The 57,671-nt window shown below is 70.1% G+C and carries 41 protein-coding genes and 2 tRNA genes (1 of these 43 running past the window's edge); 17 read left to right on the top strand and 26 right to left on the bottom strand.

The genetic code is table 11. The features are described from left to right. A protein-coding gene (locus tag CRP55_RS00225) for a S8 family serine peptidase (RefSeq protein ID WP_097317419.1) crosses the window boundary here: on the bottom strand, positions 1 to 2,323 show its 5' portion. 626 nt of this gene lie to the left of the window's left edge; the window shows 2,323 of its 2,949 coding nt (coding positions 1–2,323); the start codon lies at positions 2,321 to 2,323; the stop codon falls past the left edge of the window. A gap of 82 nt (positions 2,324 to 2,405) precedes the next feature. Further along, entirely contained in the window at positions 2,406 to 3,245 is an 840-nt protein-coding gene (locus CRP55_RS00220; RefSeq protein WP_097317418.1) for a class I SAM-dependent methyltransferase, read from the bottom strand. Between the two features lie 98 nt (positions 3,246 to 3,343). Between CRP55_RS00220 and CRP55_RS00215 the strand changes: the two genes are divergently transcribed. The 5 genes from CRP55_RS00215 (at position 3,344) to CRP55_RS00195 (ending at position 14,200) form a co-directional block, all read left to right on the top strand. Continuing rightward, positions 3,344 to 6,286: an ATP-binding protein gene (locus tag CRP55_RS00215; RefSeq protein ID WP_179854955.1), complete on the top strand. Its 2,943-nt coding sequence runs from the start codon at positions 3,344 to 3,346 to the stop codon at positions 6,284 to 6,286. A gap of 63 nt (positions 6,287 to 6,349) precedes the next feature. Continuing rightward, the gene (locus CRP55_RS00210) at positions 6,350 to 8,335 is read left to right on the top strand and encodes a carboxypeptidase-like regulatory domain-containing protein (protein ID WP_143234346.1); all 1,986 of its coding nucleotides are present in this window, start codon (positions 6,350 to 6,352) and stop codon (positions 8,333 to 8,335) included. 5 nt (positions 8,336 to 8,340) lie between these two features. Next, positions 8,341 to 10,332 (top strand): WD40 repeat domain-containing protein, encoded by a 1,992-nt coding sequence (locus CRP55_RS00205; RefSeq protein ID WP_143234344.1) that lies wholly within the window; start codon positions 8,341 to 8,343, stop codon positions 10,330 to 10,332. Between the two features lie 5 nt (positions 10,333 to 10,337). Then, a complete protein-coding gene (locus CRP55_RS00200; RefSeq protein ID WP_097317414.1) occupies positions 10,338 to 12,251 on the top strand; it encodes an NHL repeat-containing protein in 1,914 nt (637 codons plus the stop codon). Between the two features lie 5 nt (positions 12,252 to 12,256). Further along, complete coding sequence (locus CRP55_RS00195) at positions 12,257 to 14,200, top strand: YncE family protein (RefSeq protein ID WP_143234343.1); 1,944 nt, start codon at positions 12,257 to 12,259, stop codon at positions 14,198 to 14,200. Here the strand turns inward: CRP55_RS00195 and CRP55_RS00190 are convergent. From CRP55_RS00190 to CRP55_RS00175, 4 genes are all read right to left on the bottom strand, one after another. Beyond that, positions 14,190 to 14,660, bottom strand: coding sequence for an NUDIX hydrolase (locus CRP55_RS00190; RefSeq protein ID WP_438865741.1), 471 nt, complete (start codon positions 14,658 to 14,660; stop codon positions 14,190 to 14,192). The genes CRP55_RS00195 and CRP55_RS00190 overlap by 11 nt on opposite strands. Before the next feature lie 10 nt (positions 14,661 to 14,670). After that, complete coding sequence (locus CRP55_RS00185; protein WP_245922704.1) at positions 14,671 to 19,446, bottom strand: ExeM/NucH family extracellular endonuclease; 4,776 nt, start codon at positions 19,444 to 19,446, stop codon at positions 14,671 to 14,673. A 175-nt stretch (positions 19,447 to 19,621) separates the two neighbouring features. Continuing rightward, positions 19,622 to 21,187 carry a DHA2 family efflux MFS transporter permease subunit gene (locus CRP55_RS00180; protein ID WP_097317411.1) on the bottom strand — a complete coding sequence of 522 codons (1,566 nt, stop codon included), beginning with the start codon at positions 21,185 to 21,187 and terminating at the stop codon, positions 19,622 to 19,624. Positions 21,188 to 21,399: 212 nt separating this feature from the next. Beyond that, complete coding sequence (locus CRP55_RS00175) at positions 21,400 to 24,132, bottom strand: hypothetical protein (RefSeq protein WP_143234341.1); 2,733 nt, start codon at positions 24,130 to 24,132, stop codon at positions 21,400 to 21,402. A 77-nt stretch (positions 24,133 to 24,209) separates the two neighbouring features. Here CRP55_RS00175 and CRP55_RS00170 point away from each other — a divergent pair, with 77 nt between their 5' ends. Further along, the gene (locus CRP55_RS00170) at positions 24,210 to 24,674 is read left to right on the top strand and encodes a hypothetical protein (protein WP_218853972.1); all 465 of its coding nucleotides are present in this window, start codon (positions 24,210 to 24,212) and stop codon (positions 24,672 to 24,674) included. Here CRP55_RS00170 and CRP55_RS00165 read toward each other — a convergent pair. Continuing rightward, positions 24,602 to 26,869 carry an ATP-binding protein gene (locus CRP55_RS00165; RefSeq protein WP_342751498.1) on the bottom strand — a complete coding sequence of 756 codons (2,268 nt, stop codon included), beginning with the start codon at positions 26,867 to 26,869 and terminating at the stop codon, positions 24,602 to 24,604. The two genes, CRP55_RS00170 and CRP55_RS00165, sit on opposite strands and share 73 nt — an antisense overlap. A gap of 165 nt (positions 26,870 to 27,034) precedes the next feature. Here CRP55_RS00165 and CRP55_RS54265 point away from each other — a divergent pair, with 165 nt between their 5' ends. Both CRP55_RS54265 and CRP55_RS00155 read left to right on the top strand, forming a co-directional pair. Further along, complete coding sequence (locus tag CRP55_RS54265) at positions 27,035 to 27,499, top strand: carboxymuconolactone decarboxylase family protein (RefSeq protein ID WP_097317408.1); 465 nt, start codon at positions 27,035 to 27,037, stop codon at positions 27,497 to 27,499. After that, the gene (locus CRP55_RS00155) at positions 27,496 to 27,891 is read left to right on the top strand and encodes an iron chaperone (protein ID WP_097317407.1); all 396 of its coding nucleotides are present in this window, start codon (positions 27,496 to 27,498) and stop codon (positions 27,889 to 27,891) included. Before CRP55_RS54265 ends, CRP55_RS00155 begins: the two co-directional genes overlap by 4 nt. Before the next feature lie 40 nt (positions 27,892 to 27,931). Here CRP55_RS00155 and CRP55_RS00150 read toward each other — a convergent pair whose 3' ends face one another. Further along, positions 27,932 to 28,567 (bottom strand): DUF4360 domain-containing protein, encoded by a 636-nt coding sequence (locus CRP55_RS00150; RefSeq protein WP_097317406.1) that lies wholly within the window; start codon positions 28,565 to 28,567, stop codon positions 27,932 to 27,934. Between the two features lie 329 nt (positions 28,568 to 28,896). On the opposite strand from CRP55_RS00150, the gene CRP55_RS00145 reads away from it, so the two are divergent. Further along, positions 28,897 to 29,532, top strand: a complete 636-nt coding sequence (locus CRP55_RS00145; protein ID WP_097317405.1) for a DUF4360 domain-containing protein — start codon at positions 28,897 to 28,899, stop codon at positions 29,530 to 29,532. Here the strand turns inward: CRP55_RS00145 and CRP55_RS00140 are convergent, their stop codons facing one another. The 3 genes from CRP55_RS00140 to CRP55_RS00130 form a co-directional block, all read right to left on the bottom strand. Beyond that, positions 29,533 to 31,122 (bottom strand): caspase, EACC1-associated type, encoded by a 1,590-nt coding sequence (locus CRP55_RS00140; protein WP_179854954.1) that lies wholly within the window; start codon positions 31,120 to 31,122, stop codon positions 29,533 to 29,535. 17 nt (positions 31,123 to 31,139) lie between these two features. After that, a complete protein-coding gene (locus CRP55_RS00135; RefSeq protein WP_097317403.1) occupies positions 31,140 to 31,478 on the bottom strand; it encodes an effector-associated constant component EACC1 in 339 nt (112 codons plus the stop codon). A 207-nt stretch (positions 31,479 to 31,685) separates the two neighbouring features. After that, positions 31,686 to 32,405, bottom strand: a complete 720-nt coding sequence (locus tag CRP55_RS00130; RefSeq protein ID WP_097318636.1) for a ferric iron reductase — start codon at positions 32,403 to 32,405, stop codon at positions 31,686 to 31,688. A gap of 373 nt (positions 32,406 to 32,778) precedes the next feature. On the opposite strand from CRP55_RS00130, the gene CRP55_RS00125 reads away from it, so the two are divergent. Further along, positions 32,779 to 34,293: a peptide deformylase gene (locus tag CRP55_RS00125; protein WP_097317402.1), complete on the top strand. Its 1,515-nt coding sequence runs from the start codon at positions 32,779 to 32,781 to the stop codon at positions 34,291 to 34,293. Here CRP55_RS00125 and CRP55_RS00120 read toward each other — a convergent pair. After that, positions 34,290 to 35,405, bottom strand: a complete 1,116-nt coding sequence (locus tag CRP55_RS00120) for a globin domain-containing protein (RefSeq protein WP_097317401.1) — start codon at positions 35,403 to 35,405, stop codon at positions 34,290 to 34,292. The two genes, CRP55_RS00125 and CRP55_RS00120, sit on opposite strands and share 4 nt — an antisense overlap. Before the next feature lie 138 nt (positions 35,406 to 35,543). On the opposite strand from CRP55_RS00120, the gene CRP55_RS00115 reads away from it, so the two are divergent. Next, positions 35,544 to 36,308 carry a CPBP family intramembrane glutamic endopeptidase gene (locus CRP55_RS00115; protein WP_097317400.1) on the top strand — a complete coding sequence of 255 codons (765 nt, stop codon included), beginning with the start codon at positions 35,544 to 35,546 and terminating at the stop codon, positions 36,306 to 36,308. On the opposite strand, the gene CRP55_RS00110 is transcribed toward CRP55_RS00115, so the two are convergent. Further along, positions 36,295 to 37,089: a hypothetical protein gene (locus CRP55_RS00110; RefSeq protein WP_097317399.1), complete on the bottom strand. Its 795-nt coding sequence runs from the start codon at positions 37,087 to 37,089 to the stop codon at positions 36,295 to 36,297. The two genes, CRP55_RS00115 and CRP55_RS00110, sit on opposite strands and share 14 nt — an antisense overlap. Before the next feature lie 1,059 nt (positions 37,090 to 38,148). On the opposite strand from CRP55_RS00110, the gene CRP55_RS00105 reads away from it, so the two are divergent. Together CRP55_RS00105 and CRP55_RS00100 are read left to right on the top strand one after the other, a co-directional pair. Continuing rightward, positions 38,149 to 38,238, top strand: a tRNA-Ser gene (locus CRP55_RS00105). A gap of 41 nt (positions 38,239 to 38,279) precedes the next feature. Further along, positions 38,280 to 38,352 (top strand) — tRNA-Arg (locus CRP55_RS00100). Between the two features lie 393 nt (positions 38,353 to 38,745). Here the strand turns inward: CRP55_RS00100 and CRP55_RS00095 are convergent. Together CRP55_RS00095 and CRP55_RS00090 are read right to left on the bottom strand one after the other, a co-directional pair. After that, entirely contained in the window at positions 38,746 to 39,639 is an 894-nt protein-coding gene (locus CRP55_RS00095; RefSeq protein ID WP_097317398.1) for an Ig-like domain-containing protein, read from the bottom strand. Positions 39,640 to 39,729: 90 nt separating this feature from the next. Then, positions 39,730 to 40,296 (bottom strand): TetR/AcrR family transcriptional regulator, encoded by a 567-nt coding sequence (locus CRP55_RS00090; RefSeq protein WP_245922703.1) that lies wholly within the window; start codon positions 40,294 to 40,296, stop codon positions 39,730 to 39,732. A 129-nt stretch (positions 40,297 to 40,425) separates the two neighbouring features. Here CRP55_RS00090 and CRP55_RS00085 point away from each other — a divergent pair, with 129 nt between their 5' ends. Then, positions 40,426 to 41,382: an alpha/beta hydrolase gene (locus CRP55_RS00085; protein WP_097317396.1), complete on the top strand. Its 957-nt coding sequence runs from the start codon at positions 40,426 to 40,428 to the stop codon at positions 41,380 to 41,382. 390 nt (positions 41,383 to 41,772) lie between these two features. Here the strand turns inward: CRP55_RS00085 and CRP55_RS00075 are convergent, their stop codons facing one another. The 6 genes from CRP55_RS00075 to CRP55_RS00045 form a co-directional block, all read right to left on the bottom strand. Beyond that, complete coding sequence (locus CRP55_RS00075; RefSeq protein ID WP_143234340.1) at positions 41,773 to 42,528, bottom strand: hypothetical protein; 756 nt, start codon at positions 42,526 to 42,528, stop codon at positions 41,773 to 41,775. Beyond that, positions 42,525 to 43,103 carry a SigE family RNA polymerase sigma factor gene (locus CRP55_RS00070; RefSeq protein ID WP_342751497.1) on the bottom strand — a complete coding sequence of 193 codons (579 nt, stop codon included), beginning with the start codon at positions 43,101 to 43,103 and terminating at the stop codon, positions 42,525 to 42,527. Before CRP55_RS00070 ends, CRP55_RS00075 begins: the two co-directional genes overlap by 4 nt. Before the next feature lie 362 nt (positions 43,104 to 43,465). Further along, complete coding sequence (locus tag CRP55_RS00060; RefSeq protein WP_097317393.1) at positions 43,466 to 43,975, bottom strand: GAF domain-containing protein; 510 nt, start codon at positions 43,973 to 43,975, stop codon at positions 43,466 to 43,468. A 26-nt stretch (positions 43,976 to 44,001) separates the two neighbouring features. Then, positions 44,002 to 44,265, bottom strand: a complete 264-nt coding sequence (locus CRP55_RS00055; RefSeq protein ID WP_143234339.1) for a hypothetical protein — start codon at positions 44,263 to 44,265, stop codon at positions 44,002 to 44,004. Positions 44,266 to 44,269: 4 nt separating this feature from the next. Next, entirely contained in the window at positions 44,270 to 45,109 is an 840-nt protein-coding gene (locus CRP55_RS00050; protein WP_097317391.1) for a response regulator, read from the bottom strand. 73 nt (positions 45,110 to 45,182) lie between these two features. Further along, a complete protein-coding gene (locus tag CRP55_RS00045) occupies positions 45,183 to 45,392 on the bottom strand; it encodes a hypothetical protein (protein WP_245922702.1) in 210 nt (69 codons plus the stop codon). Positions 45,393 to 45,454: 62 nt separating this feature from the next. Here CRP55_RS00045 and CRP55_RS00040 point away from each other — a divergent pair, with 62 nt between their 5' ends. Beyond that, positions 45,455 to 46,795 carry a serine/threonine-protein kinase gene (locus CRP55_RS00040; RefSeq protein ID WP_218853970.1) on the top strand — a complete coding sequence of 447 codons (1,341 nt, stop codon included), beginning with the start codon at positions 45,455 to 45,457 and terminating at the stop codon, positions 46,793 to 46,795. Here the strand turns inward: CRP55_RS00040 and CRP55_RS51895 are convergent. From CRP55_RS51895 to CRP55_RS00025, 3 genes are all read right to left on the bottom strand, one after another. Continuing rightward, entirely contained in the window at positions 46,792 to 47,502 is a 711-nt protein-coding gene (locus tag CRP55_RS51895) for a hypothetical protein (RefSeq protein ID WP_143234337.1), read from the bottom strand. The two genes, CRP55_RS00040 and CRP55_RS51895, sit on opposite strands and share 4 nt — an antisense overlap. Before the next feature lie 65 nt (positions 47,503 to 47,567). Then, positions 47,568 to 48,161: a calcium-binding protein gene (locus CRP55_RS00030; protein ID WP_218853967.1), complete on the bottom strand. Its 594-nt coding sequence runs from the start codon at positions 48,159 to 48,161 to the stop codon at positions 47,568 to 47,570. Between the two features lie 36 nt (positions 48,162 to 48,197). After that, entirely contained in the window at positions 48,198 to 50,285 is a 2,088-nt protein-coding gene (locus tag CRP55_RS00025; protein ID WP_097317387.1) for an MMPL family transporter, read from the bottom strand. Positions 50,286 to 50,437: 152 nt separating this feature from the next. On the opposite strand from CRP55_RS00025, the gene CRP55_RS00020 reads away from it, so the two are divergent. Together CRP55_RS00020 and CRP55_RS00015 are read left to right on the top strand one after the other, a co-directional pair. Beyond that, a complete protein-coding gene (locus tag CRP55_RS00020; protein WP_245922701.1) occupies positions 50,438 to 53,890 on the top strand; it encodes a PQQ-dependent sugar dehydrogenase in 3,453 nt (1,150 codons plus the stop codon). 135 nt (positions 53,891 to 54,025) lie between these two features. Further along, entirely contained in the window at positions 54,026 to 55,138 is a 1,113-nt protein-coding gene (locus tag CRP55_RS00015) for a WD40 repeat domain-containing protein (RefSeq protein WP_245922700.1), read from the top strand. A gap of 51 nt (positions 55,139 to 55,189) precedes the next feature. On the opposite strand, the gene CRP55_RS00010 is transcribed toward CRP55_RS00015, so the two are convergent. Further along, a complete protein-coding gene (locus tag CRP55_RS00010; protein ID WP_097317384.1) occupies positions 55,190 to 56,623 on the bottom strand; it encodes an Ig-like domain-containing protein in 1,434 nt (477 codons plus the stop codon). 254 nt (positions 56,624 to 56,877) lie between these two features. Continuing rightward, positions 56,878 to 57,657, bottom strand: coding sequence for an ABC transporter permease (locus tag CRP55_RS00005; protein WP_097317383.1), 780 nt, complete (start codon positions 57,655 to 57,657; stop codon positions 56,878 to 56,880). Positions 57,658 to 57,671 lie beyond the last annotated feature (14 nt).

Raw genomic sequence — 57,671 nt, 5'->3', positions numbered from 1 at the left:
AGCCCCAGGGCCGGGCCGCGACGGTGACCCGCACCCGGTGGCCGTTCCCGCTCAGAACCAGCGATCCCGTGGTGTAGCGGTCCCACGTAGCGCTGCCCCGCGCGAGCGTGATCGTCACGGTCGCGGTCACTCCAGGCCGTACCGTGAAGGTCTTGGGGTTGACGGAAACGTCCATACCGGACAGACCCTCGACCCTTGCCCGATATGTCTCCGTGCGACCGCTGACATTCGTAAATTTCCGGATGATCCGCACCGGGTGCAGGCCGTCGTACTCGCGCAAGGCGATCGACGGCAGGTTGAGCTCCTTGCCGTCGGGCGCGGCGGCCGAGGCGAAGGCCGTCAGAGACTCGGCCGACGGCTCGACCACGAGGCCGGGGTCGGTGGCCCGCGCCGGGGTGGGCAGGCCCGAGCCCTGCTGGAGCGGGCTGCTGGTCGCCTTCGTATCGGCCGCGGTGGTGCGCAGCGCGGAGGCCACCGCCCCCGGCGACCATCCCGGGTGCTGAGCGCGCAGGATCGCGGCCATGCCGGCCACGTGCGGCGAGGCCATCGAGGTGCCGGAGTACGCGTCGAACAGCCGCCCGCCGGCCATCGGCGAGACCGCCGCGACGACGTCGACGCCGTCGGCCACCAGATCCGGCTTCTGCAGGCCGGTGTGCACCTGGTCCGGGCCGTACGAGGAGAGCCCGGCCACGCTCGGAAGACCGGCCACGCTCGACCCGTCGCCGCCGGTCACCAGGGACGCCGTGCCGTCGTCGCGGTGCGCCCACAGGTAGTTGAAGATCTGCCCGGCCTGCTCGGTGCTCCACAGGTAGACAGTGGGGAAGTCGTAGATGACGTTGAGCCGCGCGTTGCCGTTGGTCTGGAAGAGCACGACGCCGACGCCGCCCTTGGCCTTGACCTCCTGCACGGCCCCGGCCGCGCTGTCGAAGTCGCAGGCCACGATCTTGCCGGTGACCTTGGCCGCGTCGAGGCTGCCGCCGAGGCAGAACTGCGCGCCGTCCTCGACCGATCCGGCCCGGTCGGCGAAGACGATCGGGGTCCGGGCCCGGGACGGCAGCACGTCCATCGACGCGCCGACGATCTTCGTGCCGTCGCCGAGGCGTACGGTCGCCTCGTTGGCCCGCTCGACCGCGGCGCCGACGGTGGTCACCCACGGCTCGGCGTTGCTGATCATGCCGGACATGCCGTCGTTGCCGGCCGAGGCGGCCACGAAGACGCCGGCCAGATAGGCGTTGAGGAAGGCGTTCCCGATCGGGCTGTTCGCCTGGTAGTCGCCCATCGCGTTGCCGATGGAGTAGTTGATGACGTCGACGCCGTCGGCCACCGCGGCGTCGATCGCGGCGATGATGTCGGCGTCGGTGCCCGATCCGCCCCACAGTGCCTTGTAGACGGCGATCTGCGCGTCCGGCGCCACCCCGGAGATCTTTCCGAGGTCACGCCCGAGCACCATCGCGTGCGGGACGGGCAGGCCGGCGGCGGTCGAGGCGGTGTGCGTGCCGTGGCCCTGCATGTCGCGGGCCGAGAGCACCTCACCGTCGGGCAGGGCGCCGGCCATGGCGAGCCAGCCGTCGGCGAAGTACCGGGCCCCGACGATCTTGCCGTTGCACGCGGACGCCGGGAAGCCCTCGCCCACCTGGCAGGTGCCGTGCCAGCCCCGGGGCGCCTTCATGGTCGCCGCGAAGGACGCGCTCTCCGGCCAGATGCCGGTGTCGATCACTCCGACGACGACGCCGGAGCCTTTGGCCGGCGCGGGCGCCGGCTTCGCACTCGCCGCTCCCGCGACCGATTTGCCGGTCTTTTCGAAGGACGCGGCGTCGGCCTTGACGACCTGCGCCTTGCTGACGGCGGCCACCCGCGGGTCCTTGGCCAGCTCGGTCGCCTGCGCCCCGGTCAGCTTCGCCGTGAAACCGTTGAAGGCGGTCGTGTAGGTCTGCCGCGCGGTCACCCCGAGGTCGCCGAGCACGTCGCGCTGGGCCGCACCGAGGTGCTTGCGGTACTTCTCGGCCGCGGCCGAGTGCGGCTCGAGGTCCTGCCCGGCCGCCGGCTTGGTCGGGGCCAGACCATCGACCCCTCCGGCGTACGAGGTGACGGGCGCCTCCCGAAGGCGTACGACATATTGGCCGTCGGTGAGAGCGGTTTTCGCCGTGCCCGGACGGAACGCGGTGCCGCCGGTGAGCGCCGCCGGTGTCCGTCCGTCGCGCAGCAGGCCCAGGTCAGGCAGGGATGCGCCCGACCCGGCCGCCCGCGCGGGCCCACCGAGACCGGTCACGGTCAGGGTGAGCGAGAGAGTGAGCGCCGACAGCGCTCGAAGGCTCGTGGCCACGAGTCTCCTTCCTCAAGGAGCGAAGGGTGTTGATGTGGCCGACAGTCCACTCTGAACCGGTTAAGCCCCGATGCCTAGATCATTACGATTGCCTCACGCCGCTCACCACCACCATTTCGCACGGGCCGGTGAAGCCGTCCGGTCCTTCGAAGCCGCGCAGCTCTTGCTCGATCTCGGCCCAGGCCGCGTCCCGTTCGGCCGCCGACAGGGAGCCGAGCATCTGATGCAGCGCGCCGAACGACTCGCGCTCGAAGCGGACACACTCGGCCGCGCTCGCCAGGCGCAGCGGCGACGGCACCGCCTCGACCCGCACATCGTGGAAGCCGGCGTCGGTGAACAGCCGCTCGGCCACGCCCGGTCCGCCGAGGCTGAACGGCCCCGGCTGGCCGGGCTGCGGCGGCGGCAGCTGAGCGCGGCGCCGGATGATCCCGACCGGGACGGCGAAGAACCCGTTGCGCTCGGCGGTCGAGTAGACGACCGCCGCGAGCCGCCCGCCCGGGCGCAGCGCGGCGTGCATGCCGGCCAGCGCGGCCCGCTGGTCCGGGAAGTAGATGAGACCGACGCGCGAGATCACGGCGTCGTACGTGCCGGGCTCCACGTCGAGATGCTCACCGTCCATCTCGCGGGTCTCGACAGTGGCCAGTCCCAGCTTGGCGACGTATTGCAGCAGCGACGGCGAGATGTCGGTGGCGAGCACGTGACCGGTGGGCCCGGCCCGGCGCGCGGCGGCCGCGGTCTGCCCGCCGGCGCCGGCCGCGACATCAAGCACGCGGTCACCGGTGCCGATGGCGGCGGCGTCGAGCATCCGGTCGGTGGCGGCGCCGAGCCAGTCGTCGATGACCGGCCCCCACCGGTGCCAGGCCTCGGCGGCCTCCTCCCACTGCTGCCGGGTGGTGCTCTTGTAACGATCCGGATCGAACATGTCTGACCTCCCAGGTCTCCTCACCCTCTATGCGCCAGATCCGGTCGGATGTCCGCCAGAACCGGTCTGGCACCTTCCACAACAGCCAGAATGCGCTGGTGACGCCGTTCATCGGCCGCGGCGAGCCGCTGGCCCGGCTGCTGGCCGCCCACCGGGCCTGCCGCCGCGGTACCCACCCTCGCCGCGCGGAGTTGGCGCTGGTCACCGGCGAGGCCGGGATCGGCAAGACCGCGCTGCTGAGCCGTTTCACGGCCGAGGTGGGCCAGGTGCTGTGGGGCACCTGCTGGGACGACGAACGGGCCCCGGCCTGGTGGCCGTGGACGCAGGCCCTGAGCTCCCTGCCCACCAGCGACGATCCCCGGCTCGCGGCCGTCCGGGGCGGTCCGGCCCCACCGGCGTCCGACTCCCCGGCGGCCGTCTTCGCCGCGGTCAGCGCTCTGCTCGACGCCGAGGCCCGGTCCGGCCCGCCAGTGGTCGTCCTGGACGACCTCCAGTGGGCCGACCCGTCGTCGATAAGCCTGCTGCGGTTCCTGGCCCGGCAGGCGCGCGGCGGTCCGCTGTTGCTGATCGGCGCCTACCGCCCGGACGAGCTGCCCCCGGCCGCCGCCACCGAGCTGGCCGACCTGGCCACCGCGGCCGAGCCGATCGCTCTGACCGGGCTGTCACCGTCCGACGTGGCCGATCTCGTCCGTGCCGTCTCCGGCCCCGCCGCGGCCGCGCGCTGGGCGCCGGTGGTCCACGAACGCAGCGCCGGCCACCCGTTCTTCGCCCGCGAGCTGTGCCGCCTGCTGGAGTCCGGCGGCGCGCCCGACGACGTACCGGCCGCGGTCCGCGAGGCCATCGGCCGCCGCCTGGCCCGCCTCACCGCGGACTGTGCCCGCCTGCTGGACGCCGCCGCGGTGGCGGGCCCGGAGCTGCGCCCCGACGTCCTGGCCGACATGCTCGACGAGCCGCCGGCCGCAATCGGCGCGGCAACCGCCCACGCCGCCGCGGCCGGCGTGCTGACCGGGTCGCCGGCGAAATTCGCGCACGATCTCTATCGGGAGACGGTCTACGCGCGGATCGAGGTGGGGCGACGGGCCGAGCTGCACGAGCGGGCAGGGTGGGCCCTGCTGCGGCGGAAGGAGCGGGGTGGGCCGGTCTTCGCGGCCGAGTTGGCTCGGCACTTCGCGGTGGCGGTCGGGCGGTGCGAGGCCGGGCCGGCGGTGACCTGGGCGATCGCCGCCGCGGCGGAGGACGGCAGCCGTTATGCCTTTGCCGAGGCGGCCGGGCATCTGCGCCGGGCTCGGACGGCGGTCGACGGGGCCGGGTGCCGGCTGTCCGTCGGCGAGCGGGTGGGGCTGCTCACCGGCGAGGCCGAGATGCGGCTGCGGGCCGGTGAGACGGACGCGGCCCGGGAGCTGCTGGCCGAGGCCTGGACGCGGGCCGGCGGCGACGGTGATCTGCTCGGGCGGGTGGCGTTGGGACTGGACGCCATCGGGGCCCGGTTCGCCATGCCCCGCACCGAGCTCATCGCCGCCCTGGAGACCGCCCGGGCGGCGCTCGACGGGCGCGGGACACCGGCGGAGGCCCAGGTCACCGCGGCCCTGGCCCGGCAGCTTCAGCATTCGGTGCCGGGGGATCGGCCGCGGGCCGGACCGTACGCGGAGCGGGCCGTGCTCATCGCCCGGCGCCTCGGTGATCCGGCCACGCTGGCCGGTTGTCTGCTGGCCCGTCACGACACGCTGTGGACGCCGGGTACCGGGGGCGAGCGGGCCGGGATCGCCGCCGAGATCGCGCACGCGGCCCGGCAGGCCGGTGACGAGGAGCGGCATGCGCAGGCGCTGCTGCTCTCGGCCAACGCCCACCTGGAGAACGGCTCGGCCGCCTTCCGGGCCGCCTTCGCCGAGTACGCCTATGTGACCGAGCGGCTGCGCCAGCCCCGGCACGACTACTTCCTGCGCATCCGCCGGGCCGCGCTGGCCTTGCTCGACGGCGACCTGGACGGTGGCGAACGGCTGGTCGAGGAGGCGGCCGCGCTCGGTGAGGCGGTCGGTGACAGCGACACCGGCAACGTGCGGATGTCGCAGCGGCTCGAGGTCGTACGGGCCCGCGGCAACCCGGATGAGCTGCGCCGCACCGCCGACGAGGCGGTGCGGTGGTGGATCGGCGCGCCCGCGCACGCCCACGCGGTGGCCGCCGGTTTCCGGGCCCGGGCCGGCGATCTCGCGGGGGCGCGGCGGGAGGCCGACATCGTGCTCGCGCTGCCAGACTGGCGGGCCGACCGGTCCTACCTGTGGTCGGTATTCGCGGGTGAGCTGGCCGTGTCCGCGATCGCGCTGAACGACCGGCCGCTCTGTGAGCTGCTCCTGGCCGATCTGCTGCCGTTGGCCGGCTGCTGCGCGGTGAACGGGGCGCTGGTCTGTTTCATGGGCGCGCACGACCACCGGATCGGGCTGCTCCAGGCCGCGCTCGGCGACGTCGCGGCCGCCCGGCGGTCGCTGTCGGCGGCGTATGCCGTCCACACGCGACTCGGGGCCCGGCTCTGGGCCCGGGAGAGCAGCCGGGCGCTGCCGCCGGACGCGGCGCTGCGCCGGCGGGGTGACCTGTGGGAGCTGCACTACCAGGGTCACGACGCCGTGCTGCGCGACGCCAAGGGACTGCACGATCTGGCCGTGTTGCTGGGCCGGCCGGGCGCCGGCGTGCCCGCGGTGGAGCTGGCCGCGGCCGGGCGGCCCGTGGTCCACGACCGGATCGCCGAGGAGCCCGTGCTCGACCGGGCGGCCGTGACGGCGTACCGGAAAAGATTGGGTGAATCGGTCGATGATCAAGAGAAGCGGCAATTGGTCGCCGAGCTGCGCCGGGCGACCCGGCCCGGCGGCGGAGTGCGGCCGCTCGGGCCGGACAACGCCGAGCGTGCGCGTAAGGCGGTGACGGCCCGTATACGGGACGCGATCAAGAGGATCGAAGTGGTTCTGCCCGCCTTCGGCCGCCACCTCGACCGAACGGTCCACACCGGCCACCTGTGCCGGTACGAGCCGGACCGGTTCGGCCAATGTTGATCCACGAATAACGATCAAGTGCCTTACGCTGTCCCCGTTACATAGACCACGGGGGTCCTCAATATGTACAAACTTCGAGCCGCTTTGTCGGCCGCGGCGGTCGCCTGCACTGCCACCGTCAGCGTCGTGGCCGCGGGAGCCGGTCCCGCCGCCGCCGGTCCGCCCACTCTGAGCGACGGCGTCACCCTGCCGATCACCCAGGCGAGCACCATCGCCGTCGACCCGGTCCACAAGCGGGTGCTGGTCTCCGACAAGGAGGCCGGGAAGGTCCTCTGGCTTTCCTACTTCGGCGGCGTCCAGACCCAGATCAGCCAGGTGGAAGGCGTCGGCGGGATGGCATTCTCGCCCGACCGCTCGACGCTGTGGCTGACTCGGGATCACCAGGGCAAAGGCGAGATCCTCGCCTACGACACGGCGAACCCGACTCAGAAGCGCATCTATCCGATCAGCTACTCGAGCCAACTGAGCTCGATCGCGGCAGCCGGCGGCAAGGTGTGGTACGGCCTCGGCAACTACCTGTACGGGGGAGGTGACGTGCTCGGCGGCTTCGGTGTCCTCGACCCGAAGACCGAGGACACCGACTTCTTCCGTCTTCCGATCGCGATGCACGGCACGCCCCAGGTGATCGCCCCTCCGGACGACCCGGACACGCTGGTCGTCGCGGACGTCTCCAGCAACACGACGACCGGCGGCAACGTCGCCGTCTTCGACGTCTCCGGCGACGAGCCGGTCGTGAGGAGCACCGGCCGGTTCAGCCCCGGCCTCCTCAACGGCATCGAGGCGTACGGCTCCTCGCTGATCGGCTTCGGCTTCGGCTGCCCGATCTGGAAGGCGCCGTTCACCAAACCGGCCGAGCGGGCGACGGCCTACAACAACGGCATCTGCCGGCCGCAGTCGGTCGACGCCAACGTCGACGGCCGGGTCGCCTTCGGCTACAGCAACACCGACGGCACGCCGGATGTGTCGATCTCCCCGGCCGGCTCCGAGCTCGCGGCCGAGCAGTTCGTCGCCCCCGGCAACGAAGAGGTCACGCACGTCGCGTGGGAGCCGGGTGGCGACCGGCTGTTCGCCCTGAGCCGCACCGGGCAGCAGGTGAAGTTCTACCCGATCCACGGCTCCGAGCCGGTCCGCCCGGCCCTCACGATCAAGGCCCCGGTGGTGGCCAATCGCGGCGCCGCCCTGAACGTCACCGGCACCATCAATGTGCCCGGCGCCCTGGTCTCGCTCAGCCGCACCGACCTGTCCTCGCCGAACGGCACCGGCCCTCTCTGGGGGGCCGTGGCCGACGCCCAGGGCCGGTTCACCCTCACCGACAGCCCGCCGGCCGGTGGCACGGTCACCTACAAGGTCACCTATCAGGGCGATGACACGTACGCCCCGGCGTCGGCCACGGCGTCGGTCGAGGTCTCCCGCAACGCCACGTCGCTGGCGCTGAGCCCGAGCAACACCATCAACGCGTACGGGTCGACGGTCACCGTGACGGCCCGCCTCGGCAAGACCTACGCCAACCGGGCGGTGCAGATCTGGGCCGACCCGTACGGCACCGAGCCGCTGCGGTTGCTGCGCTGGACGAACGTGGACGCCAACGGCAACCTGACGTCTTCGCTGAAGCTGACCCGCACCACCGCGGTCCTGGTCAAGTTCCTGGGCGACGCCCAGTACGCCCCGGCCGCCGTGCGTACGGTGCTGAACACCCGGGCGTCGGTCGCCCTCCAGCCGTCGCGGCAGTACAAGGCGGCCAAGATCGGCACGGTGCCCTACCGCTACTACCACGCGAACGTGCACCCGTACTTCCTGACGACCATCAACCCGTACCCCGGTCGCAAGCAGCGGTTGACCTTGGAGACCTACACCGGCGGCACGTGGAAGGTCTGGCGCGTGCTCGACCTGCCCCTCAACGCCAAGGGCCAGTCGGCCTTCACGTTGACCGGAACCCACCCCGTGGGCGCCAAGTACCGGGTCCGCGCCGGCTATCTCACCACCACGTCCGGTGACTCGGTCAACTACACGAACTACAGCCCGTACTACTACTTCACCTTTACGAAGTGATGCCCATGCTGAAGATCCGAGCTGCCCTGACCGCCGTCGCGGTCGCCTGCAGCACCGTCCTCGCCGTCACCGCCGGCGCGAACCCCGCCGTGGCCGGCCCGCCCGCGCTCCAAGGCGGTGTCGTCCTTCCCATCGACGATGTGGCCGACATGGCCGTCGACCCGGTGCACAAGCGGGTCGTGCTCACCAGCACGACCAACGGCGATCTGCACTGGGTGAGCTACTTCGGTGGGGTGCAGAGCACCACCTCCTGGCTCCGGCCGGGCGTCACCGGTCTGGCCTTCTCACCCGACTACTCGACCCTGTACGTGGCGACGGCCTGGGGCGAGATCCTGGCCTTCGACGCGGCGACCCGCGCCGGCAAGGGCTCGTGGTACGTGGGCGGCAGCCTGCGGCCCCTCAGCGTCGCGGTGGCCGGCGGCAAGCTGTGGTTCGGCTACTCCACCGGCGACGGCACGTCGGCCGGTGGGTTCGGCACCCTCGACACGGCGACCGGAAAGGTGACGCTGCACGACGCGACGGTCGACGGCATCTCCTTCCACGGCGCCCCCGAGCTGAGCACGCCCGCCGGCGACCCGGACACCCTGGTCGTGGCCGACGAGTCCGACGTCGCCGAGACCAGCGGCAACGTGGCCGTCTACGACGTGTCCAGCGGCGTCGGCGTGGTGAAGGGCAAGGGCCGTTTCAGCGACGGCCTGCTCCGCGGCGTCGCGGCCAGCGCCGACGGCTCCTCCCTGATCGGCTTCGGCACCGGCTGCCCGATCTGGAAGGCCCCGAGCACGAACCCGGCCAAGCGCACGCCCGCCTTCAACAACGGCATCTGCCGGCCCTCGGCGGTGTCGGTCAACACCGACGGCCGCGTCGCCTTCGGATATCGCAACGCCGACGGCACGTCCGACATCGCGATCTCCCCGGCCGGCTCCGAGCTCCCGGCCGAGCAGTTCGTCGCCCCGAACAACGACGAGATCACGCATGTCGCCTGGGAGCCGGGCGGCGACCGGCTCTTCGCCCTGAGCCGCACCACCAAGCCGGGATACACCGACCTCACCTTCTGGCCGATCAACGGGTCGAAGCCGGTGTACCCGACGATCACGCTCGACGCCCCGGCGACGGGCGCTCTGGGCGTCGACCTGGAGATCACCGGCACGATCAGCGTGCCCGGCGCGCACGTCGAGCTCTTCGAGTCCAGCGCGGCCGCCCCCAAGCCGTTCCCGGTGGACAGCGCTGCCGCCGACGCCCAGGGCCGGTTCACCCTCACCCGCAAGCCGTACCTCGGCGGCACGACCACGTACACGGTCTTCTCCCCGGGCAACGACACCTACGCGCCGGTCTCGGCCTCGGCCACCGTCGAGATCGCCCGTAACCCGACGTCACTCGCGCTGAGCCACAACAACACCATTTACGCGTACGGCACGACGGTCACCGTGCTGGCCCACCTCGGCTCCACCTACTCCAACCGGTCGGTGCAGTTCTGGGCCGACCCGTACGGCACCGAGCCGGCCCGGCTGCTGCGCTGGACCAACGTGGACGCCAAGGGCAACCTCACCGCCTCGCTCAAGCTGACCCGCACCACGGCGATCCAGGTCAAGTTCCTCGGCGACGGCCGGAACGCCCCGGCCTCGGCCCGCTCGGTCATCAACACGCGGGCCGCCGTGGCCTTGCAGCCCTCCCGGCAGTACAAGGCGGCCAAGATCGGCACGGTGCCCTACCGCTTCTACCGCGCCAACGTGCACCCGTACTTCCTCACGACCATCACCCCGTACCCCGGTCGCAAGCAGCGTCTGACCTTGGAGACCTACACCGGCGGCACGTGGAAGGTCTGGCGCGTGCTCGACCTGCCCCTCAACGCCAAGGGCCAGTCGGCCTTCACGCTGACCGGAACCCACCCCGTGGGCGCCAAGTACCGGGTCCGCGCCGGCTACCTGACCACCACCTCGGGTGACTCGGTCAACTACACCAACTACAGCCCGTACTACTACTTCACCTTCACGAAGTGACGCGCATGCTCAAGATCCGAGCCACTCTGACCGCGGCGGCGGTCGCCTGCACCGCCGCCCTCTCCGTCGCCGGCCCGGCCGCGGCCGCCGGCCCGGTCACCCTCACCAACGGCGTCGACCTGCCGGTCGCCGGGGTGACCGACGTCGCCGTCGACCCGGTGCACAAGCGGGTGCTGGTCACCGACTTCAGCACCGGCACGCTGCACTCGCTGTCGTACTTCGGCGGCGCACAGCGGTCGGCGGCGATCGGCGCCGACTACGGGCTGGCGTTCTCGGCCGACTATTCGACCGTCTACGCCTCGTTCATGGGCGCACACCGGATCGGCGCCATCGACCCGGTGACCCTGGCCGTCGACCGCTTCTACGACCTGGACGAGCGGATCCAGCCGCGCTCGCTCGCGGTGGCCGGTGGCAAGATCTGGTTCTCGTACGAGGGTGGCATGGGCTCCCTCGACCCGGTGACCGGCAAGTCGGTGCTCTACGACCTCGACAACGAGGCGTGGGTCGAGACCAAGCTGGCCACCGCCCAGGGCACGCTGGTCGTCGCCAACGCGTGGCGCTACTCGGTGGGCAACGGCGACCTCTCCGTCTACGACGTGTCCAGCGGCGAGGCGGTCCTGAAGACCAAGAGCCGGTTCGGCGACGGCACGCTGCGCGACCTCGAGCTCACCCCGGACGGCTCCACGCTGATCGGCTTCGGCGACGGCTGCGCCATCTGGAAGGCGCCGGTCACCGACCCGGCGGCCAAGACCGTCACGAATGACAACGGCATCTGCCGGCCGCAGGCGGTCGACATCAACACCGACGGGCGGGTGGCGTTCGGTTACGGCAACCAGAGCACCACCGCCGACATCACGACCTCCTCGGGCGAGCAATTCACGCTCAACCGGCCCGACCACGTCTGGCGGGTCGCCTGGGAGCCCGGCGGCAACCGGCTCTTCGCCTTCGGCAACTCGGGCAAGGACTGGCGGTTCTGGCCGATCCACGGTTCCACCCCGCAGCCGGCGGTCATGACGGCGAGCATCCCGGCCACGGTCCTGCCCGGCGGCCTCGTGCAGATCAACGGCACGCTCGACAAGCCCGGCGTCGTCACGCTCACCCGCGACTACACGAACTCGCCGATCGAGAAGCAGCAGGTGGACCGGGTCACCGTCAAGGCGCCCGGCAAGTTCTACCTGTTCGACCACCCGCCGACCGACGGCCCGGTCACCTACACGGTCTCCTACGTCGGCACCGACACGATCGGGCCGGTGACCACCTCGGGGATCACCACGGTGGGCCTGCCCACCCCGTCCCTGACGCTGAGCCACAACAACACCATCAGCGCGTACGGGTCGACGGTCACCGTCACGGCCCATCTCGGCGCCACCTACACCAACCGGGCCGTGCAGATCTGGGCCGACCCGTACGGCACCGAGCCCGAGCGGCTGCTGCGCTGGACCAACGTGGACGCCAAGGGCAACCTGACCGCCTCACTGAAGCTGACCCGCACCACCGCGGTGCAGGTCAAGTTCACCGGCGACAAGCGGAACAAGGCGACCTCGGCCCGGTCGGTGCTCAACACCCGGGCCTCCGTCGCCTTGCAGCCCTCCCGGGAGTACAAGGCGGCCAAGATCGGCACGGTGCCCTACCGGTACTACCACGCGAACGTGCACCCGTACTTCCTGACGACCATCAACCCGTACCCCGGGCGCAAGCAGCGGTTGACCCTCGAGGTCGTCTCGGGCGGCACGTGGAAGGTGTGGCGCGTGCTCGACCTGCCGCTCAACACGGCCGGCCAGTCGGCCTTCACGCTGACCGGCACCCACCCGGTCGGCGCCAAGTACCGGGCCCGCGCCGGCTACCTGACCACCACCTCGGGTGACTCGGTCAACTACACGAACTACAGCCCGTACTACTACTTCACCTTCACGAAGTGATGGGGATGATGAAGCTTCGAGCTGCTCTGACGGCCGCGGCGGTCGCCTGCACGGCCGCCGTCTCCGTCGCCGCGCCGGCCGCCGCCGCGGCGGTGCCTACCGCACTCGGGCAAGGCGCCTATCTCCCGATCGCCGGAGTGGGCGGGATGGCCGTCGACCCGCTGCACAAGCGGGTCCTGGTCACCAACCCGTCGGCCAACTCGCTGCTCTCGCTGTCGTACTTCGGTGGGGTGCAGAAGTCCGTTCCGGCCGGGTGGAACGCCGGCGCGGTGACGCTCTCGCCCGACTATGCCACCGTCTACGTCGCGTCCCCGGACGAACACCAGATCACCGCCTTCGACGCGGCGACCCTGAGCCCCAAGCGCACTTACGAGCTGGGCCAGCAGGTTTGGCCGCGCCAGATCGCCGTTACCAGCGGCAAGGTCTGGATGGCGTACGACGGCGGCATGGGCTCCCTCGACCCGGCCACGGGTGAGACGACCCTGCACGACCTCGACAACGACGCCTGGGTCAATCCCCTGTTGCTCACTGCCCCAGGCGCACCGGGGACCCTGGTCCTCGCCAACGCCTGGCGCTACTCAGTGGGCAACGGTGACGTCCTCGTCTACGACGTGTCCAGCGGCGACGCGGTTCTGAAGACCAAGAGCCGGTTCGGCGACGGCACGCTGCGCGACGCCAAGCTCACCCCGGACGGCTCCACCCTGATCGGCTTCGGCAACGAGTGCCCGATCTGGAAGGCGCCGATCACCGACCCGGCCGCCAAGACCACCGCCTACGACAACGGCATCTGCCGTCCCCAGGCGATCGACATCAACACCGACGGGCGAGTCGCGTTCGGCTACGGCAACTACGACGGCACGGCCGACATCACCATTTCGCCGGCCGGCTCGCAGGCCGCGGCCGAGAAATTCACGGTCGACAATGACCAGGCGGTCTGGTGGACCGCCTGGGAGCCGGGCGGCAGCCGGCTCTTCGCCATCGGCAACGTCGGCGAGGACTGGCGGTTCCACGCGATCCACGGTTCCACGCCGGTCCGGAGCACCATCAGCCTCAGCGCCCCGGCCATCGCCGCGCCCGGAAGCGCCATCCAGTTCACCGGCAAGGTCAGCCAGCCCGGCGCCCGCGTCGAGCTCTACTGCGACTCGAACTCGCCGGGCGACAAGTTCCTGGTCGCCACGGCCACCGCCAACGCGTCCGGGCAGTTCACCCTGGTCGACAAGCGCCCCGAGACGTTCGTCTACGACTACACCGTCGTCTACGCCGGAACCGACTCGATCGCTCCGGCCTCGGCCTCGGCGAGCGTCACGGTGCAGAACACACCCGCGCTCACGCTGAGCCACAACAACACGGTCAACAACTACGGCGCGACGGTCACCCTGACCGCCCACCTCGGTACGACCTTCAACAACCGCGCGGTGCAGATCTGGGCCGACCCGTACGGCACCGAGCCGCAGCGGCTGCTGCGCTGGACCAACGTGGACGCCAAGGGCAACTTGACCGCCTCGCTGAAACTGACCCGCACCACCGCGGTGCTGGTCAAATTCACCGGAGACGCGAAGTACGGGCCGACCTCGGCCCGCTCCGTGCTCAACACGCGGGCCTCCGTCGCCCTTCAGCCGTCACGGCAGTACAAGGCGGCCAAGATCGGCACGGTGCCCTACCGCTACTACCACGCGAACGTGCACCCCTACTTCCTGACGACCATCAACCCGTACCCGGGCCGTAAGCAGCGTTTGACCCTCGAGGTCGTCTCGGGCGGCAAGTGGAAGGTCTGGCGCGTGCTCGACCTGCCCCTCAACACCAAGGGCCAGTCGGCCTTCACGCTGACCGGCACCCACCCGGTCGGCGCCAAGTACCGGGCCCGCGCCGGCTACCTGACCACCACCTCGGGTGACTCGGTCAACTACACGAACTACAGCCCGTACTACTACTTCACCTTCACGAAGTAGCGGCCCACGGGCCTTCAGGGTCGAGCCGCCGGAGCACCGCGAGGAGCTCCGGCGGCTCGACCCTTTCCGTTGTGGTGAGCAGCTCGCTCCAGGGCATCCAGGCGTGCCGGTCGAGGTCGGCCTGTTCGTAGTCCAGGAGGCCGTCCCGGCGTATCGCCGGCTCGTCGGTGGTGAAGGTGGCCAGGAACCATTGCTCCGGGCCGATGTAGCGGCGGCCCTTCCACGTGGTGTCGCGCTGGACGTCGAGACCGGGGCCGTCGACCTCCGCGGTCAGGCCGGTCTCCTCCAACAGCTCGCGCCGCGCGGTCTCGGCCGGCGTCTCACCGGGCTCGATGCCGCCGCCCGGTGGCTCCCACAGGTACGAGCCGTCGTGCGGGTCCCGCCAGCGCATCAAAAGGATCCGGCCGCCCGCGTCGACACAGACGACGCGAGCGGCCGGACGGAACGGCGCTATCTCCACACAGGGGACGTTACTTGGTGACCTTCACCGAGTAGGTCCTCGACACCGACGAGTTGCCCGCCTTGTCGGCCGCCCAGTAGGTGACCTTCAGGGTGCCCTTGGCGACGCCCTTGACCGGGATGCTCCAGACGATGCCCGCGCTGAGGGTGGTGTCCGTGAGCACCTTGGCCTTGGCCGTGGCCTGCGACTGCGACGCCGCCTTGACCCACTTGGCGCCGTCGAAGTAGTACCACTTGCCCGAGCGCTCCTGGACCAGCTTGGCCTGCACCTTGGCGATGCCGAGGCCGCGGTCGGCGGCCAGGCCGGAGACCTTCGTCCACGAGGACGCCCGGTCGGCGCGGAACGGCACGATCAGCGAGGCCGCCGGGGCGACGGTGTCGACCGTGACCTTGACCGAGCCGGCCGTCACCGCGGTGCCGGTGCCGGCCGCGTTCCACGGCGTGACCGTCACCTTGAAGGTGCCGCCCTTGGTGTAGGCGTGCTTCACGACCTCGCCCTTGGCGGAGACGGTGGTCGCGCCGCCGTCGCCCCACGCGACGACGAGCTTGGTCGCGCCGGTCACCGGGCCGACGGCGAGCGAGGCCGACTGGCCGGCCCAGATCGACGACGGCGTGAGCACGGCACGGCCCGAGGGCTGCGCCGACACCTTGACCGTGGGGGCGCCCATGAACGCGGCCGCGGCGCTGTTGCCCGCCTCGTCCGTGAGCGTCACCGACACCGTGTACGTGCCGGCCTTGGCGTACTTGTGCGCCGCGGTCGTCGTGCCCGCGGCCAGGGTCTCCGGCGTGCTGCCGTCACCCCAGTCCACCACCCGCTTGATCGCCGCGACGGCGCTGACGTCGTCGTTGAGGTCGACCTGGGTCAGCGTCGCCGACTGACCGGCCCAGAGGGCGACGGCCGCCCCGTTGAGAGCGAACTTGCCCGTGGGCGCCGTGCTGTCGAGAACGCCCGCGGTCGAGCGGGGCTTCGGGTCGGCGGTGATCGGCGTGTACTTGGCGAAGTAGTTGACCAGCATGGTGAGGTCGTTGTCGCCGGTGGTCACCTTGTTGTCGCCCTTGCCCAGGGTGGCGAAGTTGTCGCCGCCCGCGGCCAGGAACGAGTTGCTGGTGACGCGGTACTCGCCGTTCGGGTCGAGGGTGACGCCGTTGAGCTTCAGGCTCGAGGCGATGATCCGCGAGTTCTGCGGCCGGTTCACGTCGTAGGAGTAGGTGAGCCCCTTCGACGAGCCCAGGTGCAGCACCGGGCGGGACGCCCCGGCCGGCTGCCACTGCTCCTCCAGCACCTGCTTGATCTCGGCGCCGGTGAGGGTCTGGGTGACGACGTCGTTGGCGAACGGCTGGACCGAGAACGCGTTCGCGTACGTGACCGTGCCGTCCGTGCCGTACTTGAGGTCCGCCCGCAGGCCGCCCGGGTTCATGAAGGCGATCTGCGCGCCGCCCCGGCCGGGAGCGCTGGTCTGGTCGAGCTGGACGTCGGCGATGAAGTTGCCCAGCACCGACTCGGAGCCGCGGTCCTCGGCGCCGGCCGCCGTGTAGGCGCGGTTGATGTCCGCGGTGATCCTGCCGAGCGGCTGCTTGCCGAGTTCCTCGGCGGTCGCCTTGGCCTTGGTCACGATGTCGGCGACCGCGGCGTCGGCCGGATATCCGGTGACGTTGAGCAGCTCGGCCGTCGACTTGGTGACCGACTTGGTGGCCGGGTCGTAGGTCAGCACGGCCTTGCCGAGCTTGAGGCCGTAGTCCTCGGCCTGGATGACCGGACGGGTCCGGTCGGTGCCGGGAACCGGAACCTCGAAGGCGTACGGCTGGTGGGTGTGGCCGCTGAAGATGACGTCGATGTTCGCGTCGACCTTGGTGAAGTTCCCGAAGACCGGGTCGTTCTGCAGCGCCTCGGCCGAGCCGATGTTCGCGGTGGCCGCGCCCTCGTGGGCGAGCAGCACGAGCACGTCGGCCTCGCCGTTCGCCTCGTTGCCGTCGGAGAGCTGCTGGGCCAGGGTGTTCGCCTCGGCGACCGGGTCGTGGAACTCGACGCCGGCGATGCCGTCCGGGCTGACCAGCGACTTGGTCTGCTCGGTGACGACGCCGATGTAGCCGACCTTGACGCCGCCGACCGTCTGCACGCTGTAGCCGGGCAGGACCCGCTGACCGTCCTTGTAGACGTTCGCGGCCAGGTACGGGAAGTTGGCCCGGTCCTCGACGCGGCCCGTCAGGTCGGCCAGGCCCTTGTCGAACTCGTGGTTGCCGACGGCCGAGACGGCCAGGCCGCCGCTGTTCAACGCGTCGATCGTCGGGTTGTCGCCGTCGATCGCCGAGATGAAGGTGGACGCGCCGATGTTGTCACCGGCCGAGACCCACGCGGTGTTGGGGTTCTGCGCGCGCAGGGCGTTGACCATCCCGACGAGCTGGGCGGCACCGCCGTTGCCGGCGGTCGGCTGCTCGAGCCGTCCGTGGAAGTCGTTGACGCTGAGCAGCTGGAGGTCGACCGGGCCCTGCTTGGTCTTCAGGCCGATGACCACCGGGTCGTGGTCGCTGGCCCGGTACGGGTCCGGGGCGTAGAACGGCGCGTAGCCGTCGTACTCGTACGCGAAGGACTCACCCGAGTTGATGTTCCAGATGTCCACGCCGGTGACCCGCTTGGCCATCGCGCCCGTCGCGAGAGCGTGGTCGAGGGAGCCGGACTCGCCGCTGAAGACGTACGAGTTCTTGTCCGGGGCGAACGTGGAGTGCAGGTCGCTGTAGCCCGCGTCGTAGAGGGCCTGCATCGGGTCTTCCTGCGTGTACGCGTTGAAGTCGCCCAGCAGCAGCACCTCGTCGCTGCCGCTGGAGGTCTTCAGCCCGTCGACGAAGGTGGCCAGCGCCTTCGCCTGCCGCACCCGGTCGCCGTTGTACGCGCCCTGCCCGTCACCGGTGTCGACGTTGTCCCCGGTCGGCGTGACCGACGCGCTCTTGGACTTGAGGTGGTTGGCGACCACGGTGAAGGTCGCCGTGCCGGCGGTGAAGGTCTGCGCGATCGGCTCACGGGCGTTGGCCCACACCGTCTCGTCGCTCAGCGACTTCGACGCGCCCTTGGTCGCCACCTTGGCCGGCTTGAAGATGATGGCCGTGGTGATGAAGTCCTGCTCGGCCGCGCTCGGCAGCTCGGCCGGCGAGCGCACGTAGTCCCACGTGCCCACCCCGTCGACCTCGTTGAGCGCGCCGACCAGGGTCTTGAGCGCCACCTGGGGGTCGTTCGGCTCGAAGCGGACCGAGTTCTCGATCTCCATGAGCGCGACCACGTCGGCGTCGAGCGAGGTGATCGCCGAGACGATCTTGGACTGCTGCTTGGCCAGCGCCGCCGCGTCGGTGGCGCCGCGGGCCTCGCCACCGAAGTGGACGAAGTAGTTCAGCACGTTGAAGCTGGCGACCTTGATGTCGCCGCCGACGTTGGCCGGAGCGGTCGTACGCGGGTTGGTGTCCTTGAACGTGGTGCGCGCGGCCGCCGCGGTGTCCGCGTCGACCGGGGTGGTCGGCTGAAGGCGCCAGTCGTTGAGGCTGTAGCCGAGCACCGCCGGGCCGAACTTCTCGACGGTGTCACCGACCCGGACCGGGTCGTTCTTGGCCAGGTACGGCGGCGCGAGGCCGGCGCTCGACAGGTTGGTGCTCTTCCCGTCGTCGAGCAGGATGCGGGCGGCCTTGTTGGCCGCCTTCACCTTGGCGTTGGCGTCGGTGCCGGGCCGGGCGACGTCGGTCGGCACGCGAGCCGGCTTGTCACCGGCGGCCAGGATGACCTCGCCGTAGCGGTTGGTGTTGTAGACGTCGGAGACCGTGAAGGTGCCGACCGGGGCGACCAGCATGCCCTCGACCGACTCGCGGGCGGCGTCGTCCAGCGGCAGGCTCAGCGCGACCGGCGACGGCAGCGGCGCGTTGCTCGCGCAGACCTGCACGTCGGCCTTGGCCGCGGTGGTGAGCTCGGTCAGGCCGTTGAACTCGCTGAGCGTGCCGGTGACCCGCACCAGGTCGCCGACGGCGACAGTGGGGTGGATCGCGGTGTTGGTGGTGAAGTAGGCGAAGATCGCGTCGGAGGCCTTGTCCGCGGCGACCGGCCGGTCGCCGCCGCTGCCGGCCGTCTGGATGTAGACGCCGTTGTAGCCGCCCGTGCGGTGGTCGGCGGTCACGACACCCTCGACGGTGACCTTGCTGCCGGGCAGCGGGGTGGCCGCGCCGGCGCCCTGCACCTCGGCGATCGTGTTGGTGACGCCGGTGGTGCAGCCGGGCTGCGGCTCCTCCGGCTCTTCCGGCGTGGTCCCGTTCACCGCGCCGAAGGAACTCGCGGCGGGCGCCTGCCACTTGCCGTCGATCTTCTGCAGCGACTGGCCGACCGGTGTGGACGCGGTCTCGGCGACGCCGATGTCGACGCTGGTCTGTCCCGAGGCCGGACCGCCGGCGGCGGTCATCGTGCCCTCGTAGGAGAGGAACTCGGCGACCGAGCCGTCCGGCTTGACCAGGGCGACGCCGTCGGGGGCGCCGTTCTGGAGGCCGTCGGTGGGGTAGTTCTGCACGACCACGCCGGCCGCCGGAACGGCGCCGCTCAGCGTGGCGGTGTTGTACACAGCGTTGTTGGAGCCGTTGTAAAGGGCGAGCTGCCAGCCGCTCAGGTCGAATCCGGCCGGGGCCTGGATCTCGATCGCCTCGCCGCTGTCGGTGCCGACATTGTCGTAGTGGATCTCACTGATGTACGGCGTCGCGTCGGCGGCGACGGCCGGTCCGGCCATCGTCAGGCCGAGCGCGGTGACGAGGCCGGTCGCGGCCACGCTGCGTTTATATCGACGCATAGAGATTATTCCTCCGATGGACGTTGATCCGTCGGAGATTATGGATCTCGAATGACGATCAATTCACTTTCAGGTAACGAACAGGCATTGCCGCAGGTAAAAGCATGGCCCCGCTTCGCTCAGCGAAACGGGGCCACGGCCTTCTTAACGATCCTTAATGGATCAGAACGGGCGGTTCGACAGCCCCTTCGCCGCTCTCGTCCTTGGCGATCCGCTTCTTCGGCAGGAAGGCGATCGGGATCAGCGTCGCCAGCGTCAGCAGGAAGCCCACCCAGAACGTGGTGGCGAACGAGTCGGCCGCCCACTGCAGGCCGCGCTGGAGGATCTCCGGCGGCAGCGGGATCTGGGCGCCCTGCTGCACGGCGATGGCCGCGCCGGCCTCGGTGATCGGCTCGCCGTTGTTCGGGTTGGTCAGGCCGGGGATCTCGGCCGAGCCGTTGAGCTGGCTGGTCAGGATCACCGACATGATCGCGGTGCCGATCGAGCCGCCGATCTGCTGGAGGATGTTGACCAACGTGGACCCGCGGGCCACCTCGGCGTGCGACAGCGTCCGCAGCGCCGACGTCATGATCGGCATCATCGTGCCGCCCATGCCGAGACCCATCACGAACAGCGAGCCGCACAGCAGCACGTACGACGTGTCGGTGCCGACCTGGGTGAAGGTGAAGAAGCCGGCCGCGATCAGCGCCATCGCGAACGGCACCGTGCGGCCCACCGGCACCTTGTCGGCCAGCATGCCGGCGATCGGCATGGTCAGCATCGCGCCCAGGCCCTGCGGGGCCATGAGCAGACCGGCGTTGAGCGTCGACTCACCGCGCACCTGCAGGAAGTAGCTCGGGAAGAGCAGGCCGGCGCCCATGAACGCGATGACGAAGACGAACAGCGAGATGGTCGCGATCGTCAGGCTGCGGTTGCGGAACAGCCGCAGGTCGAGCAGCGGGTGGCGCGGCTTGAACGAGTAGAGGACGAAGCCGATCACCAGGAGCGCGCCGACCAGCATGGGCACCCACACCTTGGCCGCGGTGATGGTGCCGGTCTCCGGGAGCGACGAGACGCCGTACAGGAAAAGCGCCAGACCCGGCGACAGCATGAGCATGCCGACGAAGTCGAAGGACTCCGAGGGGTGCGGCTCGTCCTTGGGCAGCACGACGTACGCGTAGACCAGCGCGATGGCGCCGATCGGAATGTTGATCAGGAAGACCCAGTGCCAGCTCGCGACGTCGATCAGCCAGCCGCCGAGGATCGGGCCGCCGATCGGGCCGAGCAGCATCGGCACGCCGAGCACGGCCATGAGCCGGCCGATCCGCTCCGGGCCGGCCGCCCGCGTCATGATCGTCATGCCGATCGGCATCAGCATGCCGCCGCCGAGGCCCTGCAGCACCCGGTAGCCGACCAGCTGCTCGATCGACCCCGCGGTCGCGCAGAGCGCCGAACCGAGCGTGAACAACAACAGCGCGAGCATGTAGAGCCGCTTGGTGCCGAACCGGTCGGCGGCCCAGCCGCTGAGCGGGATCACGGTGGCCAGGGCCAGCGTGTACCCCGTCATGGTCCACGCGACCTCGGCGTACGTCGCGTCGAACTCGGTCTGGAAGGTGGGCAGCGCGACGCTGACCACCGTGATGTCGAGAATCGACATGATCGCGCCGAGGACCACGACACCGGCGATCTTCAAGACGCTGGCGTCGAGTTTGTTGGGTGGCGCGGCGGCTTGTTCTGTCACGGAAAACTCCAGGGTTGGCTTCCGGCATCGACGCGCCCGCAGGTCAGAAGGGCCGCGCGCGCTCAGCAGACGGCGATAGTTGCATTACACACCGACCGCATGCATCAGGTTTTCAGCTTGTCAGCTTCCTTTTGAGCACATCGACCAATGGCTGAGGACCTGCGGAAACGTCCCTGCTCAGGGCATTGATCAACCTGAGAGCGTGTCGAACGTCACTTCGCCACGGTGACCGCTCTGGTGGTCGACCGGCCGTCGTTGTAGCCGGCCTTGCGGGCCACCACCGTGACCATGACCTTCTTGCCGCGCATGCCGGCGGTCAATTTGAGCGTACGGACGGAGCCGTTCTGGATGAGCTTGCCGTTCAGCCGCCACTCGTAGCGGTACGCGTCCGGCTTCAGGTTCCAGGCGCCGGGGTCGGCGGTCAGCGTGCGGCCCACCTTGGCGGTACCGGTGATCTTCGGGAGCCGGGCCGTCGGGGCGGGCGCGCGGCCCTTGGCCACGGCGGCGGTGGCGGCCGAGGTCGCCCGGTTCAGCGTGTATCCGGGACGGGCGGCGGCCACGACCACGGTGAGGCGCTTGCCGAGCAGCGAGGCCGGGATGACGTACGCGGCGCCGGTCGCCCCCTTGATCGCGACACCGTTCGCCATCCACTGATAGGCGTAGGCGGTCGGCGCCGGCGTCCACGTGCCGGTGGTGAGCCGGACCGTGCCGCCGACCGCGACCGTGCCGGTGATCGTGGGCGCCTTGGTCGCGCGCATGGCCGGCGCCGCGATGATCGTGAAGGCGGCGGCCCGCACGACCGGCGACTGCCCTGCCCCGTACGGCCGGATCGTGATCGTCGCCTTTCCGAGCGCCGCGCCGGCCAGGTTCACGTCGACGGTCGTGCTCTTGCCGTCGGCCGAGGTGCTCCGGACCGTGCCGGTGATCGGCTTGCCGCCGGCCGGCGTCACGTCGACGACGTCCTTGGCCCGGAGCTGGGTGCCGGTGACGGTCAGGGTCCGCACCGCGCCGGCAGCCACCGAGGCCGGCGCCACCGCGGTGACGGTGACGGCCGCGGGCGCGACGTCGAAGAAGTAACTCGCGATGGTCGACGCATAGCCCTTGGCGTCGTAGCTCCGGACGTTGATGAGGTGCCGTCCGGCCGCGGCCGGTGTCCAGGCCGGCGTGACCGCGGTGCCGTTGGCCAGAGCGGGCAGCTTCACGTAGCCCGTGCTGTCGATCGAGTACTCGTACCGCACCGTGCCCGGCAGCCGCGGGGTGAAGGTGAAGGCGCCGGGCGCGATCCGTCCCGAGCCGGGCGCCGGGAACTCGGCCGAGGTGATGCGGGGCGCGTCGGTGACCGTCCAGCCCGCCGCACCGAGGGTGGTCGCGGCGTGCGCGTTGTGGGCGACGAAGCCGACGGAGTGATAGCCGCGAACGGTCGGCGTGTACCGGAAGGTGACGCTGCCGTCGGCGGCCGGCGCGACGTCCTGCTCGACGGTCTCGGCCCCATTCACCTGCACAGTCCATTTCACGACCCCGGGCATCCGGGTACGCGCGGTGAGGGTGGCCGTCTCACCCGGCGCGTCACCGCCGGAACGGGTCACCGCCGGGATCGCCTCGTCCACCCGCACGGCCTGGTACCGCGGCACGGACAGGGTGCCGTCGGCGCTCCGGCTCTGAATCCGCAGCCCGTCCACGTTGCGGTCGGCGAGGGTGGGAATCCAGGTGATCTCGGCGGTTCCGTCGGCGCGGGCCGGGACGGTGACCTTCTGCACGGGCCGCGGGAACAGACCGCCGTCCTCGGGCCAATAGAGGTACGCCTCGACGTTCTCCGCGCGGGGCGCCGCCGCGAGCTTGACCGGCGTCCCCACGATCACGTCACCGGACGGGCCGGTGACGATCGGGCCGTCGTCGACCACGAAGGAGTAGTCCCGCGACGGCGACTTCGTGCCATCCCGGTCAATGCTCCGGACGGTCAAGGTCTGCTGTCCCGAACGGGTCGGCGCGATCATCACGGTCGCCTTGCCGGACGCGTCGGCCGGCGCTGTCCCGGACGGCCCACCTTGGTCGATGGACCACTCGAACGACGCCGTGCCGCCGGCGGTGCCGCTGAACTGGAACGCGCCCGGCTTGCCGACGGTGAAGTCCAGGTTCGGCCCGAACTCGGAATAGTCGGCCGAGAAGATCGACGGCCGGGTCTCCCGCACCGTGAACGCCTTCTCGGCGAACTGGGACAGGTTGCCCGCGCGATCGACCGCGTAGACGGTGATCGAGTGGTATCCCGCCACCTTCGGCGCCCAGGTGACGGTCAGCGGGGCTCCGAGCCGATCGGCGGCGGCGTCGACCCACACGGCCTCCTGCGACGCCTCGCCGGAGTAGAACCGGTACCGGTACGCGACGACGTCGTCGGTCGTCGGTGTGAAGACGAAGGTTCCGGAAACGCCGATGGCGCCCCGCAGGTCCACGTCCCCGTCCACATATTCGGGCGAGGTGACGACGGGTTCAGTCCCGCCGGTCCGGTCGACCGTGAAGTAGCAGGTGTCGCTCCACCCCGAGGCGCCCGAACCGTCCAGCAGGCGCACCCGCCAGGCGTACGTGACGCCGTCGAGCTGCTTTGAATAGTCCTCGAGCTGCACGTACGCGCCCTGGTCGCCGGCGACCGCGCCGCCCAGCCACTGCTGGCGCTCGTCCGGCTTCGCGACATCCCACACCTGGAAGTCGGCCTGCGCGTCCTCGCCCGCCTCGGCGACGGCCCCGGTCAGCACGACCGCCTGGGCGTCGTTGAGCCGCGCCGGGCTGAGGTAGGGCCCCGGGGCCTCGGCGGCGCAGCTCTGCCCCGCCGTCCGCAACCCGGTCGGCGCACCCGCCGCCGCCTGCGCCGGCCCGGCCCCCACGCCGACCGCCGTACCGCAGGCCAGCGCACTGACCGCCGCCGAAGCCACCCACCGACGAACGCCCACCATGGACCCTCTTCCCCCGTTGTGAAGATCGACATCATAGAACGCAACCGTCCCGACGCAACGCCCCGGATAATGCGCCCATGTCGATGCATGAGATCGAGGACCTCGTCCACCTCTCGGTGGTGGCGCTGGATCGGCACTATCCGGCCGAAGACGGGCGGGTCCGGGACTGGCTCGTGGCCCTGTACGAGTTCCAGCGCCGGTTCGACTGCTCGCACACGCAGGGCCGGGTCGAGGAAATCCTCATCCGGCGGAAGCACACGTACCACGCCGAGCCGCCCCGTGAGGTCAAGCTGATCGATCTGGCCGTGGCCGTGGCCGTGGCGGCCGAGGCGCAGGGCGACTCCGATCTGATCGCCGGCTGGTACGAGCTGGGCTATCAGACGCTGGTCGGTGGTGTGGTGTTCTCTGTCGACGAGCTGGCCGAGATGCCGGCGGTGGCGACGCTGCGCGAGATCGTCGCACGGACCGGCTACCGGCCGTCCGATGAGGAGCGAGACGACGAGCTCGAAGCCTGGTGGTACGCGGTCTCGGTCTCGGCGTAGCAGCGACGGCACTCACGTTCGAGCTGCACCTCGGCCAGCGGGGCCAGCAGCTCCAACGCCCGCCGATGGCTGTCCAGCGCCTCTTCGAACCGGCCCGTCATCCGCAGCACGACGCCGAGGTAGTTCAGGCACCATGCCTGGTTGTGCCGGAGATCGTGCTGCTCGGCGAGCGCGAGCGCCTCCCGTACGGGGAGCTCAGAAGCCGAAGCCACGCCCAGGGTGACCAAGCCGGTGATCCTCGCGGGCCCCTCGGCCCCCTCGATCGAGGATCGGGCCAGTTCGGCCGCCTCTTCCGGCCGCCCGAGACGCAGCGTCACCCACGCGTCGAAGGCCAGCGCCTGCGACAGCCCGCTGCGGTTGCCCGCTTTCCCGAACAGCGCCCGGGCCTGCCGAAAGTCCGCCTGCGCGGCCTCAAAATCTTCGAGATCCCGGTGTACGAGTCCCCGCCGCAACGCCAACCCCGCAGCCACCCCTTGATAGCGCACCGCGGCCGCCCCGCTTGCGCCCAGCCCCTCACCGCCCGGCGTGACTGCCTCACTCGCGGCCAGCGCTTCGATGATGGGCGTGGCCTCCTCGTACGCGGCCAGGGCCTCGGCCGGGCGGCCGGCCGCGGCGTGTGCCCAGCCGAGATCCGACAGCAGCGCGGCCCTTTGCTCGTCGCGCCCGAGCCGGCCGGCGGCCTCCGCGGCGGCGGCAAGCATGCGGATCTGATCGTCGGTGCCGCGATGGCGGAAGAACCACGGTCGCAAGGCCTGCGGCAGCCCGACGACGATCTCGTCCGCAGCCAGCCGCACGGCCGCGTCGAAGCAGGCGACCAGGTTGACGTATTCGAGGTCGAGCCACTGAAGGTCTTGCTCTTCCGCCTGGTTCAGATAGTGAACGAGCACCCGCATCACCGCGGCGTCGGCGCCGGGCTCGGCGGCGGCCAGGTCAGCCGCGTACTGGCGGATCAGATCGTGCATTCGATAACGGCCGGGCCTGACCTCCTGCACGAGGTGCGCGTCGACCAGCTCCTCCAGGGCGGCGTCGGTCGGACGGCCGATCAGCGCACCCGCCGCCGCGGCGTCGAAGTCGGTGCCGGGCAGCACGCCGAGCAGGCGAAACAGCCGGCGCTGATTGTCGTCGAGCTGCCTCAGTGACATGCCGAAGGCGGCGTCGAACCGGTTGGCGGTGTCGCGCAGCCGCTCAGCCAGCACAGCCACCGTCCATCCGGGACGGTGCCGGAGCCGAGCGCCGGCCATGCGCAGCGCCAGCGGCAGACCGCCACACTGCGCCAGCACCTGCCCGACCGCATCCCCCTCGGCACCGCCGCCATCACGGCCACCGCCGCTGCCGCCACCGTCACGGCCACCGCCGCTGCCGCCACCGTCACGGCCACCGCCGCTGCCGCCACTGCCGCTACTGCCGCTGCCGCCACCAATGCTGACGCTGAGGCCGGCTGCTCTTTCGAACAGGTCGGCTGCGGCCTCGTCGCTCAACGGCGGCAGTGACACCGGGGGCACGCCGTCCAGGCTGATCAGGCGGTTGCGGCTGGTGATCAGCACGGCGGATCGGCCGGCGCCGGGCAGTAGGGGGCGCACCTGGTCGGCGTCGACCGCGTTGTCGAGGACTACAAGGGCGCGCCGGCGGGAGAGCTCCGACCGCCAGAGTGCGGCCGCGTCCGCGGGGACGTGGGCGATGTCTAGCGCGTCGAGGAGGCGTACGAGCGCGGTCTGGGAATCTACAGGCTCTTGACCTGGGGTGAAGCCCTGAAGGTCCAGGTAGAGAGCACCGTCGGGGAACTTCGCGGCCAGCCGATGAGCCACGTGCACGGCCAGGCTGGTCTTGCCGACGCCGGCCATGCCGTCGACCGCCACGGTACCGGCGGTCCGCAGCAGTTCCTCGACCTGGGCCGCCTCGGCCTCGCGGCCGGTGAAGTCGAACAGGTCGGCCGGCAGGTCGTTGCGGCGCGGGGGCGGCGCGGCCTCCGTCTCGCCCGCGGCCGTCCACAGCGTCCGCAGCGGCCGCGGATCACGGCCGGCCACGCGGCAGAGCGCGACGACGGCCTCCCACGGCGGCACGAGCTGCCCGGTCAGATAGCGCGACAGCGACGAGCTGCTCAGCTCGGCCCGGCGAGCGAGAGCGCGCAGGCTGAGACCGCTCAGCTCCTTGATCGACGCGAGCTGGGCGACCAGCTTCTCCCGCGGCCCCGACACGCGCAACACCGTATCGTCCCGGCCCACGGTGACGGATCGCTTCGACGTTTGTCCAGCTCAGGCCGGTCCCAGCTGTCCCACGGTGTCCCACGGCAGGCGCGCCGCTCTTCGCCGAGATGGTCCTCTTACCGGCGTCAGCACGACACACCACGAAGGGAGGCGGCCATGGCGACCGAACGGATGCCGAACCCCACGGCCCTGATCCCGGAGGCCGCGGCGGCCCTGACGGCGATCGGCCAGGCGGTCGACGCCGTAGGACTGGACGACCGGCTGCTGGCCCTCATCCGCCGCCGCACCCGAGACGGCTGCCACGCCCGAGACTGTCGGCGCGCCCGAGACGGCTGCCACGCCCGAGACGGCTGCCACGCCCGAGACGGCTGCCACGCCCGAGAAGGCTGCCATGCCCGAGACGGCTGCCATGCCCGAGACGGCTCTTTCACCGAGGAGGAACGGGCCGCGCTGGCCCTGACCGAAGCGGTGATCGACCCCGGCCCCGACCCGGTGCCGGATCAGGTCTGGGACCGCGCGGCCAAGCATTTCGACCAGCGCGAGCTGGCCGCCCTCCTGCTCACGATCACCATCACGAACGCCCTAGATCACATCTCGTCAGCCATAAGGAGCAAGTCATGAGCAACTTCACGACCGCCGAGCGCGACGCCATCAAGGACCGGGCCAAGGAGCTCAAGCGGGGCGCCAAGGCCGACACCGAGCCCGACGTGCTGGCCAAGATCGCCGAGATGGCCGACGCCGACCGCGTCCAGGCCGAGCAGCTGCACGCCATCGTCCGGGCCAACGCGCCCGAGCTCACCCCCAAGCTCTGGTACGGCATGCCGGCCTACTACCGCAACGGCAAGATGATCTGCTTCTTCCAGAGCCGCGCCAAGTTCAAGACCCGCTACGCCACCCTCGGCTTCAGCGACAACGCGACCCTGGACGACGGCGACATGTGGCCGACGTACTTCGCCCTGCTCAAGATCGACGAGCAGAAGATCGCCACGCTTCTGGCGCGGGCCCTGGGCTGATCACGAGGCGGGAGCGGGCGACCGCTCCCGCCGCGTCAGATCAGCACTTCTTCCAGGCGACGTGGTAGACCGTTTCGATGTTGCCGTCGGTCGAGTCCATGGTCAGGAAACTGGTCGCCTTGGGACTGGACCAGCCGCGATTGACCCGAAGCTCGGTGTTGATGTTCAGGTAGCGCTCCTCGCCACAAGGCAGGAACGACAACGACTGGATGCCGACGCTGTCGCTGCGCACCCAGTCGCCGTCGGCCGGGCCGGTGAAGTCGTGGCGGATGCGGGTGGACTGTCGCTCGCCCTGGAAGTAGTAGTTCGCGCTCTCCGAGCCGGAGGCGCCCTTTTCCAGATGGACGAAACCGCGGTAGTCGGCGCTGGCGATGGCGTACGTGTAGCCCTGCGGAACGTGCACGTCCAGCGCGAGCTGACAGTTCTTGCGGAAGTCGGTGGGCTTGGTGTCCGGGCCCACCTGCGCGGTGAACTCGCTGTAGGTGACGGTGAACGCTTTGCTGTCCGGCGACACCGTGACCTCGGCGCTGCCCAGCGGGCAACCGGATCCGTTGGCGGCCGCCACGTCGATGACCATGTCGTCGGCCGGGCCGGGCGCGGGCGCGGCGTGTGCGGGCGCGCCGGTGGCAGCCAGCGCGGCGAGCAGGGTGGCTCCGGTGGCGAGTGCCTTCAGCATGCTGATCCTTCCCCCTGTGGGTTCGCGTCGTCGCGGGCGCCGCGGATCGGCAACCGCAATGTACCTTTTGCACGTTTGTGCAGGCAGAGGGAGGACGAGGAGGAACCCGGACTTTTCGGCCGACCAGATGAGTGGGTGGCCGCCCGTTCGGCTGACCCTGAATTGATCACACCGTCACTCGATGGCATTCGTCCACGTCGGCCGAACGGCCCCCGCGCGATCGGCTGACCAGCCGTGACCTGCGCATTTGCACTCGGCCGACCATCGCGCTTGGCAGGCTTCTCCTAGCGACATAAGCCGCAAAAGCCACCACGGGGAAAGGGATCACCATGCTGAAGGCACTCACCACCGGAGCCCTCCTGTTCACCTCGCTCATCGCGAGCGCAGCGCCGGCGCACGCCGCACCGAAGCCGGTTCCGAGCGACGACATGGTCATCGACGTAGCCGCCGCGAACGGCTCCGGCTGCCCTTGGGGCAGCGCCGACGTGACCGTCTCACCCGACAACAAGGCGTTCACCGTCACCTACAGCCAATTCACCGCGCAGACCGGCGCCGGCACGAAACCGACCGACTTCCGCAAGAACTGCCAGCTCGCCTTGAACGTGCATGTCCCGCAGGGCTACACCTTCGCGATCGCCGGGGCCGACTACCGCGGCTTCGCCCACTTGGAAAAGGGCGCTTCCGGGACGCAGAGTGCGAACTACTACTTCCAGGGCGAGCGACAGTCCACCCGCATCCGCCACAATTTCACCGGCCCGACCGACGGCGACTGGGTGCGCAGCGACAGCGTCGGCATCCAGTCGTTGTCGTTCCTGCGCTGCGGCGACCAGCGCTACCTCAACGTCAACACCGAGCTGCGGGTGAGCCGGGGCTGGTCCAATCCCAAGACGACCAGTTTCCTGACCATGGACTCGACCGACGGCAACATCGAGACCGTCTACCGCGTGGCCTGGAAGAAGTGCTGATCACGTCGTGACCCCGGCCTTACGCCAGTCGAACTTCGGGGGCCACAGCGTCTGACCGTCCGCCGTGGCCCCGGTGAACTTCGTGGTGGCGTCGATCTTGGCGATGCTCAGGTCGGCGCCTTCGAGGTGCGCGCCGCGGAGGTCGGCGCCTCTCAGGTCGGTGTAATAGAACTTCGTCCGGCGGTCCACGAGCGCCCTGAAGGTGGCTCGGCGCAGGTTCGCTCCCGCGAGAATCGTGTAGGAGAACTCGGCGCCGTCGAAGTTCGCGCCCTCGAACGAGACTCCCTTGCCGTTCATCTGCCACAGGTGGATGCCGGTGAGCGTCGCGTTCTCGAAACGGGCCTTGGTGACGTCGGCCCGATACAGCGAGGCCCACCCCAGATCGGCCGACCGGAAGTCGCCGATGAGCTTGGCCATGCGCAGGTCGACCTCGGCCATCTTCAGGTTCGGGCACGGCACGCCGCCCAGCTCGGTGACCGCGTCCTGAACGTCCGGCGCGCGGTAGTCGAGCGGGGGCAGCTTCGGGTCGTTGTACGGCTCGACCCGGGGGAAGGGCAGCAGGTCGACGACGAAGTTCTGAAGCGCCGCACACCCGGCCGGGCGGCTCGCCGCATCGTTACGCGCGAGCTCTCCGATGGCCGTGACGGTCGCGCGCCGCTCCGCGGTCGAATGGCTGCCGTCCAGCTGAGAGACCAGAGCCTGCATCGGCGCGACGGACGAGTCGGGTGAGTCGCGGACACGCCAGGGTCGCCAGATCAGCGTGACCACCGCGAGCAATGCCACCGCGGCAGCGGCGACTGCCGTCCACTGCCGCATCCGCCCGGCTCCCCGGCGCGGCTCGTCGGCGCCGGGCTCGGGAGGAGGAGTCCAGCGGTTCCGGACGATGGCGAGCCGGTGGCCATCGCCCCGGCTGCGCTGCTCCGGCGCCGGCTCACCGCGCGAGCCGATCCGGTCCGCGACCTGGCGGAAGAGAGTCTCCATGGTCAAAAACCGGGGACCATTGCGTACGCCGGAGCGGATCACGTCCAGCAGAGCGCCGGTGAAGACCGTGTACCTGGCGCCCGGGCGGACCAGTGCCCGCCGGGATTCGGTGGTCGCGGTCATCACGTAGGTGCCGTCGATCGCCGTCCGCCCGGCCACCTCCTCGATCAGGTCGGCCGGGCCCATGTCGGCCGCACCGCTGTAGCAGCAGTCGAGGATCACAACCTTGCCGGCGGCCCGGGCGTCCGGTGCCCGCAGGTCGTCGCGGATGTCGTCGAACCCGACCGTCCGATAGAGATTCCGCTGGTCACCGCTGGGCAGCACGAGCCGCAGTTCGCCGTTGGCGCCGCGCAGCCCGTGCCCCGCGAAGTAGACCAGCAGAGTTCCCGAGGTCGCGGTCGATGCCCGGTGCACGGCGTCGAGAACCTCGTCGACGCTCCTGGGGTTGAGCACGACGTCGCAGTTGGCCCGCGGCAGTCCCCACACCTCGGGGTCGATCAGCAGTGCGGCCAGGTCCCTCACGTTGTTCGCGACCGCCGGGAGGGGATGCATCCGGCTGTAGTCGCTGACCCCGATGAGGACGGCCCGGGACTTCCGGGGGTCCGGCATCGCCGCTTCTTCGGGGCTCATATGTGCTCTTCAGGCCCCTCTTCTGGGCGAAGGAACTCCTCGATCTCGGCCGCCGTGCTCTCGGTGACACCCTGGATCTCGAGCTTCGCCCCGTCGGGCCGGGTGATGATCAGCCGTTCCGGATCGGGCCGGTTGTGCAGGAAAGCCGCCACCGACATGGCCAGGCTCGCGATCGCCTCGATGTGAGTCAGCACGACGTCGATGTCGAACCCGCCCAGCTCGGTCGGATCCGCCGGTCCCGGCGACACCACGCCGGCCAACTCCCGGTCGGCCGACAACCACGCGTACAAGGCGTCGATCGCCGCGTCGTCCGAAGAAGAAATCTGCGCCTGCAACTCGGCCCTCCACACTCGACCAGGGGGAACAAGCTACTTCTGCCCCGTGATCGCTGGAAGTAATCGTTCGGGTGCTCAGCGCCGCCGTGATGGCCGATGGAAGAAGCGCGAGTGGGCAGGACAGCCCGGCAGCCGCGTGAGGAGGGAGACCAACGACGGCCCGGGCTTGTCGAAGCGGAGCTCTTTCGCCGATCCGTACGAAATGGGTCAGCTCTTGATGCAGCAGCCCTGGCAAACCTTGGGTTTGGGCAGTGTGAAAGCCAGGCAGCAGGTCTTGCGCTGGACCTCGAGCTTGCCGTTGGGGCCGGGGACCAGGTCGATCAGGCCGTCGACGCCGAGGGTGCGGTGGAGCAGTGCGATGTTGTCGGCGGACGGGCCGGGGATGACGTCGGCCGAGCGGAGGATGGCCTGGGCGACGCCCGAGCTCAGGGAGCCGAGCAGGGTGCGCTTGCCGAGGCGGACCCGGTCGTGGATGGCGTCCAGCAGCGGGGTCAGGTGGTTGTCGAGCAGCGCGGCCCGGAACTCGGCGAGCAAGGCCTCCTCGTCGGCCACGACCCGGATCTGCGGGAGGCCGGCGACGGCGATCGGGTCGCCGGGAAGGACCGCGATGGGCGTGTCGGCGCGCAGGCCGAGGGTCACCAGCGGGCGTTCGTCGTTGAAGTGGACGAGGACGTTGTCGCCGGTGAGCAGCGGGACGCGGCGGGCCGAGGCCCAGCCGAGCACGGCCGGAAGGGCCAGCCAGTACGTGTACGCCTTCCACGCCAGGGCGGCGGCGGCGTGCGGCTGGGCGTTCCAGCGGCGGCGGGCCGAGTCGAGGAGGGTGTCGAGATTTTCGGTGGCGAGAGTGGCGGCGGGGGCCCAGCCGGACGGGTCGGCGACGACCAGATCGGGGGCGAGGCCGGGGATCTCGGTGCTCGTGCCGAACATGGCACGAAGGGTCGCGGTCACCGGGGCGAGGGGTCGTGGTTTGGTGACGGTGCGTGTCACTCGGTGGAGCGCTGTGGTCACCGGGCGCTGCCCGTCCGCGGCGACTTCTGGGGAGTTGCCACCGCATTCACCTCGCTAAATCGAGTGGGCAGAGTCAGGCCGAAACGGCCCCGTCATGACGACCCACCGTACACCTCTAAGGGTAGGCTAACCAAGCCGATCTTTCGGACTAATACCCACAGCAAGGGTGACCTAACGTTCGGCGCCCATGTAGCCGGATTCGTCAAGGTATCTGTCGGCAACGCGCTAGTAGCGCGATGCGGACACGCGCGGCGGCGACACTGAAATTCTCGTCGCGAAGGGGACATCGATGATGACCACCTCGCCCGTCGAGCGGGCCGCTGACCAATTCGTTACGGCGTTGGCGCACTGGCGGGTCGAGCGCGGGATGAGCAAGAAGCAGCTCGCCGCGCGTATGGGCTTCGACCCGTCGTACGTGAGCCACGTCGAAGGGCGGCGGCACAAGCCGACCGAGGACTTCGCCCGGCGGGCCGAGGCGGTGCTCGGCGCCGGCGGGGCCATCTGGGAACGCTTCCAGGAGTACGACCAGCTGCGCCACGCGCGCAGCACGGCGCTGCACCGCGACCCGCCCGTGCCCGTGCAGTGGCTTCCGCCCGGCACCGGCCTGATCGTCGAGCGGGAGGTCGCCGAGCTCACGTACGTGGACGGCACCTATCGCTGCCGAGTGCGCCGGGCCCTCTACAACGCGGGCTCCGAGCCGGTCACGCGCTACCTGGTGAAGATCGCCGTGGACCGCTACCCGAACGACCCCACCGGTTCCAACCGGCACCACCGCGAGCACCCGCTCTCGTTCGACGAGATGGCGCTGGTCGCCTGCGCCGGCGAGGGCGACGCCATCGAGCCGATGCAGTGGCGGGTCAAGCTCGACCGGGACGCCTCGAAAGAGGTCTGGCTGCTGTTCGCGAACGAGCGCGGCCAGTTCGCCCTCTACCCGGGCGAGCGGACCACGATCGAGTACGCGTACACGGTCGGCGTCGAGAAATGGGGCCAGTGGTTCCAGCGGGCGGTCCGGCTGCCCACCCGGCGGCTGACCGTGCGGCTCGACTTCCCGGTGGCGTTCGACCCGCAGGTCTGGGGCGTCGAGACGTCCCTGGCGGCCGAGGTGCCGGTGCGGACCCCGATGGAGCGGCACGACGAGGGCGATCGCGCCGTCTTCGAGTGGTCGACCGACGCGCCGCAGCTCAACGCCCGCTACCGGCTGGAGTGGCGGTTCCGGGGGGCCAACGCGCCGTCCTACCCGGCGACGGCCCCAGGCAACATCAGCAACGGCCGCGGCCACAGCCCGGCCCGCGACCTCGGCATCGTGCAGCGCGGGTCGGAGCTGCTGCGGCAGCGGGCCCGGCATTTCCAGCTGCCGCGCGAGGAGGTCGAGGCCCACGAGACGGTCGACGCGCTGCTGAGCGCGCTGACCCGGCTCGAGCAGGTGCACGACTTCAGCAAGGGGGTCGGGCTGTCGGCGCCGCAGATCGGGCGTTCGGTGGCGGTCGCGGTCGTGCGGCCGGCCGACGGCGCGTCGGAGCCGATGGTGCTGATCAACCCGCGGGTGGTCGGTGAGACGACCGACCGCGACGAGCAGTACGAGGGGTGCCTCTCGTTCTTCGACTACCGAGGGCTGGTCAAGCGGCCGCTGCGCATCGACGTGGAGCACGCCCGGTACGACGGCACGCGGGTGATCACCACCTTCGAGCGGGCGATGGCCCGGCTCGTCGCCCACGAGATCGACCACCTGGAGGGCCGGCTCTACGTCGACCGGATGAACGCGGAGTCGAACCTCGTGCCCGACTACCAGCGCCCGTGGGCCTATTAAGCCATCTCGCTGAAGCTGTCGTACTTGATGCGGATCGAGGGGACCTGCTGCTCGGCCAGGGTCTTGAGGGTGGCCTTGACCATGGGACCGGAGCCGGAGACGAAGAAGTCGTGCTCGTTCCACGGGCCGTACCGGGCCACGACGTCGGAGATCTGGCCCTGCTCGCCCGGGAAGGTCGGGTCGTCGCTGCACGCGGTCACCACCGAGAGCCAGGGATAGCGGGCGGCGAGCCGGTTGAGGTCGGGCAGGTCGTAGAGGTCCTCGCGGTTGCGGGCGCCGAAGAAGACATGCACCCAGCGGGTGCGGTTGTACCGGGTCAGCTCCTCGAGCAGTGACTTGATCGGGGCCAGCCCGGTGCCGCCGGCGATGAAGACGGTGTCGCGGGTCGAGCGGCGATCCAGGGTCATCGAGCCCATCGGCGCGGCCAGCCGGATCATGTCGCCGACCTCGAGGCGCCGCACGAGCGCGCTGGAGACCCAGCCGGCGCCGACCGCCCGTACGTGGAACTCGATCGTGTTGTCCCGGCGGGGCGCGTTCGCCACGGAGTAGGTGCGCCACAGCCGGGGCTGTATTCGGGGGCATTCGACGCTGACGTACTGGCCGGCCCGGAACTCCAGGGGCTGCAGTGGCTGGACGGTGAAAACCGCGATGTCCTGGGCTCGGCGCTCGTGGGCGACCACCTCGGCGTACCAGTAGGGCGGGTTGGTGTCGGCCTCGGCGCCGCTGAGCATCTTCGAGGCGATGACCGCGTACGCGTCCGCCCAGGCCTGGTCGTACTCGACACTCCAGCTCTCACCGGCGTACTGCCGCATCGCCTCGATCAAAGCTCCACCCACCACCTCGTAGTGCTCCGGTTCCACGTGGAACTTCCGGTGATCGCGGCCGAGGCCGCGCAGGTACGAATCGAACTTCTCCGGATCCTCGAGCGTCTGCACCGCGGTGACGATCGCGCCGAGCAGCCGGGAACGCTGCATGTCCATGTGGACCGGGAAGAGATCCCTCAACTCCGGGTGCGACAGGAACATCCGCGCGTAGAAGTAGCCGGCGACCTTTTCCTGATGCTCCTCGATGAGGCTCCAGCTCTCCTTGAGCATTCGTCCGAGGTCTCCCATGAATTCAGGGTGGTCACAACAGTCGGATAGGCGACGCACGGAACGTGCGACTCATCTCCATTCATGCCGTGACCCTTGACCGGAAAAGTCCGTTTGGGTGGTGCCTGGCATCCTCGAACGAGTGAGTAGTTTTATCGCGTGACCCTTGATCAGCGGGCCGACCGCAAGCTCCTGACCGGCGAGATCATCATTGTTCTGCTGCTGTCGCTGGGCCAGAGCGCGGTCTACGCGGTGGTCTCGCTCATCGCGAAGCTGACCGCCGGCAAGCCGCTGTCCTCGCAGGCGGCCGTGCTGAACGCGTCGCAGTCGGCCCGGCCCTATCTCGACCTGACCTATCAGCTGCTCGGCATCTTCTTCGATCTGATTCCGGTCGCGCTGGCGCTTTATCTCCTGCTTCGGGACCATATTTCCGTACGCCGGACGCTCGGCCTCGGTTTTGATCGGCCGGCCTTCGACACGGGCTGGGGTTTCGGGCTGGCCGCGCTGATCGGCATCCCCGGCCTCGGTCTGGTCTATGTGGCCTCGGTGCTCGGCCTGAACGCGCAGATCGTGCCGGCCGCCCTCCAGCCGGTGTGGTGGGCGGTGCCGGTGCTGATCCTGTCGGCCGCCCAGAACGCCATCCTGGAAGAGGTCATCGTCGTCGGCTACCTGATGACCAGGCTGCGCCAACTCCAGTACTCCACGGTCTGGATCGTCGTGTGCTCGGCGGTGCTCCGCGGTTCGTACCACCTGTATCAAGGTTTTGGCGCTTTTGTCGGCAACGCCGTGATGGGCGTGATCTTCGCGCTCTTCTTCCTGCGCTACAAGCGGGTGATGCCGTTGATCGTCGCGCACACGTTGTTGGACGTGGTCGCGTTCGTCGGCTACACCCTGCTGCCCGACTCGTGGCTCAGTTGGATTTAAGCGATTTGTAGTACTTGGCAGCCCTCGCCGCGGTCGCATTCGCCGAGGCGGTGTTGGCCAGGAAGGCCGCGAGCAGACTCGTCCCCGGGAACCGCCGGTTGACGACCTTCACGACCGCCCAGGCCGCGGTCTGCGCCGCCACAAAGCCGGCGAGACGCCAGAGCGGTTCCTTCGAGTCGTACGCAGGCCGGCGCGCCTCAGCAAGCGCATCAACCGCGTCGCCCTTGGTGGCGTGCACCCGCCCGATCACCAGAAGGTCCGCGGCCCGCTCCTCGTCCGTCGGATCGAGACCGTGCGCCGCCGCGATGTGAAGCGCCAGCTCGGCATCGGTGAGCGCGGCCGCACCGACAAGAGCCACCGGCGCGTAGGACCCGGCCACCGCCCCCATGATCCCGGTCAGACTCCCGAACCGGGTGAACTGCCGCGTAGCCAGCCGAACAAGAGCATCAGTCCCCGCCGCCGGATAGGCCTCCCGAGTCCGGGCCGCCCATTCCTGAGCCCGCGGCCCCAGCGTCTGCACGGCCGCAATGGCCAAAAGCTCAGGCGCCCGAGCCGGATCAGCGATGAGCCCCGCCCAAGGATCAGTTCTTTCAACCTGCTTCTTGGGTACGACCTCAGCCCGCACCGACGCGGAAGGAGTCACCGCAACCTCGTTCTCATCCCGCACGGGATGGGCCGGCTCGTTCCACACGGTGGCGGCCGGCGCTTGACGCACGCCCTCCCCGGAGGCCGCCGCCGGCACGGCTGGGGCCGGCTCCTGCGGAATCAGCTCTTCCTGCACGTGCTGAACCGACTCTCGCGGCGCCGCCTTGGCACGATCACTCGAGGCCGCAGCGCCCTTGGGCGCCCGAGGCCGACGCGCCCGCGGCGCAACCACCTTCTCAGCCCCCGTATCCGACTTCTCGGCGCCCGTTTCCGCCTTCGCCGCTTCAGCCGGCGCCGCTTCCGCTGGGCCAGTTCCCCCAGCCGCCGGCTTCTCCGCCGAAGTCACTTCCGTCACCGGCGACTCCTCAACGGCAGCCACTTCTGTCACCCCAGGCTTCCCGCCCGGGGTCACTTCCGTCTTTTCAGCCGGGGCCACTTCCGTCGACCTCGCCAACTCGGCCTTCGCAGCGGCCGGCTCCCGTCCAGAGGTCGCTTCCGCCGCCGGCGCCTGGGGCGCCTGCTTCTCAGCCCCCGCTTCCGGCGCTGCCGACTTCCGAGCCCTCACCCCGCCCGACGACGCAGCCGTGGGTGCTTCCGCACTCGCCGCCGCGGCGGTTTCGGCAGTCGCCCCGGCCGCGGGCGGCGGAACTGCCGGCGCCGATGCCGCGGCGGTTTCGGCAGTCGCCTCGGCCGCGGGCGGCGGAACTGCCGGCGTCGGCGCGGGCCGCGGCGAGCGCGCCTTGCGCGGTGTGGCCTTGCGCACAGGAGGCTGCTCCTGGGGCTCCCCCTCGTCGCGGGGAGCAGCGGTGCGCTTACCCCTCGTACGCGGAGAGCTCTTTGCCGGCGGCCGCCCAGCCCCCTCAGCCGACGCCGACCCCCCAGACGGGTGATCTTCGGCACTGGGAGGCTGGAACGTGACCGGCGGCGCCGCCTTGGCGGCCCGGCGAGGAGCCCGCTCCGCAGGTTTTTCCTGCGCCCCCGGTTCCCCGGTCGCGCTGAACGGTGACCGCGGGCTGCGCGCTCGCGGCGACCGGCGAGGCTCATTGGGCGGGTTCTCCTCCATGCCGTGGGAGCCTAGCCCTAACGAGCACATTTCACCTGTTGGCAACCGGTACGACCCGCCCGGCCCGGCCCTCTTTGTGCGCCTCCCCACCGGTCCGGTACTCTCAAGCGTCGGTAGCCCTGCGGCTACCGGGGAGACTTCGCCTAGTCTGGTCTATGGCGCCGCACTGCTAATGCGGTTTGGGTTAACCGCCCATCCCGGGTTCGAATCCCGGAGTCTCCGCGTGTGAGGCCGGTGTGTATGCTGGTCGAGCACCAAGGCAAGCGCCCGTAGCTCAATGGATAGAGCATCTGACTACGGATCAGAAGGTTAGGGGTTCGAGTCCCTTCGGGCGCACTTGTTCGAGATGGGCCTGAATCGCGGAAACGCGGTTCGGGCCCATTTTGCTGTCCGACCTCCGTGGACAGTGAGAGTAAGTGGCACATGATCGTCATCACTTTCCGTAACGATGCGCGTCTTCGCTGGAAAGTGATTGTTCTTGGACGCGCCCGGCGGGCCGGTTCTTCGCCGCCTTCCGCTTGATCCGCTGACGGGTAGGGCCGGACCGAGCCAGGACGAGGGCGACGGTGGCGTCGGCGCAGCGCGGTGCCACGACTCAGATCTCTCGCCTGCGGCGCGGCAGCGACGCCAGGCCTCCGACGCGCACGTTCTTGACCGACATCGCGGGCATCGGGGTCGCGTTGTCGGCGGCCCCGCCCGCGGGAGACCGGCGCCGTTCCGGTGCGCCAGTCACCGATGCCAGGTGCGTGCTGCCGTTGTTGTCGCGTTGCCCGCCTTGTCGTACGCGCGTAGTTGGATCTTGAATTTCTGCTTGCCGTATTTCCTGGTGTTGAGCGTGAAGCTGTACGGCGCGGTGCTGTCGGCGGCGAGCACTCTGCCGTTGACGAGTAGCTGCACCTTGGCGATGCCGTAGCGATCGGTCGCGGCGGCCTTGATGACGACCGAGTCCTTCACCTTGGCGCCGTTCGCCGGCGCGGAGGCGAACTTCAGGGTCGGCGTGCGGTTGTCGGAAGTGACGGTCTGGGTGACGTAGCCGGCATTGCCCCAGACGTCAGTGACATACCACCTCAGGGTCTGTGGGCCCTCGGCGCCGAGCGGGAATCGGCCGGTGAACGGCGCAACCGTGTCCGTCACGTTCGGGCCGCTGACCAACAACGCGCCTCCCACCACGCTGCGGTCCTTGAGAGCCACCGTGGCGGTACGCAGCTGGCCGCGCAGCAGCGTGCTCGATGCCGGGCTGAAGGCGGTCGCCTTGGGCGCCTCAGCGTCGACGGTTACCGGGAAGGTGGTCACCGAGTGGTTGCCGGCCAGGTCCCAGGCCCAGACCTCGATGGTCGTGGTGCGTTGCCTGGCACCGAAGTCATAGTGCAGGTATTGCTCTTGCGAGCGCTGCGCGCCGTCGACGAACCAGGTGTACCGGTCGACGCCGGACGGGTCGGTCGCGTCCGCGGTGATGCTCTGGAAGCCCTTGCCGATGACGTTCGGCACGGTGGCCAACGGCCACAGCACAGACACCACCGGTCCCTGGCTGTCGACCGTCTCGTCGGCGAACGCGGGTGCCGCCGAGGTGCCCAGAAGTGAAGTGATGAGCGCCGCCGCGGCGGCAACTCGACGAATGTCCAAAAAGTGCTCCCCCGGCGGAGTGATCGTCGGCGGATCTTAGCGTCTTCGGTCGATTGCAGGGCACCGTCAGGATCCGGCGCGGCCTTGCTGTCACAGTCCGTTGCGGAGCGCGGTGAAGAGCCTCTGGAGGCGAGCGAGATGGTCTTCGGCCGTCGTGGGCTGGCCGGCGATGCAGCGTCGCGCGTTTTCGGTCAGCACTGTGGTGTAGCCGGCCACGAAGAATGCGGCGAGCAGGTCGCTGTCGCCTCGGAAGCGTGGATCACGGTCGAGCTCCTCGGCCAAAGCCTGCTGAAGTTCGGCGGCAAGTTCCCGAGCTCGCGCGATCAGGGGTGCGGAAGCGGCCACTGTGCGGAAGAACGGGGCGGACCTGCCGTCCAGGCCCGACAGGCCGTGCCGATCGTCGGCGAGCTGGGACGTCAGATCGTGCAGCGACGTCAGTGCGTCGATGTCGGCTGGACGCTCGCGAACGGCGGACCGCAGCAGCTGCACGGCGTCGTCGACCCGGTCGAGGAGCAGGTCTTCCTTACGAGGGAAGTGCTTGAACACGGTCACGCTGGAGACGCCCGCTTCGCGCGCCACATCGGCGACCGTGACGGCATCGAATCCGCGGTCCAGGAACAACCGAGTCGCGACCTCGGAGATTCGAGCGCGTGTCAACGGCCCACCCCGTGTATCCGTGCGTGCCATGTCACCTCCTCCGCGATCCAGCCGATCTTAGCTATGTTGTGTCACTAAGTTTAGTCAGTTAACCTAAGGCTCCTGCCACCGACTAAAAGGAGACATGGCATGCCGCGCCCACCATTCGACCCCGAGCTGGAAGCCGTCCTGGCCGCGTTGCACCAGAGGGGGTCCTTTTCCTTGACTACCGAGATGCTTCCGCGGATGCGGCAACTGGAGATCACGGAGGAAGAGCTTGACGAGCGTCTGCGCAGCCGGGGCCTGGAACGCCAGACCGTGACCGTTCCCGGTCATCAGGGCGACCCCGTCAAGCTGGCGATCATCCAGCGCGCAGGACGCACCGGTCCGGCGGCATGCTTCTACACCGTGCACGGCGGGGGCATGATGTTCGGCCACTACCTGGGCAACCTCGACTCGTACGACGACTGGCTGCTGACCCACGACGTGGTTCTGGTGAGCGTCGACTACCGCCTCGCGCCGGAGTACCCCGACCCCTACCCGGTCGAGGACTGTTATGCCGGACTGGCGTGGACCGCAGCACACGCGGACAGCCTCGGCATTGATCCGGCCCGCATCGTCCTGGTCGGCCAGAGCGCCGGCGGTGGCCTCGCCGCAGGAACCGCCCTGCTGGCCCGGGACCGTCAAGGCCCCCGCCTGTTCGGGCAGATCCTCATCTCCCCGATGCTCGACGACAGTGACTCCACCGTCTCGACCCGGCAGATCGACGGAGTCGGTGTCGCCGACCGCGCCATGACCAGGTTCGGGTGGAACGCCTACCTCGGCGACCGGCGTGGCGGGGGCGACGTCACCATCTACGCGGCACCGGCGCGGGCGACCGACCTCACGGGGCTCCCTCCGACCTACATCGACTGCGGCAGTGCCGAGGTGTTCCGGGACGAGACGGTGGCCTATGCCAGCCGGCTCTGGGAAGCCGGCGTCAACGCCGAACTCCACGTCTGGCCGGGCGCCTTCCACGGCTTCACCAGCATGGCGCCGCAAGCGGCGCTCTCCCGGAACGCCATCGCGGCCCTGGCGGATTGGACCAGCCGGCTCCTCGCCGCGTGAAGATTTACACGCCGATCAGGGTCGGCGCACTTTGTCGATCTCGATGGTGAGCAGGACGCGCTCCAGCGTGCCGTCACCGAAGCCGGGGGTAAGTGCGGCCGATGCACTTCCGGGACAACTCGTCTCTTCGTCGTTGTAAAAGCGGTCGATGACTGTCTCGTCCGGCGGGTCGCCGGGCAATTCCGCGTGGCGCAGACCGGCCAGGGCGACCGCGAGAGCGCGGCGCCACAGGCCGGGGCGAAGGTGCGTGAGGCGGCCATGACGCTGCCCACCATGACGTGCACGGCGGCCTCCAGGAGATCCTGCCGTTGCGGAAAACGCCGGTAGATCGTGCCCATCCCGGCGACGGGGGAGCAGCCGTCGACGCGGCCGGGATTGACGGACCGAAACCTACTTCTGGCCGGTCTTGGGGTTGTCGGTCTGTGCGGCGTACCCCTTCTCGGCCTTGGCGACGGCTTCGGCAGTGAGGTTGATGCCGCCGGCGACCTTGATCATCTGTTCTTTGGTCAGGCCGGTGCGGGCGTCGAACTGGACGGTGAGGTAGACGTGGGGCGACTGGACCACGAAGATCTGGGTCGCTTCCACGGTGACCCCCTCGTCCGGAGTGCCCTCGTCGGTGTGGATGTACCGCAGTGCGGCCGGCTTGCCGTTGATCGTCAGTTTTTCGTCACCGTCGGGTTCGACCGTGAAGTCCTTGTTCTGCAGATAGACCGCGATCTTGCCGGTGTACACCGTGGGATCGGACAGGTACGGCTTGGCCGGGTCGGGAGACTTGGCCTGCTCCGGAGCGATGACCAGCTCGTACTCGTTCTGGCCCTGGATGAAGAATCCCTGCGGCACCGTGTCGATGGTGAACAGACGGGGCTGCTCTCCGGTGTAACTGACGAGCTCGACACCGGCGGTCGCGCCGTTCGCGCTCCGCGCCGCGGCGGGCGGGTTCTCGGTGTTGCCGCCGATCAGCCCGGGCCCCAGCGACAGCGCAGCCGCGACGGCCGCGACAGTGAGCGCCGACCCGGCGGCCACCCGGACAAGCCGGTTGCGCCGGACGGCGCGGCGTCCGCGAGCCAGGTCGTCCTCGATGACGCCGGCCGGCGTCTCGTCGGCGGGACCGGCCAGGTGCTGCAGGCGGCTGTGAAGATCCATCATCGGATGAGTTCCTGTTCCTTGGATCGGGCGTTCGGGGCAGGCGGGTTACGTGGTGCCGCGGGCTGGTCCAGCGCCACCCGCAGCTTGTCGAGAGCTCGGGCGGTCTGGCTCTTGACCGTTCCGGTCGAGCAGCCCAGGGCCGCCGCTGTTTCGGCGACGTCCAGCTCATGGAAGAAGCGCAGAATGACCGCGGCGCGCATCCGCCGCGGCAACTCACTCAGTGCGCGGGACAGCTCCGGATCCAGGCCGGCCGGCGCCGACTGCGCCTCGGCGCGGTCAGGCAGCCGATCGGACGGGCGCTCGAATCGCCACCACGATCGACGACGTTCCCGCACAAAAACGTTGACCAGCACCCGGCGCAGGTAGCCGTCCGGATTGTCCGCCCGCCGGAACGCCGCCCAGGAGACGTAGAGCTTCGTCAGCGCCGTCTGCACGAGATCTTCGGCCAGGTGCGGATCGCCGGCCGTCAGCAGCCGCGCGGTCTGCAGCAGCCACTCGCGCCGATCGGCCACGAATTCGTGGAACTGCTCGTCCCGCTCGGAGCCGCCCGAGCTGCTGTCCTGTTTCACACCCACCCTGACCCCTCGGCACGCCTGAAGGTTGCATCAGGCCGGGACCGAGGGGAAAAGCTCAGCGGGAGATCGATCACCGCCGGCCCAGGGGTTGTTCGGCGGCGGCCCTGACGGCTCATCTCGATGTTCCTCTTTCAGATCTTGCTCCGCGTCTGACCCGCCGGGCGGGGACGGCGATCCTCGGCGTGTGGGGCTCCGACGATCGCTCGTGGTGTGACACCGCGCTGCCGGTGGTCAGCGAACTGGTGACCAACGCGGTGGAGCACGGCGGCGGCTCGGTGGCGCTGGACGTCGAGGCGCACGAGCGACAGGTCGTCTTGTCGGTCGCTGACGGATCGTCGGTGATTCCTCGCCCGCGCGAGCCGTCAACCAGCCGGGCGTCGGCGGTGTTGTTCCAGCACCGCCACGACTTCCTGGGCGCTGCCGCGCAGTTCCTCCATCTCCGCCTCGGTGTATGTCCGCTCGGCCAGGCCGACCACGCAATGCGTGCCCACCACCTCATCGTCGATCACCAACGGCATTCCCGCGTAACTGCGGGCCCCGTCGACCACGACCAGCGGATTCGTCCGGTGTACGGGATGTCCGGCGAGATCGGGGTAGGTGTGCGCCCGGCCCGACGCGACCACCTCGGTGCAGAACGACCACTCGGCCGGGGTGCCCCGCACCTCCTCGACCCACGGCGGGAGCCCGTAGGAGCCCACGAAGAACTGGGTGATGTGTGAGAGCAGAGTGACCAGGCTGACCGGCGCGTCGAGCCGACGGGCGGTGCGCTCGGCCAGACGGTCGAGTTGTCGCCGCAGTTCCGGGTCGTCGAAGTCGATGCCGGCCACGACCTCGAGCCGCCGGCGCTGCGCCAGAGAGGCTGAGGGTTCCACGCGGTGCTCCTGACTTCTCGATGGCGTCACTGCGCGGAATGGGCCCGAGCCAGTTGGTCATGTGCCGCGATCCGCACTTGCAGGCTGCGCGCGCACAGCCGGATCAGCGGTTCCGCGGTCGCCATGACGGCGAGGACCCGGTCGAGCGCCGCGGCCGAGCTCTCCTCACCGCTCAGGCCGGCCGTGAACAGCAGGGTTCGCCAGATGTCTTCGGTGTGCGGCCCGTACATTCCGTGCAGGGCGCAATGCGCTTCCTGCAACGTCGGGCGCGCCAGTTGATAGGGGGACATGCCTCTATGATTGGACGATTTCTTGTACGGACGCGGTCCGCGCCAGAAGCCTGTTCAGGGTGTCCTTGTCGAAGGCGGCCGGCGTACGGTCCATGACGTTGACGGCTCCGACGATGTGCCCGGCGGCATCGCGCAGGGGGACTCCGGCGTACGAACGCACCTTGGTGACGGTGGCGAGCGGCGTACCGGCGAAAGCCTGGTCCTCACCGAGGTCGTCGATCAGGATTCCCTCGCCCTCGCGGACGACGCGCGTGCACGGCGCCCACTCGGCCGGTATGCCGCCGGCCTGCTCGATCCAGCCGCCCAGGCCGTACGCCCCGCAGACGGCGACCGCGTCGATCAGCACCATGTTGACGGCGGCCATGGCCGCGCCGGCCTCGGTGGCCACCTGCTCGGCGAGCTCGTTGAGGCGCCCGGCGATGCGGTCGGTGTGCAGGTCCAGCAGCCGCGCGACGGCCCGTACGCGATCGAGGTCGTGCAGTGTCTCGTTGGGCTCCTGCCGGAGCAGATCCTGGACGACCATGCGGAAGTGGGCCAGTGGCACCGGTTTGGCGAGCACGACGTTGCAGTAGAGCAGCGCGGTGGGCGGCGCGGACGCGCTGACCATCAGCAGCGGGAGCGAGGACGTGGCCGGGTCGGCGCGAAGCTGCTGCGCGACCTGCAACCCGGTCATCTCGGGCATGTAATGATCGAGGACGCTCAGATCGGGCCGCAGGTCGGCGATGCGCTCCAGCGCGGTCGGACCGTCCGGTGCCGTGTGCACCGTATGACCCGCGGATGTGAGTACGTCGGCAAAGAGCGCCGCGACGTCCGGTTCGTCGTCGGCCACCAGGATCATCGCCATGAACTTCTCCTAGGCAGGACAGCGCGACCTTCACCGTAGGCGCGCCTGTCGGGCCCCGGAGGGCGAATGGCGTTTATGGGTGCCGGAGCGCGAGCGTGGCGTGAACCTGGGCGAGTTGCGTGGTGGCGGTGAGCATCGCGAGGTCGGCGCCGGGCACGTACGGCTCCTCGGAATGATCGTCTTCGTTGATGTTTGTCTGGTAGTCGACCAGGCAGATCTGGTAGAGGCGCTCCGCTTCGGCGGCCAGTTCGGCGGCGCGGGCGGCATGCTCGTCGGCGGTCATGCCGATCATGGTGTCATCCCGGCCGGTCCCCTCGATCGGGGCCGAGCGTTGATAATGCGAGCGTGCGAGCTCCCACCATGGTCGGCCGGTACCGGATCGTCGAGCGGCTCGGATCCGGCGCCTTCGCCACCGTGTGGCTTGCCGAGGACGATGTCCTGGAATCGCGGGTGGCCATCAAGATCCTGGCCGAGAACTGGGCCCATCACCCCGATGTGCGGGCCCGCTTCGAGCAGGAGGCCCAGGTGCTGCGCCGCGCCGACTCGGAGCGGCTGGTCCGGGTGCACGACTTCGGTGAGCTGCCCGACGGCCGTCCCTATCAGGTCATGACGTACGCGGCCGGCGGCACCCTGGCCGACCGGCTCGAGCAGGGTCCCATGCCGGTGCGGACGGCCCTGCGCATCGCCGGCGACATCGCCGAGGCCGTCAGCGTCCTGCACGAGTCGGGTGTCCTGCACCGCGATCTGAAGCCGTCGAACGTTCTCTTCGACACGGTGCGCGGCTCGGAGCGGGTGCTGGTGGCCGATCTGGGCCTGGCCAAGGAGATCGCGCACGCCTCCGGTTTCACCGTCGTCGCCGGCACGCCCGGCTACATGGCTCCCGAGCAGCACCTTCCCGGCGGGGGTCTGGATGTACGGGCCGACGTGCACGCGATCGGGGCCATGACCTATCAGATGTTGACCGGCCGGCCCCCGCAGCCGGGCAAGGCGGCCACCGCCGCCCCGTCGAGGCTGCGGACCGGCGTCTCCCGCGACGTCGACCGGGTGGTGATGCGTGCGCTCGACGGCGACCGCGATCGCCGCTGGCCGTCGACCGCCGCCTTCGCCCAGGCCCTGCACGACGCGACGACCGCGGTTCCGAGCCGGGTCCTGCGGTTCCTGCGCCGCTCGGTCGGCAGCGTGGTCGCGCTGGGGATGATGGCCTATGTCGGCGGCGCGACCGTCGTGGACGGCACCCCGGCCGGCTGGGTCCGGGTCGCCGACGCCGGCGGCGCGTTGTCGGTCGCGGTTCCGGGTGAGTGGGCCCGGCAGTTGCGCGACGCCGGCTGGAACGTCGCGGCTCTGGGACTGCCGCCGGGCACCGAGCCGGGCCTCCAGGTCGGCGCCGACCTGGGCTCGGCGACGTCACCCGAGTTGTTCGCCGGGGTGAGCCGCTGGCTGGTGCCGGGTTCGCCGGCCACCGTTCCGGCGCATCCCGGGTGCACTCGGGGCGCCGATCGTGCGGTGGAGGTGGCCGGGCTGACGGGCCGGGTCCAGCGCTGGACGGCATGCCCGTCGGGGGCGGTCTCCTTCAGCGAGGTGCTGCTGACCCGGGCCGGCGGTCCGGGCGTCTACCTGCAGATCCGGCAGGGCGACGGCGGCGCCGACCAGACCGGCGACGTGCTGGAGACGCTGAGGATCAGTTAGCACTTCGGGTTGTCGTGTTCGAGGACCAGCGAGGCGACGGCGCCGTTCACGAAGGTGAACCGGTAATGGACGTTGCCGTATTTGTCGGCCTTCCCGGCATAGGCGAGCCCTTCGCCCCACGTGCTGCCCTTCTCGGCGGCCTGCCCGGAGAGGTCGGAGTAGGCCTCGTCCGCGGCGGCGAGCGAGCTGCCGATCTTGATGCCCTCCGGGGTGGCGATGTCGCCGTAGGCGGGGATGGAGACGACGCCGCGGGAGCTCCATCCCACAGTCGATTCGCCCGCGCCGTCCGCTTTCAGATACCAGCTGCCGCATCCGGCTTCGCCTTCGCCGGCCCAGACCAGGCCGGTGGCCTCGGCCTCCTTGACGGTCATCCCGATCTGCAGTTTGCCGAACCCGGTCGGCCCGAGCACACCGGCCGGCCCGATCACCCGGCTGACCTTCGGCGGCGGAGGGCTGGAGGTCTTCGGTGGCGAGCTGGACGTTCGGGGCTTGGCGGACGTCGTGGACGGGGTGGGCGACGAGGACGGCGGGGTGGAAGAGGAAGACGAGGACGATGGGGTGGAAACAGATGACGTGGTGACAGCGGACGGGCTCGGGGAGGCACCACCCATCGGGAAGGCCTCACCCGCCACCTGCTGCGGCTGCTTGGCGCATCCAGCCGCCAGAGTCACCCCCGCCACCACGAGAGTCAGGGTTACGCGTCGCATCTCAAGATCTCCGATTGGTGTGTACGGGGTGAGCCGGCCACCCAAAGATGACCGGCTCACGGACGTCAGGCGAGGTGGTTCTTGCCGGCTCCGCCGTACAGCTTGTCCTTGCCCGGCCCGCCGATCAGACGGTCGTTGCCGGCCCCGCCGTAGAGGATGTCGTTGCCGGCGTCGCCGGAGATCCGGTCGTTGCCACCGTTGCCGTAGACCTTGTCCGCGCCGGCGCCACCGAAGAGCGCGTCACCGGCCGGCCCGCCGGTGATGGTGTCGTTGCCGGTGCCCCCGTACGCGATCAGCGCCAGCCGGGTCTTGTTGTTGATGCTGTCGTTGCGGTCGAAGGTGGACACCTGGAGCTTCTCGGTGAGCTCGCCGACCCCACAGTGCACCTTGGTGCGATCGCCCTTGACGGCCTTGCATCCGCCACCGGCCTTGATCGGGTACTTGTCGTCGATGGTGATGTAGTACTTCGGCCCGTTGGTGATGACCACCCGGTTGGCCTTGCCGCTCCCAGCCTTGAAGACGATCACGTCGCCGTCGCCGTCCCCGTCGGCCATGGTGTAGGCGACCCCGGTGTTGAGCGTGCCGGCGTGGGCGGGCGCGGCGAAGGCGGCGGTCAGGGCGGCGCCGAGCAGAGCCGCGGCGAGGTGAATCTTGCGCACTGTGTTTCCCCGTTCTTGTGTCACTTGCTCCGACACTTAGTGCGATGCCACCTCGACCGGGTCAGTTCTCGCCTGAAGGTCACGAGTAGGTAACAGGCGCTCATGCAGGCGGCGCAGGGGCGCCGGAGCCCACCAGTTCCACTCGCCGAGCAGGGCCATCACGGCCGGCAGGAGCAGGCCGCGGACGACCGTGACGTCGAGCAGCAGGGCCACCGCCATCGCGAAGCCGATCTCCTTCACGGCGATCAGGTCGCCGAGCAGGAAGCCCAGGAAGACCACGCCGATGCAGAGCGCGGCCGCGGTCACCACCGGCCCGGACTTCGCGATCCCGGCCCGTACGTCACCCTCCTCTTTGATCCGGGCCAGCAGGAAAACCTCGTAGTCCATCGACAGGCCGAACACGAACACGAACAGCAGGACGGGTGTGGTGACGTCGATCGCGCCCCACGACTCGAAGCCCAGCACGGTGTCGCCGAGCCCCCACTGGAACACGACGACCAGCGCGCCCAGCGTCGCGAGCAGGGTGAGCGCGTTCATCGCCAGCGCCTTGAGCGGGATGACCACCGAGCCGGTCAGCACGAACAGCAGCACCGCCGTGGACAGCAGCACGATCAGCAGAGCGACCGGGAAGCGGGCGGCCACCGAGTCGCGGTAGTCGACCAGCTCCGCCGCCGCGCCGCCGACGAGCACCGGGAACGGCGGGTCCAGTTCCCGGATCGCCCGCACCACGTCGCGGGAGGGCTCACCGCCGCTGTCGCCCTCGGGGGTGACGTCGATGACGGCGGCCGAGGCGATGTCGGGGCGCGGCTGCACCCGCAGCACCCCGTCCAGGGTGTTGAGCCGGTCCATGAAGTCACGGACTTCAGCGCCGGCCGGGTCGGCGCCGACCACCACGACGACGGGGTCGGCCTGGCCACTGCTGAAGTCGCGCTGCACCACTTCCTGGAGCCGGCGCGCCTCGGCCGAGGCGGGCAGCGCGCGGGCGTCGGAGTTTTCGAGGTTGACCCCGAACACGAACGGCAGCGACAGCACCAGCAGCCCGGCCGTGACGGCGAGCGCGACCGGGCCCGGCCGGCTCTGCGCGAAGGCGGCAAGCCGGGGAAGCAAGGCCCGGCGCGACGGCCGTGGGGGTTTGATCCGGCGATGGGCCACCGCGATCAGCGCGGGTACCGCGGTCAGCCCGGCCACGGTGGCCAGCAGCACCGCCACCGCGCCGCCGAGCGCCATCGCGCCGAGCAGCGGTTCCGCGAAGACGGTCAGCCCGAGCATCGTCGCCGCGACCGCCAGCCCGGAGATCAGCACCGTGTGGCCGGCGGTCGCGGTGGTCCGGGCGATCAGCTCGGCGACCACCGCCCCGGAGTCGGCCGAACGCTCCTCGCGGAACCGGGCGATCACCAGCAGCGCATAGTCGACGGCGAGCCCGATGCCGAGCAGGGTGACCACGTTGACGGTGAACTGGCTGACCCCGGTCAGCGCGGTCATACCGAACAGCCCGAGCAGCGTCACCGACACCGTGGCCAGCGCGGCGGCCAGCGGAATCAGGCCGGCCACGAAGCCGCCGAGGATCAGCACCAGCAGGCCCAGCAGCACGACGATCGCCACCGACTCACCGAGGGCGGCATCCGCGACGGCCTGCTCCTCGAACGCGCGTTCCGCCAGATCTTCGCCGCTGACCAGCACCTCGGGGGCGTCGATACGGTGCAGCGCGGCGACCACCGCGTCCTCCACCTGTTCCTCGTGCCCTTTCTCGAGCTCGACCCGGATCAGGGAACTCCGGTTGTCGGCGCCGATCCGCCCGCCCGGAGCGCCGTACAGGTCCTCGACCTCGGCCACGCCGTCCATGCCGCGGATCTCACCGGTCACCGCCGTGACGGCGGCGACGAGCGCCGGGTCGTAGACGTCGCGCCCGCCGACGACCGCGACGATCATCGGTCCTTCGGGCTGCAACTGGCCGGCCCTGCGGTCGGCGAGCTGGGACTCGGCATCCGGGCGCAGGCTGTCGGCGGTCGTGAGCCGGTCGAAGACCTGGCCACCGAGGACCAGCCCGGCGACGACCAGGACGAGCCACGCGCCGAGAACCGGCCACCGCCGGCGGGCACACCAACGGCCGAGATCAGCCAACATCACCGGAATATGCAGGCATTGTCCATGGACGTGCATCGTTCGAACGGTCGGCAGGTCTGACCGGTCGGCGAGCCGTCGAGTCCGTCAGCCGACACCTGCGGGATTCCGCCCACCGTTAAGGTTCATCAATCTTTACGGGGGAGGGAGTGCCCGTGCTTCGGCGTGCGCTGAGTGGGTTCGTCGCGTTGGTCACTGTGATCACGATGTCGTCGTTCATCGGCTCACCGGCCGCGACCGCGGTCGCGCTGCCGAGCGGCTTCCAGGAACAGATCGTCTTCAGTGGACTCAGCTCGCCGGTCGACCTGGAGTTCGCGCCGGACGGGCGCATCCTGGTCGCCGAGAAGGGCGGCCGGATCAAGATCTTCGACGATCTCGCCGACACCACCCCGACGGTGTTCGCCGACCTGTCGGCCAACGTGCACAACCAGTGGGACCGCGGCCTGCTCGGCATGGCCCTGGCCCCCAACTTCCCCGCCGACCCGTACGTCTACGTGCTCTACACGTACGACGCGCCGCCCGGGCAGACCGCCCCGGTCTGGAACGACGTCTGCGCCAACGCGAACGACGGCCGCTGCGTGGTCACCGGCCGGCTCTCCCGGCTGCGGGCGAGCGGCGACACGATGACCGGCAGCGAACAGGTGCTGCTGCACGACTGGTGCCAGCAGTTCCCGAGCCACTCCATCGGCGACATCGCGTTCGGCGCCGACGGCATGCTCTACGTCGCCGCCGGTGACGGCGCCAGCTTCAGCGCGGTCGACTACGGCCAGTTCCCCTCGGGGGCGCCGACCAACCCGTGCGGCGACCCGGCCAACGAGGGCGGTGCGCTGCGGTCGCAGGACATCCGTACGTCCGGTGACCCGGCCCAGCTGGACGGCACGCTCCTGCGGCTCGACCCGGCCACCGGCGCCGCCGCGGCCGGCAACCCGAACATCGGCGCCGCCGACCCCAACGTCCGCCGGATCGTCGCCCACGGCCTGCGCAACCCCTACCGGGTCACCATGCGGCCGGGCACCAACGAGACCTGGATCTCCGACACCGGGTGGAACACCTGGGAGGAGGTCAACCGGGTGGTGAACCCGACCGCCGGCGTGACCAACTTCGGCTGGCCGTGCTGGGAGGGCAACGCCCGGCAGGCCGGGTACGACAGCGCCAACCTGCCGATCTGCGAGACGCTCTACACCGCGCCGGCGGGCACCCACACGGCGCCGTTCGTCGCCTGGAACCACTCCAGCAAGCTGGTCGCGGGCGAGGCCTGCCCGACCGGCAGCTCCTCGTCGACCGGTGTGGCGTTCTACCCGACCGCCGGCGGACCCTACCCGGCCGCGTACAACGGAGCGGTCTTCTTCGCCGACTACTCGCGCCGCTGCATCTGGGCGTCACTGCCGTCCGCGCCGGGCGGCCTGCCCAACCCGGCCAATGTGCAGACGTTCGTCTCCGACGCGGCCAGCCCGGTCGACCTCGAGGTCGGTCCCGGCGGCGAGCTCTACTACGCCGACCTGGGCGGCACCATCCGGCGCGTGCGCTACTTCCCGGGCAACCAGCCGCCGACCGCGGTCATCGACGCGTCGCCGACGCAGGGCCCGGCGCCGCTGACCGTGACGTTCAACGGCACCGGCTCCACCGACCCCGACCCGGCCGACGACGGCCGCCTGCGGTACGCCTGGGACTTCACCAACGACGGGACCACCGACGCGACCACGCCGACGGCGAGTTTCACGTACACCACGGCCGGCTCCTACACCGCGCGGCTGACCGTGACCGACACGCTGAACGCGACACACACCAGCACGATCGCCATCACGCCCGGCAACGAGGCGCCGACCGCGGTCATCGACACGCCGGACGTGGGCACCACCTGGAAGGTCGGCGACACCCTCGCCTTCACCGGTCACGCCACCGACCCGCAGCAGGGCACCCTGCCCGCGTCCCGCCTCAACTGGGACCTGGTCATGCACCACTGCTCCTCGCCCGAGAACTGCCACGAGCACGCGATCCGCAGCTGGACCGGCGTGGCGTCCGGATCGTTCGAGGCGCCCGACCACGAGTATCCGTCCTATCTGGAACTCAAGCTCGTGGCCACCGACCAGGAGGGCCTGACCCACACGGTGACGCGCCGGCTCGACCCGAAGACGGTCGACCTGACCTTCGCCACCGTGCCGTCCGGGCTCCAGCTCGCCGTCGGCTCGGGGTCAGGGACGACACCCTTCTCCCGTACGGTGATCCAGGGCTCCACAAACTCGGTGTCGGCACCGTCCCCGCAGGGTTCGTCGACGTTCACGTCGTGGTCCGACGGCGGGGCACAGACCCACGAGATCACCGCGCCCACCGCCGCGACGACGTACACCGCCACCTACGCGACCGCCCCGGCGACGCAGCGGATCGGCTACACCCAGCCCGGCGCCTCGGTGGATTCGGGCGCCACCAACTACATGAACGGCTCGCGGTTCGTCACCGGCTCCGGTCCGGCCGCGGTCACCTCCATGTCGGTGTACATGAGGAACGTGCAGGCGGCCCCGAACAACCAGTACCAGCTGGCCATCTACGCCGACGCCAACGGCTCGCCCGGCGCCCGGGTGGCCACCAGCACGACGGGCACGCTGACCGCCAACTCGTGGAACACCCGGCCGATCAGCGCGACGCTGGCCGCCAACACCGCGTACTGGCTGGTCTACAACACCAACGGCGACAACAACCTGAGCTACGACGCCGGCAGTGCCAACCAGGGCGCGTGGAGCGCCTCCACGCCGTTCGGCACCTGGCCGGCCACGTTCGGCAGCTCCAACCGGTGGAACGCCAAGTTCTCCATCTACGCGACCACCGGCGCCGACACCACCGCCCCGGCGGTGGCCGCCACCAGCCCGGCCGGCGGCGCCACCGGGGTGGCGCTGACCAGCCCGGTCACCGTGCGCTTCAACGAGGCCATGGCGGCGTCCACCATCACGGCGGCCAACCTGGAGCTGCGCGGCCCGGGCGGCACCCTGGTCAACCGGACCGTGGCCTATGACGCGGCCACCGAGACGGCGACGATCACGCCGTCGGCCGCGCTGGCCGCCTCGACCCAGTACACGGTGACCGTCCGGACCGGCGTCACCGACGTGGCGGGCAACGCGCTCGCGGCCAACCACCAGTTCTCGTTCACCACGCTCGATCCGAGCGCCCCACGGTTCGGCTTCGACCAGGTGGGCGGCTCACTGGACTCGGGCGACATGAATTACTTGAACGGCTCGCGGTTCGTCAACGGCGCCACCGCCCTGCCGATCAGCCAGGTCTCCGTCTACCTCAAGGCGGTGCAGGCCGCGCCGGCCAACCAGTTCCAGGTGGCGATCTACGCCGACGCCAACGGCTCCCCCGGCGCCCTGGTGGCGTCGAGCACCTCGGGCACGCTGACCGCCAACGCGTGGAACAGCCGCCCGGTCACCGCGACCCTGGCCCCGAACACCGCATACTGGCTGGTCTACAACACCAACGGTGACAACAACATGAGCTACACGACCGGTACCGCCAACCAGGGCGCCTGGAGCGCCTCCACCCCGTTCGGCAGCTGGCCGGCCACCTTCGGCAGCTCCAACCGCTGGACCGCCAAGTTCTCGATCTACGCCTCGTAGCATCCGGTCGGCTGAACCCGGCCGGATGAACTGCGGCAAACTGCCGTAAAAGGTGCCGTGATGCATCGTTACGGTGCCGGGGTGACTACTCAGAGAGATCGTAAAGACACGCGCCGCGCTGGAGGGGCCGTCGCTGTGGCCTTGATCGCGCTGCTCGCGGTCACCGCCACCCCCGCCCACGCCCACCCGCACCCCACGCGGGCGCCGGGTCAGGCGGACACCGCCGGCGCCCGGGCCCGCAGCGTCGTGCCCGGCGAGACCGGGCTGCTCGCCCTGCGCCCGGACGGGAAGGTGTTCGCCACCGTCAGCAACGGGACGGTGCGGCAGTGGAACACGTCGACCGGGCGCAAGGCCGGCGCGCCGCTCGCCGGCGACGTCGGTGCCGTCTACGCCCTGGCCTACAGCTCGGACGGCAAGCTGCTAGCGGTCACCGGCGACAGCCAGGTGTCGCTGTGGGACCCGGCCACCGGTGAGCGCACCGGGGCGCCGCTGACCGGGCACACCGGGCCCGTGCGCTCGGTGGCCTTCAGCTCCTCCGGCGACCTGATGGCCACGGCCGGCGACGACGGCGCGGTCCGGTTGTGGAATCCGGAGACCGGCCACCTGGTGCGCACCCTGACCGGGCACACCGGCGCGGTCCGCACGGTCACCTTCAGCGCCGACGGCGAGCGCCTCGCGGCCGCCGGATCGGGCGCCGACAACACCGTGCGGCTGTGGGAGACCGCGACCGGCGAGCCGATCGGCGCGGCCCTGACCGTGAACCCCGGTCCGGTGTACGCGGTCAGCTTCAGCCCCAACGGCAAGCTGCTGGCCGCCTCGGGTGGTGGCAACCTCGTACGGCTGTGGAACTCCGCCACCGGCAAACCCGCCGGTGAGCCGCTCACCAGCAGTTCGGCCCCCGTCCTGGCGCTCACCTTCAAGCGCGGCGGAAAGCTGCTGGCCACCTCGTCCGGCGGCGACAACACCGTGCAGCTCTGGAACGTGGCGACCCGCGAGGCCGCCACCGAACCCCTGACCGGGCACACCGGCCCGGTGCGGGCCATGCGCTTCAGCCCGAAGGGAAACCTGCTGGTCACCGGCGGCGACGACGGAACCGTACGGCTGTGGAACTCGGCCACCGGCGAGGCCCAGGGCGAGCCGCTCACCGGTCACGTCGGTGCGGTCTGGGCCGTGCGGGTCAGCCCGAACGGCAAGCGCCTGCTCAGCGCCGGCGCCGACAACAAGGTCCGGTTGTGGCGCGTGCCCTGACCTGATCTGAACTGAACGCCAGGGGGCCCGGCAGGAACGGGCCCCCTTTCGCTATTTGTGCCAGGTGCGCGTGGTGGTGGCCGCCACGTTGCCCGCCCGGTCGTACGCCCGAATCTGGACGCGCAGCGTCTTGCCGTACTTCTTGGTGTTGACGGCGAAGTTGTAGGCGGCCTTGACCGTGCGGGCGACCACCTTGCCGTTGACCAGCAGTTCGAGCCGGCCGACACCGTTGCGGTCGGCCGCCGTCGCCTTGATCCGCACGGTGCCCTTGACCCGCGCGCCACTCTTCGGGCCGCTGGTGATCTTCAGGCTGGGCCGGGTGTTGTCGACGACGACGTACCGGACGAACCTCGTCTCGTTGTAGAGGTTGTCGTGCACGATCCAGGTCAGCGCCTTGCGCCCGTCGGCACCGGCCGGAACGGCGACGGTCCGGGCCGCGTTCGCCATATAGCCGTTGACCTGCGCGTCCAGGATGCCGGCGGGGTCGGTCGCGCGAACCGTGCTGGTGATCCGCGAGCCACGGACCAGCGCACCGGCGGCCGGTGTGACCGAACTGATCGCCGGCCCGGTCCCGTCGACGATCAGGCTGAAGCTCTTGCGGGCCTCGTTGCCGGCGACGTCACGGGCCAGCACGTCGAAAGCGGCCGTCCGGGACCGGGTACCGAAGTCGTACGTGAGCAGGCCACCGTTCGTACTGCCGTAGCTGTAGTCGCTCTTGTGCCCGTCCCAGGTGCCGGCGCGAATGCCGTCAACCCGGAGTTCGTAGTAGTTCACGGCACCCGGGAAGGCGACACGGACCTGGCTCAGGCCCCGCACGCGCCCGACGGGGCGGCCGAAGAAGTCGAGAGTGCCGATCGACGGCGGCACGTTGTCGACGGAGTAGCCCGAGTAGTCCCGGCGGTTGCCGACGCGGTCGGTCACCCGAACCGTCACGTACGACGGACCGCCGACAGTGTCGTAGGTGATCGTCCACGGCGCCGAGGAGACCGAGGCGACCGTCACCCCGTTGCCGATCAGGGCGATCTCGGTAACGTCGTCGGACATGGCCTTCGGCGTCACCGTGATGACACCACTCACCGACGGCAGCATGCCGGCCGTCGGCGTGAACGAGGCGGTGGGCCGCTCGGTGTCCACGACGACCCGCGTGCTCGCCTCGGCCCATTCACCCGCGGCGGCGTAGGCGCGCACGGTCACCGTCGCCTCGGTACCGGTCGGCACACCGGTGAGCGAGACCCGAAGGTCGGCCGACGGGTCAGTGGTCGTGAACGCGAGCGTGCCGTCCCGGTACACCTCGACCTTGACGATCTCGGCGCCCTCGGTCCACGCCGCGTGGAATCGCGACATCGGGCCGATGATCTGACCGTCGGTCAGGCCGGTGGAGGTCACCGCCAACGGGCCGGCGACATCGGCGAAGGCCGGCGTCCCACCCGCGGCGATCAAGGTGGCGACGATCGCGGCGATCGCGGCCGAACGAGCCTTACCCATCGATGTACCCCCGCCTTTTCCGATCTTGCGGGCGCACTATAGCGGACTCTCAACGACGCGACGGTACCGTTCTACTTTCCGTCGACTCTGGGCGAGCTGGCCGCCCGGCCGGTCCGAGCGGACGATCCCACGCATCGTCGGCGTCGCGGGGCTCAGCCAACGACCTGAACTACGGCGACCCGTGCCGGCGCGTCAGCTGACATAGGACGACGTGAAAGGCGGGCCGGTGTCAACCGGCCCGCCTTTCCTCCATCTCAGGAGCGATTGAAGCGGGACGTCGACCAGGAGTAGCCGAGGAGCGTCAGGCCCACGCACCAGGCGACGGCGAGCCAGCCGTTGTGGCCGATGCCGGTGCCCAGTAGCAGGCCGCGCAGGGTTTCGATGGCCGGGGTGAACGGCTGGTATTCGGCGATCGGCTGGAACCAGCCGGGCATCGAGTCGACCGGGACGAACGCGCTGGACAACAGGGGCAGCAGGATCAACGGCATCGCGTTGTTGCTGGCCGCCTCCGCGTTCGGGCTGACCAAACCCATCCCGACCGCGATCCAGGTCAGGGCCAGAGCGAACAGCACGAGCAGCCCGAACGCGGCCAGCCACTCCATCACCGTGGCGTCGGTGGAGCGGAAACCGATGGCCACCGCCACCGCCCCGACCAGGATGACGCTGGCCACCGACTGCAGCACACTGCCGATGACATGCCCGACCAGCACCGACCCGCGATGAATGGCCATCGTGCGGAAGCGGGCGATGATCCCCTCGGTCATGTCGTTGGACACCGACACCGCCGTGCCGATCACCGTGCTGCCGATCGTCATCAACAGCAACCCCGGCACCAGATAGGCGATATATCTGGCCCGGTCCGGTTCACCGCCGGTTATCCCGGCACTGAGCGCGTCGCCGAAAATATAGACGAACAACAGCAGCAGCATGATCGGTGTGAGCAGCAGGTTCAACGTCAACGACGGATACCGGCGCGCGTGCAGCAGGTTACGGCGCAGCATGGTCGACGAGTCACGAACGGCGAAAGTAGTCATCGGGAAACCTCCAC

Origin of the sequence: Paractinoplanes atraurantiacus (assembly GCF_900215205.1) — a bacterium.
Lineage (GTDB): Bacteria > Actinomycetota > Actinomycetes > Mycobacteriales > Micromonosporaceae > Actinoplanes > Actinoplanes atraurantiacus.
Note: the sequence above shows the minus strand (reverse complement) of the source record. Positions and strands in the feature narration are given on the sequence as shown.

Coding starts and splice junctions, on each gene's coding strand:
- CRP55_RS00220 (WP_097317418.1), bottom strand. CDS start 3,245: ATGTTCGATCCGGATCGTTACAAGAGCACCACCCGGCAGCAGTGGGAG.
- CRP55_RS00210 (WP_143234346.1), top strand. CDS start 6,350: ATGTACAAACTTCGAGCCGCTTTGTCGGCCGCGGCGGTCGCCTGCACT.
- CRP55_RS00205 (WP_143234344.1), top strand. CDS start 8,341: ATGCTGAAGATCCGAGCTGCCCTGACCGCCGTCGCGGTCGCCTGCAGC.
- CRP55_RS00200 (WP_097317414.1), top strand. CDS start 10,338: ATGCTCAAGATCCGAGCCACTCTGACCGCGGCGGCGGTCGCCTGCACC.
- CRP55_RS00195 (WP_143234343.1), top strand. CDS start 12,257: ATGATGAAGCTTCGAGCTGCTCTGACGGCCGCGGCGGTCGCCTGCACG.
- CRP55_RS00175 (WP_143234341.1), bottom strand. CDS start 24,132: ATGGTGGGCGTTCGTCGGTGGGTGGCTTCGGCGGCGGTCAGTGCGCTG.
- CRP55_RS00170 (WP_218853972.1), top strand. CDS start 24,210: ATGTCGATGCATGAGATCGAGGACCTCGTCCACCTCTCGGTGGTGGCG.
- CRP55_RS54265 (WP_097317408.1), top strand. CDS start 27,035: ATGGCGACCGAACGGATGCCGAACCCCACGGCCCTGATCCCGGAGGCC.
- CRP55_RS00155 (WP_097317407.1), top strand. CDS start 27,496: ATGAGCAACTTCACGACCGCCGAGCGCGACGCCATCAAGGACCGGGCC.
- CRP55_RS00150 (WP_097317406.1), bottom strand. CDS start 28,567: ATGCTGAAGGCACTCGCCACCGGAGCCACCCTGCTCGCCGCGCTGGCT.
- CRP55_RS00145 (WP_097317405.1), top strand. CDS start 28,897: ATGCTGAAGGCACTCACCACCGGAGCCCTCCTGTTCACCTCGCTCATC.
- CRP55_RS00140 (WP_179854954.1), bottom strand. CDS start 31,122: ATGCCGGACCCCCGGAAGTCCCGGGCCGTCCTCATCGGGGTCAGCGAC.
- CRP55_RS00130 (WP_097318636.1), bottom strand. CDS start 32,405: ATGTTCGGCACGAGCACCGAGATCCCCGGCCTCGCCCCCGATCTGGTC.
- CRP55_RS00125 (WP_097317402.1), top strand. CDS start 32,779: ATGACCACCTCGCCCGTCGAGCGGGCCGCTGACCAATTCGTTACGGCG.
- CRP55_RS00120 (WP_097317401.1), bottom strand. CDS start 35,405: ATGGGAGACCTCGGACGAATGCTCAAGGAGAGCTGGAGCCTCATCGAG.
- CRP55_RS00085 (WP_097317396.1), top strand. CDS start 40,426: ATGCCGCGCCCACCATTCGACCCCGAGCTGGAAGCCGTCCTGGCCGCG.
- CRP55_RS00075 (WP_143234340.1), bottom strand. CDS start 42,528: ATGATGGATCTTCACAGCCGCCTGCAGCACCTGGCCGGTCCCGCCGAC.
- CRP55_RS00055 (WP_143234339.1), bottom strand. CDS start 44,265: ATGTCCCCCTATCAACTGGCGCGCCCGACGTTGCAGGAAGCGCATTGC.
- CRP55_RS00050 (WP_097317391.1), bottom strand. CDS start 45,109: ATGGCGATGATCCTGGTGGCCGACGACGAACCGGACGTCGCGGCGCTC.
- CRP55_RS00045 (WP_245922702.1), bottom strand. CDS start 45,392: ATGACCGCCGACGAGCATGCCGCCCGCGCCGCCGAACTGGCCGCCGAA.
- CRP55_RS51895 (WP_143234337.1), bottom strand. CDS start 47,502: ATGCGACGCGTAACCCTGACTCTCGTGGTGGCGGGGGTGACTCTGGCG.
- CRP55_RS00025 (WP_097317387.1), bottom strand. CDS start 50,285: ATGTTGGCTGATCTCGGCCGTTGGTGTGCCCGCCGGCGGTGGCCGGTT.
- CRP55_RS00010 (WP_097317384.1), bottom strand. CDS start 56,623: ATGGGTAAGGCTCGTTCGGCCGCGATCGCCGCGATCGTCGCCACCTTG.
- CRP55_RS00005 (WP_097317383.1), bottom strand. CDS start 57,657: ATGACTACTTTCGCCGTTCGTGACTCGTCGACCATGCTGCGCCGTAAC.